This window comes from Bradyrhizobium sp. USDA 4461 (genome assembly GCF_054055655.1).
Genome location: NZ_JBSRXM010000001.1, coordinates 5,686,933 through 5,742,578, shown reverse-complemented (window position 1 = coordinate 5,742,578; position 55,646 = coordinate 5,686,933). Strand labels below are relative to the sequence as shown.

The window sequence follows — 55,646 nt, the reverse complement described above, 5'->3', positions numbered from 1 at the left end:
GACGGACGCGAGAACGGCGTCCGTCTCTGGCATCGCGACGGCGAAGATCGTCGAATGCTCAAGATTGCCGTCTACATTCACGACGTGGACGAAGGCAACGGCCCCTTCCAGGTCTTGCGGCGCCGGATTCCCGCGTACGACCATTTGCCCAGCGGGAGGTTTCCGGAGTTGACCCAGCACCAGTTGGAAGAAACCCTGCCCGATTTCGACATGGCTCGTGACGTTGTCACATGCACCGGAAAACGCGGCACTGTCATATTCTCCGACACCGCGTCATTCTACCACCGCGGGATGCCGGCGATCAGGCGCGACCGCTACGCGATCTTCTTGAACTATATCGGGCGCGTGCCGCTGCGACCATTTCGTTGCGAGCGAAGCATGGTCTCCCGCGCGCAAATCCATCAACTCGCGAAAGAGCTCCCCGCGCGCCAGCGGGACTGCGTGCTGTGGAGAAACGCCTTGCCGCTTGTCGCCCGCATCCTTCCGCCGGCGCCGACCTATAGCGACCTGTGACCGCGCTGCTGGACGCCGCCGCGCGTTCGATCGACCCGTTGGCAATCCGGGCTGCGGCCGGTCATCCGCAGGTTCGCGCCAATTGCGCCTCGATTGCCGCCTTGTCGATCACCGACCACACTTCCACGATCTTGCCATCGCGGAATTGGTAGAACACGTTCTCGGCAAAGGCGACGCGTCTGCCGTTGACGTTGAGACCGAGGAACGTCGCCGTCGGCGAACAGTCGAACGCCAGCCTGCTCGCGACATGGGACACATCTGCGATCAGCAGCGCGATGTTGAAGCGAAGGTCAGGGATGTCGCAATAATCCTGCTCCAGCATCGCGCGATAGCCGGACAAGCCGATCCGCCGGCCGTTGTGGCACACGTCGTCGCCGACGAACTGACCGAGCCGCGGCCAATCCTGCCGATTCAGACAGGCGATGTAGCTTCGGTAGATCTCGGCGAGGTCCTTCTTCATCATCGATCGTCCTTGTCGCGCGGCGTGTCCGGATAGCCGTTGAGGTCGGGTACATTCTAACACCGATGTTAGTTTCGAATCCGCTGTTCGATGCTCGGCCGGCATGCAAGCGCGAGGTCCGGAAGCGACAGGGCGATTGCCGCACCGGCAACAATTTTTCAGAACGCGCGGAATGTCTCTCGCGATCGGGAGTTAGTGCTTCAGACCAACGACTATTCACGTCGAATCGGGAGGTGCGTATGATCAAGTCGCCGATGAAGCTGGCAACGCTTGCGTCAATTCTGACGGCACCGATCGTCCTGTTCCCACCGCACACCACCCTCGCCGCCGGCGGCGGTGGTGGTGGCGGCGGAGGAGCAGGCGGCGGAGAACTCTACGGGTCGAGCTACAGCACTCCCGCGCCGGCCTATCCCCAGGAGAAGGGCAGAAAGACCACGCACCGGGTCAAGAAGCCCGCGAAGCAATCGAGCTTCGACGACCCGGCATTCCGCGAGGGCTATCGCGCGGCCTATGCGACGATCTACGAACGCAACGACTACGCCGCCGCGATCGATCAGTTGCACGCGCTCGGCAACGACGATCATCCGAACGTCGCCAATCTGATCGGTTACTCCTACCGCAAGCTCGGCGACTACAAGCAGTCGCAAGTCTGGTACGAGCGCGCGCTGAAGGCCGACCCGAACCACGTGCTGACCTGGAACTACTACGGCCTCTGGCAGATCGAACAGGGCAACCGCGACCAGGCGCAGTATCATCTGAGCCGGATCGCCGAGATCTGCGGCACAGACTGCGAGGAGTATCGGACGCTGGCGGCGGCGCTGGAGAAGCCGCCGGGCACGAACCTCGTGTACTGAGCGCGTCGTGTAGCGCGCATGAGCGGAGCGACGTGCGGGGGGAACGACCCCGGACGTCGCTGTCGCTCATCCGGGGGCTGCCCTTGAGCCGCGCTGGTCGCACGTCCGCTTTTGCGGCGGGTCTTTGCCGCTTCGACCGGCATGAGCGCGGCGGCCGCGCCCTGAGCGACGAGGCGCCGAAAAACCAATTCGATATCCTGCGCCTCCCGTTGTCATCTGTTTGTCATGAATTGTGCCGACACGTCAGCGCCGGACCAGTTCGGGGACACGCATGGACTATTTCAAACGCTTCAACTTCCTGTTCGCAGCGCCGGTTTTCGAGGCCGACGACCTCGAAGGCATCCGATTCAACCAGATCATCACCGAGATCGAGCGCTCCGGCTTCGAGGTGGTGCGCGCCCGCAAGCTGGAAGATGCCGAAATCGCGGTGCAGACCGATGCCGCGATCGGCTGCATGGTGGTCGACTGGGGCAAGAAGGGTCTTGAGGGCAAGACCGCGGCCCTGATCAACCTGATGCGCCGGCGCGGCCTCGACTTCCCGATCATCCTGCTGATCCGCCGCAAGCGGTTCGAGGACCTGCCGGTCGAGGTGCTGGATTTCATCGACGGCTACGTGTTCCTGTCCGAGGAAACCCCGCCCTTCATCGCCAAGAACCTGATCTCCAGGCTCAAGCAGTATGCCGAGAACCTGAAGACGCCGTTCTTCGGCGCGCTGGTCGACTATGCCGAGGAAGGCAACCAGCTTTGGACCTGTCCGGGCCACAATGGCGGCGTGTTCTACAGCCGCAGCCCGATCGGCCGGGTGTTCGTCGAGCATCTCGGCGAAGCCGTGTTCCGCGACGACCTCGACAATTCCGTGCTCGATCTCGGCGACCTGCTCACCCATGAGGGGCCGGCGCTGAAGGCGCAGAAGGAAGCGGCGCGGATCTTCGGCGCCGAGAAGACCTATTTCGTGCTCAACGGCACGTCGACCTCCAACAAGGTCGCGTTGGGATCGTTGGTCACCGACGGCGACCTCGTGCTGTTCGACCGCAACAACCACAAGGCCGCCCATCACGGCGCGCTTTTGATCGGCGGCGGCGTCCCGGTTTATGTGCCGACCGTGCGCAACGCCTGGGGCCTGATCGGCCCGATGCGCTGGGACCTGCTCGATGAGGGCACGCTGCGCGACCACATCCGCAAGCACCCGCTGGTCAAGGACGAGAATGCCTGGAAGAAGGAGCGCCCGTTCCGCGTCGCGGTGGTCGAGCAGTGCACCTATGACGGCACCATCCACTCGGCCGAGATGATCCTGAAGCGGATCGGCCATCTCTGCGACTACATCCTGTTCGACGAGGCCTGGGCCGGCTTCATGAAATTCCACCCGATCTATGCCGGCCGCTTCGCGATGGGGCTCGCCAATCTCGGCCCCGAGGCGCCCGGCATCATCGCCACCCAATCCACCCACAAGCAGCTCGCGAGCTTCTCGCAGGCCTCGCAGATCCACATCCGCGACCGCCACATCAAGGGCCAGAAGCGCCGGGTCGAGCACCGCCGCTTCAACGAAAGCTTCATGCAGCACGCCTCGACCTCGCCGTTCTATCCGATCTTCGCCTCGCTCGACGTCGGCGCACAGATGATGAAGGGGCGCTCCGGCGAGGTGCTGTGGGACGACACGATCCGGCTCGGCATCGAGCTGCGCAAGAAGATCCGCGCGGTGAAGCGCGAGTTCGAGGAGAAGGAGACGCGCGCGGAACGGCGCTGGTTCTTCGAGCCGTTCGTGCCGGACCGGGTGAAGATCCCCGATGTCGCCCGCGAAGGCGGCGTCCACAACGTCGCCTGGGAGACGATCTCGACCGATCAGCTCGCGACCAATCCGTCCTACTGGCAGCTCAGTCCGGGCGAAACCTGGCACGGCTTCCCCGAGCTGACGGACAGCTTTGCCATGACCGACCCGAACAAGCTCACTTTGTTGACGCCGGGCTTCGATCACGCCACCGGCGCCTATGCCGATCACGGCATCCCCGCGCCGATCGTGGCGCAATATCTGCGCGAGAACCAGATCGTTGCCGAGAAGAACGACCTCAACTCCCTGCTGTTCCTGCTGACGCCCGGCGTCGAGGCCAGCAAGGCCGGCACGCTGGTATCCGGGCTCGTCGCCTTCAAGAAGCTGCACGACGACAACGCGCTGGTCGAGGACGTCATCCCGGAATTCTTCCGCCGCCGTCCGCAACGCTACACCGGGGTGCGGCTGCGCGATCTCTGCGGCGACATGCATCGCTTCTTCCGCGACGGCAACGTCAGCATGCTACAGGCCAAGCAATTCCTGCCCGAGCATCTCCCCGAGATCGCGATGTCGCCGCGCCAGGCGGCGCAATATCTGATCCGCAACGACGTCGACTACCTGCCGATCGACCAGATCTTCGGCCGCATCGCCGCGACGCCGTTCGTGGTCTATCCGCCGGGGATCGCCACCATCGTGCCCGGCGAGCGGCTGTCGGAACGCAGCAAGCCGATGATCGATTACCTCAAGATGTTCGAGGCGAGCTTCAACGCCTTCCCCGGCTTCGAGGTCGAGGTGCAGGGCATCTACAAGGAGATCGATGAATCCGGCCGCGTCCGCTTCTACACCTATGTAGTGTCCGAATAGACGAACGGACGCAACGCAATGGAGAATGATCACAAGATCACCGTCCGCGCCTCGCGCGACAACGACGTCGATGCGATGCTGTCGATTTACCGCCACCATATCCGCCACGGCATCGAGGAGAGCGTGGACGACAGCGGCACGCCGGAGCCCGACGATCTGCGCGACCGCCGCAAGAACCTGCGCAGCACCCGCCTGCCCCACCTCGTCGCGGTTTGCGACGGCGAAGTGGTCGGCTACGCCTATGTGGTCCAGTTCCGCAAGCGCCCGGCCTATCGCTACACGGTGAAGCATTCGATCTATATTCACCACCGCTTCACCGGCCAGGGCGTCGGCGGCAAGCTGTTGCAGGAATTGGTCGACACCTGCGCCGCCGCCGGCTTCCGCCAGATGATCGGCTACATCGACAGCGACAATGCGGCCTCGCTCGCGTTGCACGACCGCTTCGGCTTCGCCCGCGTCGGTCATTTGCCGGGTGTCGCCTATCGCTACGGCCGCTGGTCCGACACCGTGATGGTGCAACGCTCGCTCGCCGCCGGCTCGACCACGCCGCCGCCGCCCGCACCGCTGTCGCGGCGGTGATGGGGGCGTAGGCGCTTTTTCAATCGTCTTCCCGGCGAAAAGCCAGGACCCATACGCCGCAGCGTTGTTGTGAACGGGACTCGTCGTTCCAGGATCGTTTTTTACAATGACCATGTGGGGTAATGGGTCCCCTTGCTTTCGCCAGGACGACGATGAGGATGGTTCTCGATTCAAGATATCAAACAACGCGCTGTCATCACCCGCGAAAGCGGGTGATCCAGTATTCCAGAGGCAGCAGTGCTTGAGCCGAGAAGTCGCGGCGTACTGGATCGCCCGGTCAAGCCGGGCGATGACGGTTGAGGATGGGATTAGCTGCGCTCTACCGTGAACGTGCCGCCCGCACTCTACTCCAGCGTGAAGCCGACCCGCAGCGTCACCTGGTAGTGCGCGACCTTGCCGCCCTCGATGTGGCCCCGGGTCTGCACCACCTCGAACCATTTCATCTCGCGGATCGTCTTCGAGGCGCGGCTCACCGCGTTCTCGATCGCCGCCTCGATACTCTTGTCCGATGATCCGACCAGTTCGAGGATCTTGTAGACGTGGTCCTTGTCGTGCGTCGTGGGCATGTCGACCTCCTCTGTGGATGCGCGATCCGGACGATCTGCAGGTCAATCCGGACAGTCTTCGCCTGATGCAGACCGGCAGTCGCCGAACGAATGCTGCGCGGCAACAGACCGATTGATTTGAATCAACGTGTCGCGGCGCGTTTGGTGCCAGCATGCATTTCGTGCCATCGAGGCAGCTGTCTTTTTCCGTGCCTTGACCTATGGTAGCATGGTTTGGCCAAGCATTCGGGAGCGATACGATGTCTACAGCGTCCAGCTCGCCCGCCACACCTCCTCATAGCCTCGGATCCGGGCTTGCCCACCTTCGCGCCAAGTGGGGCTGGATCGTTGCCCTCGGCGTGATCTACCTGATCGCGGGCGTTCTCGCCTTCGGCAGCGTCTTCTTCGCCACCGTCGTCAGCGTGCTGTTCGTTGGCGCCATGATGATCGTCGCGGGCGCCGCCGAGATCGTGAATGCGTTCCAGTTCAAGACGTGGGGCAAGTTTCTGTTCTGGCTGCTGCTCGGCGCGCTCTATGTCGTCGCGGGCTTCATCACGTTCGAGAACCCGCTGCTCGGCGCGGCGACGCTGACGCTGTTCCTCGGCATCGCCCTCGTCGTCTCCGGCATCGTCCGCATCTTCCTGGCCTTCGGCATGAACTCGGAAGCGCCGTGGGGCATGGTCGCAATATCAGGCCTGATCACGCTGGTGCTCGGCGCCATGATCCTGGCGCGCTGGCCGGTGTCGAGCCTCTACGTGCTCGGCATCTTCCTCAGCGTCGACCTGATCTGCGCCGGTGTGAGCTGGATCAGCATGGGCATGGCGCTGAAGCGCAGGGCGTGAAGGTGCCCTCGTCGGCCCAGGCACGATCATAGGGCGGATAAGTCACTGCGTCACAGGCACTTTTTCGCTGATCCTCCTGCCGTCATCGCGAGCGAAGCAAACCGATCCTTCTGCCCGCGAACGCGGTAGACAAAAACCGGAAGCGCATGCCGATACCGACGGCTACCGCCTGATCTCCTCGACCACACGCACCAGCGGGCGGTCGGAAATCTGGATCGGGCCGGAGAACGGCGTGCTCATTTCCAGGATCAGATAGATCGCGGCCGAGACCAGCGCCGCCGCGGCGACATAGGTCGAGATCACGACCGCGTTGCGCGGCGCGCGAAAGCCGAGGGTGGCGAACATCAGCGTCAGCCAGCCGACCAGGATGCAGATCAGCGGCGACGGGAACGAACCGTCGGACTGCTCGACGAAGGTCCAGCGCTGCTGCACCGCCTGGCGATAGACCGACCGCGCGTCGTTCTACAGCGCGACCTTCTGCTCGTCGTCGAACCGCAGCTCGCGGAGGCTGGTGCCGACCTCGTCGAGCAGATGTTCGGACACCTCGTTCGCCCGCGAGATCGGCACATCCTTGAGCACCTGCTCGACATAGGCGAGCAGCCGCCTGCGCGGCTCGTCGGCGCTCGGCCCGAGCGGCCGCAGGCTGCGATCGAGCAGGATGAGGTCGGTGGCGAACACATGCAGATTGCGGTCGACCGCCACATAGGTGTTGGCCGAGTTGTTCATCATCAGGCCGAGCAGCAGCGACGGCATGGTGAAGAACAGCGTCGCGACCAGCCGCACCGAGGTGTTGGTCTCGTCGCTGCGGTGATGGTCGGCGAACCGGACATGGATCGCCATGGTCCCAAGCGCGGCGCCGCTCAGCAGGATGAAGATCAGGACGGCGACGACGAATGCGACCACGGCTTGCGGAGACCTGCGAGAGAATCAGGTGCGTAGGATAGCAAGGGACGCGGTGCATGTCCGGTTGACTGGCCCTGCCAAGGCGCTATCCAGTCCGGACCGTTTCTGGCGCGCCGGGTGCGCCCGAGGCGGAGCGCAGCGGCGCCCGGGGGAGAGAGACAAGTGCATTTTGTCGACGACAGCGAGGTCAACCGCGTCCTGAGCTTTCCGATCCTGATCGCGGCGATCGAGGCCGCGCACCGCCGGCCCAAGATCGCGGTGCGCGACGGCTATCTCGGCGACGACAGGGGCCAGCAGCTGGTGACGCGCAGCGCCGTCGATGCCGGACGCTTCATGATGACCAAGCTCTACACCAGCTTCCCGGGCAACCTCGCCGACGGCAAGCTGCCGGCCGTGCAGGCGGTCTGCGTGCTGTTCGACGGCAACAATGGCCAGCCGCTCGCGGTGATGGATGCCGCCGAGATCACCCATTGGAAGACCGCCGCGGACTCCGCGCTCGGCGCCAAGCATTTGGCCCGGCCGGATGCCGAGACGCTGCTGGTGGTCGGCGCCGGCGAAATGGCGCGCTGGCTGGTGCGCGGCCACCGCACGGTGCGGCCGCAGTTGAAGCGGGTGCGGGTCTGGAACCGGACGGTGGAGCGCGCGCAAGAACTCGCCACGCTGCTTGAGGGCGACGGCATCGCCGCCGAAGCCGTCACCGATCTCGATGCCGCAACGCCCGAGGCCGACATCATCACCACCTGCACCCGCTCGCGCGAGCCGCTGGTCAAGGGCGCCAATTTGCGGCCCGGCACCCATCTCGACCTGGTCGGCGGCTTCACCCCCGAGACCCGCGAGTCCGACGACGAGGCGGCCCGGCGTTCGCGTATCTTCGTCGACCGCCGCGAATCCGCCTTCGACGGCGTCGGCGACATCCTGGCCCCGATCGCCAGCGGCGCGATCAAGGAAAGCGACGTGCTCGGCGATCACTACGATCTCGCCAGCGGCAAGGTCGCCGGCCGGCAGTCGGATAGCGACATCACCTTCTTCAAGAACGCCGGCGGCGGGCATCTGGATCTAATGACCTGCGAGACGGTGTTCGCGCAATTGGGGAAGGAGTTGAAATAACGACGGAGACGTAGGGCGGGTTAGGCGAAACCGTAACCCGCCGCGGCTCGATCCGCGGAAAGACGGCGGATTTCGCCTTCGGCTAATCCGCCCTACCTACTAGGTCTCCCGCAACCAGACCTCGCCGATCGAATGGTCGGCGCGCTTGCGCAGCACGACGTCGGCCCGCGTCCGCGTCGGGAGAATGTTCTCCCTGAGATTGGCGCGATGATGCTCGCGCCACAGCCGCTCGGCAACCTCGCGCGCGTCGCTGGGCGGCAGGTCCCTGTAGTGGTGGAAATAGGACGCCGGATTCCGGAACGCGGTCGGCTGCAGCTTGAGAAAGCGCTCGACATACCAGGACTGGATGTCGGCCTCATCGGCATCGAGATAGATCGAGAAGTCGAAGAAATCCGAGACCACCACCGGCGCCGTGCCGCGCGCCAAGAGCACGTTGAGGCCCTCGAACACCAGGATATCCGGCTGCCGGACGACCTGACGTTCCGATGGCAGGATATCGCCGATCAGATGCGAGTACACCGGCAGCTCGAGCTCCCCTTCGCCCGCCTTGGCGGCCGCGAGGAAGCGCAGCATCCGCGGCAGATCGTAGCTGTCCGGAAAACCCTTGCGCCGCATCAGGCCGCGCTCCTCGAGGACGCGGTTGGCGTGCAGGAATCCGTCGGTCGTCACCAGCTCGACCCGCGGGTGATCTGCCCAGCCAGCCAGCAGCGCGCACAGCACGCGCGCAAAGGTGCTCTTGCCGACACCGACGCTGCCGGCCAACGCGACGATGTAGGGAGAACGGCGGGCCGGCCGGCCGAGGAATTCCGCCTTGACCTGCATCAGATTGCGCGCCGCCGAGAAATGCAGGTTCAGCAGGCGCATCAGCGGCAGATACACGTCGCTGACTTCGGCTGATGTGATCGGCCCATTCAGACCGCGAAGCGCCGCGAGATCGGCGTCCGACAGCGTCAGCGATGTGCTGTCGCGTAACGCCGCCCAATCGTTGCGGCTGAAGATCATGTAGGCGGACAGCTCGTCGGGCTGGGTCATCCTCATCCGTCGCGGTGAGCCTGATGCTCAGAACCGTAGGGCGGGTTAGCGAAGCGTAACCCGCCGCAACACAATGCGCGGATAGACGGCGGATTACGGCTTTCGCCTAATCCGCCCTACTCTTATTCCGCGGCCTGCTGCGTCGGCGCGTCCAGCACCGCCGACACCTTCGGCGGCGACATCGGCAGGCTGTAGAAGCGCTTGCCGAGCGCGTTGTGGACGGCGTTGGCGACCGCGGCCATGACCGGCACCAGCGGCACCTCGCCGACGCCCTTGACGCCCTGCGGATGCTTCGGGTTCGGCACTTCGACCAAGGCGCAGTCGAGCATCGGCAGGTCGGAGCAGACAGGCATGCGATAGTCGAGGAAGCCGGGATTATCGACCTTGCCGTCCTTGTTGTAGATGTACTCCTCGTTCAGCGCCCAGCCGATGCCCTGCGCGACGCCGCCCTGCAGTTGCCCCTCGACATAGCTCGGATGCACGGCCCGGCCGACATCCTGCACGGCGGTGTAGCGGATCACGCGCACGATTCCGAGCTCGACATCGACCTCGACGTCGCAGATATGCGTACCGAAGCCGCCTTCCGCACCTTGGGTGTTGAGCTGCACGCTGGCGCCGATCGGGCCGCCCTGCGACGGCGCCTTCTCGGCGAGGTCGGCGAGCGTCAGCGGCTCGAACTGGCCGGCATTCGGGCTGACCGGATGCGCGGCGCCGTTCTCCCACTTCACGGCTTCCGGATCGATCTCCCAGATCTTGGCGGCGCGCTCGCGCAAGGTCGCGATCACCTTGTCGGCCGCCTGCGTCACCACCATCGAGGAGGCGAACAGCACGCGGCTGCCGCCGGTCAGGTTGGAGAAGCCGACCGTTTGCGTATCGCCGATGATCACGGAGACGCGCTTGTAGTCGATGCCGAGCAATTCGGCGCAGATGTTGGCGATGCCGGCGCGCGAGCCGCCGATGTCGGGGTGCCCCGTCGTGACGACGACATTGCCGTCCTCGGTGATGTTGACTTGGGCTGAGGATTCACCGCCGGCATTGAACCAGAAGCCGCTAGCGACGCCCCTGCCCTGATACTGGCCGAGCGGCGCCGCATAATGCGGATGGTTCTGTGCGGCTTGCAGCGTCTCGATATAGCCGATGCGCGGGAACACCGGGCCGTGCGCCGCCTTGGTGCCTTCCTTGGCCGCGTTCTTCAAACGCAGCGCCAGCGGATCCATCTTGAGCGCTTCCGCGAGTTCGTCGAGCACGCATTCCACCGCATAGGCGCCGATCGGCGCGCCGGGCGCGCGATAGGCCGCGACCTTGGAGCGGTTGGAGCAGACGTCAAAACCTTCCGACAGCACATGCGGAATGTCATAAGGAGCGAAGCTGCACCCGACCGCGCCGCGGATCGGCGAGCCCGGGAAGGCCCCGGCCTGTAGATAGAAGCTGCCGTGGGCGGCGACGATGATGCCGTCCTTTCTGGCGCCGATCTTCACCGTGCTTTTGGAGCCCGAGGTCGGTCCCGTCGCGCGCATCACCTCCTCGCGGGTCATCACCATCTTGACCGGGCGGCCGGATTTCTTGGCAAGCAAGGTCGCGAGCGGCTCGAGATAGACGATGGTCTTGCCGCCAAAGCCGCCGCCGATCTCGGCGGGAATGGCACGAATGTCGCTCTGCGGGATGCCGGTCAGCATCGAGGTCATCGCGCGCACCATGAACTGGCCCTGGCTCGACGACCAGATCGTGGTCTTGCCGTCGGCCGCAACCGAGATCAGGCAGGCATGCGGCTCGATATAGCCCTGGTGCACCGGGCGCGTCGTGAAGGAGCGCTCGATCACGACATCGGCTTCCTTGAAGCCTTGCGCGATGTCGCCCTTCTTGGACTCGATACGGCCCATGATGTTCGACGGCTTGCCGTCGAACTTGTTGAACTCGTGCAGGATCGGCGCATCAGCCTTCAGCGCGTTGTCTATCTCGATCGCCCAGGGCAGCACCTCGTAGTCGACCTCGATCAGCTTGCAGGCTTCGGCGGCGATCGCCTCGGTGGTCGCGGCGACGGCGGCAACGGGATGGCCGGGGAATAGCGCCTTGTCGCGCGCCATCACGTTGCGGCACATCCAGCGCATATCCTGAATGCCGAGCATCAGGGCGCCCTTCTCGATCGGGAAATCGACGATGTCACGCGCGGTGACCACCGCCTTGACGCCGGGCAGCGCCTCGGCCCTGGCGGTGTTGATCGACTTGATGCGGGCATGCGGATGCGGGCTGCGCAGCACCTTGCCCCAGATCATGCCGGGCATGGTGGTGTCGGCGGCAAACGCCGCGCGCCCGGTAACCTTGTCGACGCCATCGGGCCGGATGGTGCGCTGGCCGATCCATTTGTTGTTGACGACGTTCATGCGCGTGCCTCCCGCATTTCAGCCGCGGTCTCCATCACCGCGCGGACGATCTTGTCGTAACCAGTGCACCGGCACAGATTGCCGGCGAGCCAGAAGCGGACTTCCTCTTCGGTCGGATTGGAGTTCTTGGCGAGCAGCGCCTCGGAGGCGACCAGCATGCCCGAGGTGCAGATGCCGCACTGGAGTGCGGCGTGCTCGAGGAATTTCTGCTGCAAGGGATGCAGCCTGTCGCCCTTGGCCATGCCCTCGATCGTCCGGATCTCGTGGCCCTCGGCTTCGGCCGCCAGCATCAGGCAGGAGCAGACCAGCCGGCCGTCGAGGGTGATCGAGCAGGCGCCGCAATCGCCGGACGCGCAGCCCTCCTTGGAGCCGGTGAGCCCCAATTGCCCGCGCAGGGCGTCGAGCATGGTCTCATACGGCTCGCACAGGAATTCGACCGGCTCGCCGTTGACGGAGGTGGTGACGTGCAGTTTCGGCATGGTGCTAGTGTCCTCCCGCGCGCTGGGCGGCGATCGCAGCGGTGCGCTTGAGCAGCACGCCGGCGGTTTTGGTCCGGTAGGCGATGGTGCCGCGCTTGTCGTCGATCGGACGGCAGGCGGCGCGACATGCAGAGCTGGCTGCTTCGAGTGCGGCATCGTCGAGCTTCGAGCCGACGAGCGCTTGCGCGGCCGACGCGACCAAAAGCGCGGTCGGCGCCACCGCGCCGAGACCGACGCGGGCCGCGGTGCAGACACCATCCTTCAGGGTCAGGCTGACGCCGATACCGACCACGGCGATGTCCATCTCGGTGCGTGGGATCATCCGCAGATAAGCGTCGCCCGAGCCTTTGGGCCGCGGTGGCAAGGTGAAGCTGATGAGAATCTCGCCGTGCTTCAGATTGGTCCGTCCCGGTCCGGCCGGCACGTCCTCGACCTTCATCTCACGGCGGCCGTTCGGCCCCTGCACGGTGACGACCGCACCAGCTGCGATCATCGCCGGCACGCTGTCGCCGGCGGGCGAGCCGTTGCAGAGATTGCCGCCGGCGGAGGCCCGGCCCTGCACCTGCTTGGAGCCGATCAGGTTCACGGCCTCGAGCACGCCGGGCCACACCTTGCCGAAGCGCGCGTGCTCGGCGAGCGCCATGCCGGAAACGGCGGCGCCGACGCGAAAACCGCCATCGGCGGTCTCGGTGATCTCGGTCATCTCGCCGATCTTCTTGATGTCGACGATCAATCCCGGCCGCACCAGGCCGGAGCGCATTTGCACCAACAAATCGGTGCCCCCTGCCATAATGCGGGCGGCACTTCCGGCGGCAGCAAATGCGCCAATCGCTTCATCAAGCGTGCGCGGTGCTACGTATCGGATATCGGTCATGGCTGTTCTTCCGGTCTCCCTCGACTGCTTGTTCCCCTGAATTTCCGGGATGTGGCCTTATTGCTGGCCGGCAGGATAGTGAGCCTACACGGCGGATCGGGGTCCGAACAGCCTGCGAGGTGTGGCAGGAAGCGCAGGCTCCTATGCAGGATGCGCGCTTGCGCGGCGTCGAAGCGGCGCGCCGCGGCCGCGCACTGTGCGATCACGCGATAGTGTTGCGCGCGGCACAAATCCCTCATCTGCGCGCGCCATCATGCGACATGCAGTGTCGCTCATCCGTCCGCGGCCAGTGCCGGCCGTGGGTCATCGCCCTCGCCGCCATGCTGATGGTTTGGGCGGCAGCGGAACGTTCAGGCGCCGCAGCGGCGAGCAATGACGTCTGCGTCACCTGCATCCGCATCCGGGTCGGCACCCCCACCATCGTCCGCGGCCCCGCGGCCGATATCGCCGACAACCGGTTCAACGAGATCGCGCTGCCGAACGGCCGCTTTCGCGGCTTCGACGCCCATGGCGAGACCCGCGCGATCGATGGCGCCCGGCCGTCGGCCATGGCAGGCCCCGCCCGCGTGGTGTTGCGGCCGGGTCCACCCGGCAGTGTCGATTCCTGCGGGCAATGGCTGAACCATGCGGAGCGCCGCGGCACGAGCGTGCTCGGCTTCATCCATGACGAAACTGCGTGCAATTATCCGGCGGGCCAGACCCACAAGTCGATGGCGCTGGCGACCTCGGCCGACGACGGGCTGACCTGGAAGAGCCTCGGCCAGATCATCACCGGCACCGACCGTCCGACACCGGGCAAGAACACCGGCGAAGGCGACTGCACCGCGGTCGATGCGCATGACGGCTTCTTCTACGCCTACTGCTTCCGGCCGCGCGATGCCGGGCTGATCGTCGCGCGGGCGCCGGTGACGGATCCCGCGCCGGGCAAATGGAGCAAATTTTTCGATGGCCGCTGGGACCAGCCCGGGCTCGGCGGCGAGGCTACGCGGCTGATGGCAGGCTCAGGCGTCAGCGTCGCGCGTTGGACGACGAGCGACGAGCTCATATTGACCGGCTGGGTCCCGGGCGGCCTCGGCCTGTTCCTGACCCGTGATCACGTGACGCTCAAGGCGATGCCGGAGCCGCTGCTGGCCCTTGATCCCGGCGTCTGGCAGCGCCCGGCGCCGTCGGAACTCGTCACCTACCCCGTGCTGCTCGACGCCACCAATGGCGGCAACCAGCTCTCCAACACATGGATGCTGGTGCACGCCTGGTCGCCGCCGGGCGGCGGGCATGCGGACCACTATCTGGTGTTCAGGCCGATCGAAGTGACGCGCAGCGACACGCCGTCCGGCGCGCAGGTCGGCGTGCAGCTCGCGCGCTGGTACAATTCAGGGCTGCACGACCGCTGGTCCACCACGGGACCCGTTCCCGGCAACGGTAGCGCGTACCGGCTCGAAGCGCGATCCGGCTATCTGATGACGACAGCCCATGCCGACGCGCCGACGACGGAGTTGGAAGATTGCGTCAGTGAGCGCCCTGGCCATCCCGATCATCTGCTGGCGGAGAAAGGCTTTTGCGAATCCCGCGCCTATCACCGGCTGCGCACCGCCGGCTGGGTCTATGCGCAAGCGCGCCCCGAAACGCTTCCGCTGTACCAATGCTACAGCGCGCGGGAACAATCGCACTTCGCCTCGAACGCGGCGGATTGCGAGAAGCTCGGCGAGAACGAACGCCTGCTCGGCTACGCCCTCAAGCAGTAAACGCTTACGCAGCGCAATGTCGCAGCCGGATCGGTTTGTGATGGCCCGGCCCTTGCTTGCTTTAGCCAGCGGATTGGTGAAGCATGCCGGTCGCTGTGGCATGCGTGTGCCGGCGCAACGACAAATCGGGAGACGGCGAATGGTCGATGTTTCGCGCAGAACGCTCCTCAAGCTCGCGGCCAGCGTGCCGCCTGTGATCGCAGCCCCGGCGATGCTTTCGTCGCGCGCCCTCGCCGCGGCCAAGGGCAAGACAATCACGGCCGTGATGCATTCGGACCTGCGCATCATCGATCCCGGTTTCACCACCGCCTACATCACCCGCGACCATGGCTACATGGTCTACGACACGCTGCTCGGCATCGATTCAGCCTTCAAGGTCAGGCCGCAGATGGCGGACTGGACCGTCTCGGACGACAAGCTCAGCTACACCTTCACGCTGCGCGACGGCCTGAAATGGCACGACGGCGCGCCGGTCACCTCCGAGGACTGCGTTGCTTCGCTGAAGCGCTGGGGCACGGTCGACGGCGGGGCGCAGAAGCTGGCTGAATTCACCGCATCGCTCGAGACCAGCGGGGCGAAGACGATCGTGCTCAAGCTCAGGGAGCCCTACGGCCTGGTGCTGGAGACGCTGGCAAAGCCGTCCTCCTATGTCGCCTTCATGATGCCGAAACGGTTGGCGGAGACGCCGCCCGGCAAGCAGATCGCCGAGCAGGTCGGCTCCGGCCCGTTCAAATTCGTGACGGCCGAATTCCAGCCCGGCGTCAAGGCAGTGTATGAGCGCAACGCCGACTATCTGCCGCGCAAGGAGAAGCCGGATTGGCTGTCGGGCGGCAAGATCGCGAAGGTCGATCGCGTCGAATGGGTGACGATGCCCGACGCGCAGACCGCGATCAACGCGCTGCAATCCGGCGACGTCGATTTCCTGGAACAGCCGTCGGTCGACCTGCTGCCGATCCTCGAGGCCAACTCCGATCTGTCCGTCGGCGTACTGAACAAGTTCGGCTTCCAGATCGAAGGCCGGATGAATTTCCTACATCCGCCGTTCGACAACCCCAAGATCCGCCGTGCCGCGTTCCTGGCGCTGAACCAGAAGGACGTGCTCGACGCCACCATCGGCAACCCGAAATTCTACGAGATCTGCGGCGCCTATTTCGCCTGCAACACACCGCTAGCCAGCGACGCCGGTGCGGAGACGCTGATCAAGGGCAACGGCATGGCGGAAGCGAAGAAGGCGCTGGCGGCCTCGGGGTATGACGGCACGCCGGTCGTGATCATGATCCCCGGCGACAACCAGACGCTGAAGGGGCCGCCGACCGTGACGGCACAGAAGCTGCGCGAGGCCGGCTTCAACGTCGACGCGCAGGTGATGGACTGGCAGACCCTGGTGAGCCGTCGCGCCAGCCAGAAGCCGCCCAAGGACGGCGGCTGGAACATGTTCTTCACCTTCACCGGCGCCACCGAGGTGATGAATCCGGTCGGCAACAATTTGATCGCCGCCAACGGCAAGCGCGCCTGGTTCGGCTGGCCCGAGGACGCCAGGCTCGAGCAGTTGCGCGACGCCTACGCCCGCGCGACGTCGCCCGAGGAGCAGAAGAAGCTCGCAGTCGAGATTCAGAAGCAAGCCTATGAACAGGTGATCTATATCCCGCTCGGCCAGTTCCGCGCCGCGAGCGCCTGGCGCAAATCGCTCACCGGCGTGCTGGAAGGCCCTGTGCCGCCGGTGTTCTGGAACATCGACAAGACCGAATAGCCGCAGCCGCGCACAGCCAAAATCAAAAATGTCGAAAACAACCCCATGCAAAGGAGCCGGCGGCTGCCGAAGTTCGACAAAGCAGCACGACAGGGCAGCTTGACACGTCGGGCAACTCAGGGGTACATTTCCAATATTCCGAAATCGCGCTCCACAAGGAGCGCGACCTCCCAGGCGAAGAACCCCCGCCGGACAGGAACGTGGCTCGCTCATCAGTCAGGAATATGCCTACGCCACGTCGGGCAAAACGCCCGACGACATTGCGAGACCGTGTGCGGCGTGAATGCTATGGATTCTGCTCGCTGAACCGGCGGTCGCGAGAACCGGCATGGAAGCACGCAGATTCGATCACAAGGGAATGCCTGCGCGGCAGCAGGCAACCAACGGCCGGCGCGGCGCCTGGTCGACGGTCGGACCCCGCCTGCCACAACCCGGTGCCCTTGATGACTCGTCCCCATGACCGCCGACCGCGGAGCCGCGCGATGCGCAAGGGCTGGTGCAAACCGACAATCGGCGTAGCGATCATCAGCCTCGGTCTGTTCGCCGCGACCGAGCTGTTCGCCGAAGGCCGCAAATACGATCCCGGCGCCAGCGACACCGAGATCAGGATCGGTCAGACCATGCCCTATAGCGGGCCGGCGTCGTCAGTCTCGGTCATCGGCAAGCTCCAGGCCGCCTATTTCCGGATGATCAACGACCACGGTGGCATCAACGGGCGCAAGATCAAGCTGATCTCCTATGACGATGCCGGCACCCCACCGAAGGCCGTCGAACAGACCCGCAAGCTTGTCGAAGGCGACGAGGTGCTGTTCACCTTCCAGACGCCCGGCACCGCCTCCAACGTCGCCGTTCAGAAATATCTCAACGACCGTCGCATCCCGCAGCTGTTCGTGGGCGGTCGCTCGACGCGTTTCGAAGACGCCGCCGACTTTCCATGGACCATGGGATTCGCGCCAAACCTGCGGACCGAAATTCGCGTCTACGCGCGGTTCATCCTCGACAATTATCCGGACGCCAGAATCGGCCTGCTCTACCAGAATGACGAAAGCGGCAAGGACTATCTCGCCGGCTTGAAGGACGGACTCGGCGCAAAGGCCGCGCTGATGGTTGCGTCCGAAGCGCCTTACGAAATGACGGACCCGACCATCGACTCGCAGGTGGTGCGGCTCAAGGCAGCCGGCGTCAACGTGCTGATCGACATGGCGGCGCCGAAGTTCGCCGCCCAGGCGATCCGCAAGGCGGCGGAGCTCGGCTGGAAGCCGATACACATGCTGGGCGTCGGCTCGTCCTCGATCGACGCGGTGCTGGCGCCCGCGGGACTTGAGAACGCCAAGGGGTTGATCTCGGCGAGCTCGTTCAAGGAGGCCGCCGACCCGAGCTGGGCCGACGACGCAGGTATGAAGAAATGGACCGCCTTCATGGCGTCGTACTATCCGGAGGGCGACCGAAAGAGCATCTTCACAACCTACGGCTATAGCGCCGCCGAGTTGCTGGTGCGCGTGCTGCAACAATGCGGCGACGACGTCTCGCGCGACAACGTCATGCGCCAGGCCGCCAGCCTGCACAACGTCACGCTCGACCTGCTGCTGCCCGGACTTGCCATCAACACCAGCCGCGCCGACTATCGTGTGATCAAGGAGTTCCGCATGATGCGCTTCAGCGGCGAACGATGGGAGCCGTTCGGGCCAATCGTCGCCGATTAGAGCAGCATGGGCTTCGATTGAAGCAGAGCCAACGCACCGGCTCGCCGCCTTGACGCGTGTCCTTTCGCACGACTCCGCGCCTCGTTTCGCGCGACGGCGCTGTTGCAATTGCCCATCATTCGCACGCGAATGATTTACGCGATAATTGGGACTCGAGGTCTGCCTCTGAGGGAAGTGGCAGTTACCAGGATCGGTCGTCATCGATGGCTTTTGAGCCTACTAAGGCACCACGCATCAGGCCTTTTTCCGAGCAAGCCGGTCGAAAAGTGCTAGACTTTGGCTATGACCTGCGGCGGCTGCCATGATGGGCCCCGCACAGATGGCGTGATTCATTACCATTCTCGGCGGCGCGAGTGCACGCTGACAGTCGCTATCACGCCGCAGCAAGCCAAGGCGAACCTATCGCACTAATAGGCCATCCACACATTCGCCTGTGCGCCGCAGTCCGGAAGTCGATACAGAGGCAACGCTATTCTGGAACAGGAGAGAGCCATGTCGGCCAAGCTATTCGGCAGAGGCCTGCACGCTTTGGCACTATTCGGTTTGGCAGCTAATCTAGGAGGGATTTCGATATCCGTAGCCGCCGCCGAAGCTCAGACGAAACCGATACAAGAACCCATTACGGGTAACGAAGATCTTGGAGACCTGAGCCAGCCCGAACAGGCATTGGCTCAGTTCTACCGCGGCTTCAATACTCGTGATCTGAAGATGATTGACGATAACTTTGCTCATTCCGATGAGGTTGCGATCGATAATCCTCTCGGAGGCATTCGGCGGGGAGCAGATCAGCCGCACGTGATGTATGAAGGAGTCTTCAGGAGTCCGGCGGACGTTCACGTTGTATTTTGGGACTACACCATACACCGCGCGGGCGATGTATTCTGGGCTGTTGGGCGTGAGCGCGGTACCTATCGTGACGGTGATGTCGAAAAAAATCTAAATATTCGCACGAGTCGCATCTTTCAACTGATCGATGGGCGCTGGCGACAGATGCATCATCACGGATCAATCGAAGATCCCAAACTTCTCGGCGACTATCAAAACGCAGTTCGATCTGCAGCGGCGAAAGCCCGCTGACGCGTCTTGAAATCGTTCGCGCCAATCGGGCCAGAAATCGCTCAATGATCGCTTCTGGCCCGTGGAAGCGTTCATTCGGACCAATTTCGACCTCGCCTTTTGAGGGCAAAGCGGACCGCGCGCGCTATGAGCACGCGCCCTACCCCGGGTGCCACCAGCGGCCGTCGATCACGACGCCTTCGGATGCGACCTTACGGCCGCCGGTCAGGTGTTCGCCGACCACGTCCATAATCGAACTCGCCTTCCCTGATTGAGATCTGCATTGCTCAATGCTTCGGGTTACGCCCGCGGATATGGTCAAAGCCTTGCTTGATCGCGGCGAAGCGCATGTCGACCACCGGCTCGAATTCGAGGTCGGTGAAGATGTAGGGCCAGTCGTTTTCGATGCCTTCGCGGACGAGTTCACCGACATACATGGGATCGATGCCCTCTGAGATGCGTTGCCGGAGCAGATTGATCTGCTCGGCAATTGGGCCCGACGTCGGCAAGGGACGGACCGCCCCCTCGAAGCGCTTGGGGAGGTTGCGCCCTGAGTTCACGATTTGCGTGCGGATGAACCCGGGACACAGCACCGATACGCCGATCCCGCGGGGCGCGAGTTCGGGTCGCAGTCCCTCGGACAGCGCGACGACGCCATACTTCGAAACGTTGTAGGCCGTGCTTCCCCCTGAAATCAGGCCAGCGAGCGAGGCCGTATTGACGATCTGTCCACCCTCGCCGTGCCGTTCGATCAACGGCCCGAAAATCTCGATCCCCCAAATGGTCGCCATCAGGTTGACGCCCAGAGTCCAATTCCAGGACGCGTCGGTCCAGGTGCCATAAGGCCCACCGCCGCCGACGCCCGCGTTGTTGACGAGGATATGCACCTTGCCGTAGCGGGCCGTCGTGGCTTCGGCAGCCGCCACGAGTTCGGCCTTGAGTGAGACGTCCGCTTTCACGCCGTCGACATCGGCATTGGTGCGCCTCAGTTGCTCGAGCGCCGCGGACAACGCCGCGTCCTCAATATCGCAAAGCATGACTTTCGCCCCCGCCTGGGCGAGAGCGGTCGCGATCCCCAATCCAATGCCCGACGCTGCACCGGTCACGAACGCGGTCTTTCCAGCCAATTCCTTCACGCGCATTCTCCCCGTGCAAGCGGACACCGTCGGCGCAAGGCGCCTCGTCACCGAACTCCATATGACCGCACTTTCAAGCGATTGGGAAGCGTGCGGGACGTCCGCTCTTGGCCCTGAACCAACATTGATCAAGACTAGCTTCGACGTCACCTTTTGAGGGCAAGGCCGATGCTTTGAGCGCGCACCCTACCTCGGATGCCACCAGCGGCCGCCGATCACGACGCCTTCGGAAGCGATCTTGCGGTCGCCCGTGAGATGTTCGCCGACCACGTCGACATAGTCGAACTGGCCTTCCCTGATCGAGAGCAGCGTGGCGTCGCCGACGCTGCCCGGCTTGAGGCTGCCGAGCTCCGGCCGCCGCAGCGCCGTCGCGGCATTGACGGTGGATGCCGCGATCACGTCGGGTAGCGACATCCCCATGCAGAGGAATTTCGACATCGTCGTCACCTGGTCGAAGGCCGGGCCGTTGATGCAGAGCTGGTGGATGTCGGAGGAGATGGTGTCCGGATAGAAGCCGTTGGCGAGCATCGCGCGCGCGGTCTTGAACGCGAACGAGCCCTTGCCGTGGCCGATGTCGAACAGCACGCCGCGCTCGCGCGCCTCCAGCACGCTCCTTTTCACCGTGCCCTGCGCGGTCGCCGGCGTGTTGGGGAACGGGCGGAAGGCATGGGTCAGCACGTCGCCCTGGCGCAGCCGCGCCAGCACCTCCTCATAGCTCGGCGGCGGATGGTCGATATGCGCCATCAGGGGCATGCCGACCTGCTCCGCGACCTCGAGCGCGATCTCGAACGGCACCAGCCCGGACGTGCCGGACGCGTGCAGCCCGACCCGGACCTTGATGCCGACGATCAGGTCGCGGTTCTCGTCGGCGACGCGCGCGGCGTCGACCGGGTTCATCAGCCGCAGCTCTTCGCTCTCCCCGACCATCACGCGGTCCGAGAAGCCGAAGATGCCGGCATGCGAAACGTGCAGATAGGCCAGGATGCGGACCTGGCTCGGCTCGATCACATGCTTGCGGAAGCCGGCGAAATTGCCGGGACCGGCGCTGCCGGTGTCGACCGAGGTGGTGACGCCGGAATTGCGGCAGAATTCCTCGGCGTCGATGCCGAGCGAGGTGCCGCCCCAATAGACATGGGTGTGCAGGTCGATGATCCCCGGCGAGACGATCAGCCCCGACACGTCGCGGACCTCGGTCGCGGGATCGGCCTTCAGCTCGCGGCCGACCGCGGCGACCTTGCCGCCGGCGAAGGCGACGTCGGTCACCGCATCGAGCTTTTGCGACGGGTCGATCACCCGTCCGCCGCGCAGAATCAAATTGAAAGGCATCGTGTTCTCCGGATTTCCGTCCGGCACGATGGTCGACTTCGCCGCCGTCTGCAAGCCGTTCAGCCGACGCGGGCCTGTTGCGAAACCGCCGCCGCTGTCGCGTGACCCGCGCTCGCGTCTGCGGTCAACTCCGTCCCCGTGGCCGACGCGACGATGGCCGCAATGGCCGGGTGATGCGCGGCCTCCGAGGCAGCAATGCTCTGCTGCGCCCAGCGGTAGGAGGATTCGAAGATTTCCTGGTGGCGATCGAAATCGGTCACGTCGATGCCGTCGGGCGTCGGCGGGCGCATCACCATGTCGAGCGGCGTGGTCGGCAACGTATCGTAGCGCTGATGCGCGACGAGGCTGCGCCACAGCACGTTGACGGCACTTGGAGCTGCCGGAAGCGATTTCCGCCGGAATGGCGTTAGCAGCGAGGCGAGCAGCTCAAGCCGCCCCGGCAGCGCGGCATAGTCGACCTCGAACATCTCGGTCGCCGGCTCGCCGAAATGCACCACCAGGTTCGGGCCGCTCTTCAGCTGGTGCATCTGCGCCAGCGGAACGTTGTCGACGAGGCAGCCGTCCACCAGCATCGAACCGTCCCTGGTGTAGAACGGCGGCAGCAGGCCGGGGATCGCGCTCGATGCCCGCACCGCCTGCCAGAGCAGCCCGGTGCGGATCAATTCGAGACTGTGGGTCGACAGATTGGTCGCCACCGCCGCGAATGGCCGCCAGCAATCCTCGATCCGGCAATGCTGGCCATACTGCTCGGCCAGCGCCGCATCGAACGCCTTGTGGTCCAGCAGCGCGTAGCGCGGCCAGGTCGGACGACGGAAGCTGCGGCTGGAGACGAAGATCTCGTGTGTGCCGCGCTCGAGATGCTCGGCGTCGTAATTCTTGGCAAAACCCGCCGCCATCGCCGAGCCGACGCTGGTCCCGACAAAGATATCGAACATCGCGCCGCGCTCGCGAAACGCCTTGTAGATTCCGACATGCGCGGTGCCGAGGCTGCCGCCGCCGCCGGCGACGAACCCGACGGCGCGACCGCACAGGAAGCGCACCAGGCTGTCGATATCGATCTGGTCCTCGAGCGCGACATGGTGGTGCATGTAGCAAGGCAGCCTTGCCAGCCACGCCGCGGTGCCGCCGACCTCGTGATGCCTGACATCATGAACACGAACCAGGCGGCGCGCCGACGCCGGATGCACGGCGCAGGCGACGCTTTCGATCTCGGTCAGGTCGGGCGCAGGCGCATCGCCCCGGCAGGCCAATACCACGAGGTCGGCCTGGCGAATGGTCTTTCTTGCCCATTCCGATGCGTCGGCGCCGCCGAAATAAGCCACCAGCGGCGCGTCATACTCGATCCGGTTGAGCCAGTCGGCCACCTCGGAAGCGTCCAGCGCGCGGCCGGGAAACATCGCCTGGACGCGCGCGAGATCGACGATCTCGGCCCCCGCAGCGGCAAGGCTACGGCGCAGGCGCTGCTCGAAGCCGGCAGGCACCGGCTCGCGTCCGCCCGCAATCAGCGCGACGGTGCGCGCCTTCGGCGACGCCCGAAGCGGCAAAAGGCGCGCGGTCTGGACGGCAAACCGCTGGGCCAGCGCGGCAAGCAACGCCTCGACGATCCCGGGCGTTTCCTGGACAAGCCGCGCATAGGCTGCGCGCGTCAACACCAGCACGCTGCTGTCGCGGATCGCGATCACATTGGCGGTGCGCGGGATGTTGGCGAAGAAGCCGATCTCGCCGACCAGCTCGCCGGCGCGAAGCTCGGCAATCGGCTCAGAATGATCGGTTCGGTACACCGCGAGCGCGCCGTGCAGCACCAGGAACAATGCGTCGGACGCGCCGCCCTGCTCGACCAGCAGCTCGCCGCGCACGAGGTCGCGCCGGGTCATGGCGCCAAAGGCGACCCGCCGCTGCTCCGCGCTGAGCGTTCGGAACAGCGCGAAATCCTCGGACAGGTTTCCCCGCGCAAACGTTGCGCTCGGCGGCACGCGGTTCGATTGCATGATCAGATGTTAGCGCCGGGTAGTCTTCCCGGCGAGTGATATCAGAGCAGGATCGGCAGCACCCGGCCGCTATTCCCTTGGGAGCACTGCAACAGGAAATGCGGCACTCCCACGTGCTGGCCTCACTCGACCAGCTCCGGCCATGGCACGATGGTCGACTTCACCGTCTTCATCGCCATCGCGTCCGCGACCGCCTGCGCGACGCCGTCCTCGGTGAACGGATAGATCGTCTGCATGTCGAGCCAGGGATATTTGTTGCGCGTGCGGTAGAGCATCTCGACGCCGAGCGGCAGATCGTTGCCGGTAAAGCCCCAGGAGCCGAGCACGTTGAGGTCCTTGGTGCAGATGCGGTGCCACGACGTGTTGATCGAGCCGGCATCGGTGAACTGGCCCATCTCGACATAGGTGCCGCCGTCGCGCAGCATCTCGATGCCCTCGGGACCAGCCGTCGGATGGCCCGAGCAGTCCATCACGAGATCGGCGCCGAAGCCGCCGACGATGTCGCGCACCGCCTTGATGCGCTGCTCCGCTGTGTCGTGCCGCTCGATATCGACGGTCGCCTCGGCACCGAATTTTCGGGCGAGCACGAGGCGCGGCGTCTCCGGCGCGCCGACGCAGATCACGCGCCCTGCCCCCATCTCCTGGGCCGCGGCAACCGCGAGGATGCCGATCGGCCCGGAGCCCTGGATCACCACCGTGTCGCCCCAGGAGAAACCGCCGGCGCGGGTGGCGCGGTTGAAGGCGCGGATGCAGGAGGTCAGGGGCTCGGAGAGCGCGCCGAGCCGCAGCGACATGTCGTCGGGCAGTTTGTAGATCTTGGTGCCCGGCAGCATGTCGAGATCGACATAGACATATTCGGCCCAGCCGCCCCACATGTGCGGCGGTTTGTCGAAGCCGAGATAGCGGCCGTAATACACCGGCGTCAGGCACTTGTTGGCGCTCGCGGGATAGTGGATGCAGTAATAGCAGCGGCCGCACGGCATCAGCGGCGGGATCATCACTTTGGATCCGACCTTGAGCGGTTTGCTCATGAAGTCCTCGGTGAATTCCGGCCCGCATTCGACGATCACGCCGCCGAGCTCATGGCCGAGCGTGAACGGCCAGGGCAGCGGCTTCGGCCAATGTCCCTTCAAAATGTGCAGATCGGTTCCACAGACGCCGCAGGCACCGACCTTGATCAAGGCCGCCTTTTTGCCGATATGCGGCCATGGCACGGTCCGGATTACAGGCTTGGCTCCAGGTCCTTCATGCGTGCAGACGCGGATCTGCTCCATCGGTTCGTCCTCCCTGTCCTTGTCGTTGGGCCGGGCTCGGCCGCACCGACCTTAGGTCAGGACGATCAGGATGTCATATCGGGATGTCATGAAGGCCTGTCATGAAGGCGTGCGCGATGCGTCAGATCCTGACGGGAGTATTTTTCCGCGCGGAAGCATCGCAAGGAAGCATCGATTGTGAACGCAGCCCGAGGCGGATAGGCTTGTAGCATTGCGGGGACCGACATCATGAATCCTGGTATCGAAGGCATCGTTGGCATGTACGTCAAGCTGGGAGAGCTCGACACGCTGCAACGCATGAAAGAGCATCGGCAGAGCCTGCTCGACCAATGCGTCGATACGGCGCATTTCAGCTTCGACTTGACGCGATCGATCTACCGCAGCGACCTCGAGGTGATCGAAGCCGGCATCGAGAGCCTGTATGGCGAGATCAGCGGCCATGTCGACGTCTTCAATGAAACGAGGATCGCCGGCTGGGCGCTGTACAACCAGCATCCCGACAAGCGGGTCCCGATCGACATCTACGTCAACGGCGAGCTCGTCGCCGAAGTCGTCGCCGATCGGTTCCGCAATGATCTTCTCAAGCTCAACAAGGGCGATGGGCACCATGGCTTCATGTTCGAGCCGCCGAGCGGGTCCTACCAGCCGCCCCTGCAGCTCGAGATCCGCGCGGCGAAACGGAAGGTCCTGAAAGCGGTGACCGTCGAGCCAGCGGTGGACGCCGAAGCCAAATAACGCCGCCGCGCTCTTTCACGATGTCGCTTTTGGCTGCGACATGGCGGACGTGCGTGGCGGATTGACAGCAACGGCGGCTCCATTCCAACCTGCGGTGCAACGTCAGGCAATGGAATGAAACTGCAACCCGGGTCGGAACGAATCTTCGCGGACGACGGCACCGACCCGGTGGACGGGCGCGTCCAATGGGCGCCGGCGAAGTCGCTGTGGCTCGGCAGCATGACCACGGTCGCGATCATCTTCGGTCCACCGCTGTTCTCGTGGAGCGCATTCGCACTGTTCATCGTGACCAGCGCGATCACGCTGTGCTTCGGGCATTCGGTCGGCATGCACCGGCGCCTGATTCATGCGAGCTTCGACTGTCCGCTGTGGCTCGAGCGGCTCTGCGTCTATCTCGGCACGCTGGTCGGGATGGCCGGCCCCTACGGCATGGTGCGGCTGCACGATCACCGCGACTGGGCTCAGCGCCAGGCGGCATGCCACGCCTATTCCCGCCACGCTGCCGGCTTCTGGCGCGATGCCTGGTGGCAAATGCACTGCACGCTCGCGCTGAAACACCCGCCGGCCTTCCGGCTCGAACCGCGGCTCGCCGACGACCGCTTCTATGCGTTCGTCGAGCGAACCTGGATGTGGCAGCAATTGCCCTGGGCGATGTTGTTTTTTGCGATCGGCTCGTGGAGCTGGCTGGTGTGGGGAATCTGCGTGCGGGTCGCGGTCTGCGTCACCGGTCACTGGCTGATCGGTCACTATTCGCATCGCAGGGGCGGACAGACCTGGATCATCGACGGCGTCGCAGCCCAGGGCTACAATATCGGTATCGCCGGGCTGATCAGCATGGGCGAGAGCTGGCACAACAATCACCATGCCTATCCGGGCTCGGCGAAGCTCGGGCTGCTGCCGGGCCAGATCGATCTTGGCTGGTGGCTGATCAAGGCGTTCGAGGCCGCGGGCCTCGCGCGCAACATCAAGACCCCGGACAACCTTGCGCCGCGCCCGGGTTCACGCCGCATCGACGGCGATCCGGTTGCGGTCGCTGCGACATAGCAGCTGCGCATTGTTTCCGTCATCCGCACGCCAGATCGCCATTGCAGACCAGGCGCCTCGTCGCTATAGCAGCAGCGTCGGAAAAGGCAGACTTGGTTTGGTAAGCCCAAGTCCTTTCGCACCGAAATCGTGTCGGAAGCGAAAGCTCTGGTCTCCTGCGCAATGCGAGAGGTCCCCACGACGAACACCGGGCGCTGTCCAGGCGCCCATTGTTCGTCCGTGTGGTTCTCAACCCGACGAACCGCTCCGGCCGAACAACGACGCAGGAGCAGTTCATGCAGAATCACCACCCCCTCCCCGATCATGTCGTGATCGCCGGTGCCGGCCCCGTCGGCCTGCTGCTTGCCTGCGAGTTGCGGCTCGCGGGGCTGTCGGTGCTGGTGCTGGAGCAGGCCGCCGACCCGCGGTCGCCGCTGAAGCGGCTGCCGTTCGGCATGCGTGGCCTTTCGGCACCCACCATCGAAGCGCTCGATCGTCGCGGGATGCTGGAGGACATCGCGCCGCAGCGGCGTGCGAACGGCACACCCGGCGCCGCGCATTGGGAGCAACAGCCGCGCCGCCCGGCGGGCCATTTCGCCGGCATCCAGTTCTACCACGATGACATCGACAGCTCGAAATGGCCGTTTCGCCTGCCCGGTCCGGCCGGCACCAGCATGGCGGTCGACATCGAGTCGCTCGAATCCACACTGGCCGCGCGCGCGATCGCGATGGGAGTTGAGATCAGACGCGGCCTCGGCGTCGAGACGTTTGAACAATCTGATGATGGCGTGATCGTTCACGCCGGTGGCGAGACGTTCCACGGACGCTGGCTGGTCGGTTGCGACGGCGGCCGCAGCACGGTGCGCAAGACTGCCGGCCTCGAGTTCGCCGGCACCGATCCCGAGTTCACCGGCTATTCGGTCGAGGTCGAGATATCAGATCCGGACAAGCTTCGCGTCGGCCGCCATTACACGCCATCGGGCATGTACACGTATGCGCAGCCCGGCACGATCGCGATGGTCGATTTCGACGGTGGCGTCTTCCACCGCACCCAGCCGATCACGCGGGAGCATGTGCAGACGGTGCTGCGCCGCGTCTCCGGCACCGACGTGACCTTGACGGCGCTGCAGCTCGCCACCACCTGGACGGATCGCGCCTGCCAGGCGACGGCCTACCGCAGAGGGCGCGTGCTGCTCGCCGGCGACGCCGCGCACATTCATTCGCCCCTCGGCGGTCAGGGGCTCAACCTCGGGCTCGGCGACGCGATGAACCTCGGCTGGAAGCTCGCCGCCACGATCCGTGGCGACGCGCCGGCGGATTTGCTCGACAGCTATTGGCGTGAGCGGCATCCGGTCGGCGCGCAAATTCTCGACTGGTCGCGCGCCCAGGTCGCGCTGATGCGGCCGAGCCGCAGTTCGCGCGCGCTCGAAGCCATCATGCGCGATCTGATCGCGACATCGGACGGCGCCACATATTTTGCCGAGCGCGTGTGGGGCGTTTCGCTGCGCTACGATCTCGGCGGCCGTCATCCGTTGACAGGCCGCAGCGCACCCGACTTCGAGCTCGCCGGCGGGACGAGGCTCGGCGAGTTGCTTCGAGATGGACGCGGCCTGCTGCTGGACTTCGACCCGCGTGCTCCCCTGCAAGCGCTCGCCGATCGCTGGCGTGGGCGGATCAGCTATGTCGCGAGCGATGCCAGGGATCGGCTGGGCTTGCGCGCGGTGCTGGTGCGCCCCGACGGCTTTGTGGCTTGGGCCACAGACATCGAGCCGGATCTGGAGGAGATTGCGCAAGCCGCTGCGCGATGGTTCGGAGAACCCGAGGCTGCATGCGAATGTGCCTAACGCCCCTGGATGCGGTGCATGTGAACTTCGCTTGCTTCACTTGCACCGTGTACGGGTTCCCCGCCTCAACCGTAACGCCCTGTTAACCCTATCAGCCTTACGGTCGTCGGGGCTCCGAATGGACGGTGGCCAGGTTTGGTGTGATGTCGTTTGCACAGAAGAAAACTACCGTCGTCCCCGTAGCCGAGGAGCGGCGGCGCTTTCAACGCGTCAAGGTGCACCTGCTCGGCCGCTACATGCTGCCCGACCGGCGCGAGTTTCCCTGCCAGATTATCAACATGTCCCCGGGCGGCCTCGCGCTGCTGGCCCCCGGCATCGGCAATGTCGGCGACCGCGTGATCGCGTATCTCGATCATATCGGCCGCGTCGAGGGCCGCATCACCCGCATCATCGACAACGGCTTTGCGATGACGATCGGCGCCACTGCACGCAAGCGTGACAAGCTCGCCGCCCAGCTGACCTGGCTCGCCAACCGCGACATCCTCAATTTGCCCGAGGATCGCCGCCACGACCGTATCGTGCCGCGCAACCCGATCGCCCTGCTCACCCAGGAAGACGGCACGCGGATGACCTGCCGCATCATCGACCTTTCCTTGTCCGGTGCTGCGATCGCCGCCGAGAACCGCCCGCCGCTGAAATCGCTGGTCATGCTCGGCCGGGTGCAGGCGCGCGTGGTGCGAAATCTCGAGGAAGGCTTCGCGCTCGAGTTCGTCCACGAGCAGTCCGCGGAAACCCTCGAAGAGAGCGTTACCGCAAGGTAAAGCGAAAAACCGCTCAAGACCCCTGCTTTCAGCCCGCGAAGGCGGCCTCCGGTACACCGGTGGCCGCCTTCGATCCGTTTGGCCCGGTGAAATCGGCGGTTAACGGCCGGCATGTTTGACGCAACGGACCGCGCCGGCGCAGGGCTTGCCGGGTTAATACGTAAAACTTGAATAAATTGCAGTTGTTTCAAATTTTACGCGAATTCGATTCAAGTACAGTTCGAATTCGCCGCAGCTTTTACCAGTATTCGCGTCAAATCTACTTTGCACATTTAGCGGCGGCGAAAAAACTTTGTGCGAAACGTGGACCCAACAAGAAGAACGGGGGCCACGATGTTTGGGTTCAGGGGACAGGGGAAAGGTTTGGCGGTTGCCGCCATCCTGTTTGCGACGTGCGTGTCGGCCAAGGCCGGCGACGTGGTTTATGCCAGCCTGGGGGACGTCGCGCGTTCGCCGATCGGCTGGGTCGAATTCTGCGCCGACAATCCGACCGAGTGCCGCGGCGGCAAGACGCAACCACGCGACGTCGTGTTGTCGCAGACCGCCTGGCGCGACCTCGTGCGGGTCAACAAGTGGGTCAACGAATCCATCAAGCCGATGACCGACATGGATCATTGGGGCGTGATCGAGAAATGGTCGTTGCCGACTGACGGCTACGGCGACTGCGAGGACTACGTGCTCCTGAAGCGCAAGATGCTGATGGACGCCGGCTGGCCCCGCGAGGCGCTGTTGATCACGGTGGTCCGCGACAAGAAGGGCGAAGGCCACGCGGTGCTCACGGTGAAGACCGACAAGGGCGAGTTCGTGCTCGATAACCAGAACGAGAGCATCGTCGCCTGGACCGAGACCGGCTACCGCTTCGTCAAGCGGCAATCGCAGAGCGATCCGAATGTATGGGTCTCGCTCGGCGACAACCGCCCCGCAGTTTCAACCGCAAGCTCGCGCTGAGCAGAACAGGGAATTCCGAGTTCGCGACCCGGTCACATCCCCACCCCTCCCCGTCCCAGACCGGTTCGCGCGCGGCCAGGCTTCCCCCAAAGCCTGGCCGCAACTTTTTGCGGGGCACGACAACGCATTTGCGCAGCGCTAATCCGGCGCGCCACGCAGGCGAACGCCGTTCCCTATGCGAATTGCGAAACGAGCCAGGTGACATAGCCGAAGTTCAGCGGTGGAAAGAACATCGCAGCGCTCTTCAAGACCACTCCGGTGCATGCAACGACTCCACCGCAATCGGTCCAGCCCGTCGACAGGGAGTGTCCGACGGCGAACAGTCCCAGCGCAAACGAAATGCTCTTTCGCCCATCTGTCGCCGTCATTGTCTGATCGATGGCGTCGAGCATCGGACCGAAACCGGCCGCGACAGGCCACCAGATCGGCCAGATGATCGTGCATATGATTTGCTTGATGCCCATCGGGTGCTCGCGGTCGCGGTAGAACACGCCAATCGTGAAAAGGCAGCCCAGCACGTACGCGATGAAAAATGGCAACAGAATTTTGCCCGCCACTGTCGAATCCCCCAGTTTAATTATCGCGAACCTAGCAAGGTGCGCTTCAAAAGCTTTTTGAAAAAAATAGCAAAACGGCCTGCATCCTAACCGCAGGTCGGACGGGACTGCAAACCCAATTGCAGCACGCAGACGCCATTAGAACCTTCGAATGACGCTGGCGTGAAGGAAGCTATTCCAATACTAACAGCAGATCTGCCTTGTTCTCACGTTGATGATGCGAAATCGCGAGCTCAGCTTCAAAAGAAGCGATCGAGAAATGCCGCCGTCTCGTCGGTGATGCCAACGATCTTGTTGGTGGCCTGTCGATAGAGCTCGTTCCAATCCTTGAAGGGCTTCAACTCGTCGCGTCCCAATGGACGCGTCGCCAACGCGACGCGCCTCAGCGCGATGCTGACGCGCGGCGTTTGCCTTTCGATATCGGGCTTGCGCGCCACCGGTGCGGCCGACGTCATGACCCCGCGCGCGATCAGGTCCTTGCCGCTCTCATTCTCGCTCGCGAACCGGAACACGATGTCGCCGGCGGCGATGAGCTTGCCGTACATGGTCTTCTGCGCATTGAAGGCGAACGCTTTCGCCCGCGGATCAGAAATCTCGGCCTTGATCGCAAACGCCATTGCCCGCCTATCCGTCCAATCGCCCGGTTCGCGCCATCTCGCTTGACATCCTAGCATTCGAGCGTTTGAATTGAATTCAATTCAGACTTGGATGAACCATGACCGTTGCCACCGCTGGAACGCGGGACCGGCTGCTCGCCGCGGCCCAGGACGAACTGATCGAGGGGCTCGGGCATCTCGAGATGCAGGCCGTCGCCAGGCGAGCGCGGGCCTCGGTCGGGCTCGCCTATCACCACTTCGGATCGAAAGCCGGCCTGATCGCCGCGGTCGTCGAGACGTTCTACGAGCAGCTCGATCAGGCAGCGTTCGGCGGCGCCAGGCTGCCGACGGCGGACTGGGGGGCCAGAGAGAAGGCCCGGATCGGCGCCTATGTCGCGTTTCACTACGAGCATCCATTCGCTCCGCTCGTGATCGGACCGCTGAGCCGAGCACCCGAGGTGCTGGATGTCGAGACCGCATTCACCGCCCGACAACTCGCAGCCGGGGCGCGGATGCTCGAGGCGGCACAGCGCGACGGGATCGTCGCCACCGACATCGACCCGCATCTCACCATCGCGTTGATGATCGGTGGCATCCGACAGGCATTGATCGGCGCGCTGACCGACGAACGTCGCCCCGATCCGGCCGTCCTCACCGACGACATCTGGACCTTCATGGCCGCGGCGCTGCGCCTGCCTGCGGAGGCTCCGCCGGCGAACTCAAAGGCCATGCGGCGCAGCCGTCCCTAACGTTCAGCTACAACTCCAAGGTCGATGGCCATCTTGTTCAATCCGCACGATTTTCACACGCCGCAATCGTCCTACGGCAAGCCGGATCTGCTGCGCTCGAGCGAGGGCGGCTATTTCGGTCCCGGCAATGCGCAATTGCCGGCGCCACCGATGCTGATGATGGATCGCATCACCGAGATCAGCAGCGACGGCGGCGCCTTCGGCAAGGGCCATGTCGCCGGCGAGCTCGACATTGCGCCCGAGCACTGGTTCTTCGCCTGTCACTTTGCCGGCGATCCCGTGATGCCGGGCTGTCTCGGGCTCGATGCCATGTGGCAGATCATCGGCTTCTGGCTGGGCTGGTCGGGCTCGCCGGGCAAAGGCCGGGCGCTTGGGGTCGGCGAGGTCAAGTTCAGAGGGCACATCACGCCTGATGTCAGGCTGGTGCGCTATCAGGTCGACGTGCGCCAGGTCCGGCGCGGACGTCTGGTGCTGGGCATCGCCGATGGCCGTGTGCTTGCCGACGGCGCCTGCGCCTATCTGGCGAAGGACATGAGGGTCGGCCTGATCGCGCCGACGCGCTGACCGCGCGCATATCGGACAGTCCCGTTTTGGGGCAGCAGCCGCGGAATTTGCGGCTATTTTTGCACTTCCCGCGCCACCTGCTTGAATCCCCGGGGGTTTTGCCGACGTCGCGGTTGTGCTATTCGGAACCTTTCAATTGAACATCCGGTTCTGGTCGCATGGTCGAACTTGCCCCCCGGAATGCGCAAGCCAGCAGCCTGACCGGCGTGCAGCCGATCGCGATCGGCGCCGTGGCGCTGGTGCTCGTGCTGTTCGGCATCGGCTCGATCGCGCTGTGGCGCAGCTTCAGCGGCAACGTTCCCGAGACCGACCGGATGGTCGCCGCCCGTCAATTGCAGGCGCGCACCGCGCAAGTCTCCGAGGCCCTGGTGGAAAAGACCAAGGGAATGGAGGTGACCCAGCAGGAATCCATCGATCAGTTGCAGGAAGTGCAGGACCAGCTGCTGACCATGCGCAAGCAGTTCGCCCTGCAACAGGCCGACGCCAAGAGGCTCGCCGACCAGGTCGCCGCATTGACCGAACAGGTCGAGGGTCTGCGCCAGTCGCTGGCAAGCGCACAGGCCAACGAGCCGGCCGCCGAACCCGAGCCGCGCAAGCGCTCGAAGGCCACAAGGAGCGCCAACCGGAAACGCCACCGGTCGCGCGGCTGACAATCTTGCGTGCCGCCGGCGCAGCGATCGGTCGGCCATCAAATTGCGCCAATTCCCGAACAAGATCAGCAGCTAAGGTGGAACTTTCGGAACTCCAGGCCAGCCGCGACAGCCTCGCATGAGTGCCCGTTAGCGTGAATTAATCCGGACTCTGTGAACTGGTTCACATATCGGCCTTCGAATCCGAGTCATCCTTCAATGACCGGATGGCGTGAGCCGATTTCAATATCCGGGGCTGGCAAGGTCGTTGACGGTATACTACGTCGACGGCCTTGTTTTTTGGGCTTCTTTTTTGGGCCTCGGCTCACGGGATCGGATTGCGCGGATGCCGTCAGCGGCGCGGCACGTCTCACGGTCCCCACCAAATCCGAATCTCAGCCGGCGTGGCCGGCCTATTTGCTGCGATCGCGCAACACGCGATTGCCCCGCAGCCGCAGCCGCGCAAGCTTCGGCTCGAGCTCGTGGAGCATATAGATCAACGCAATGGCAAGACTCGAAACAACCACCATGAACAGCAATGTCAGATCAGGAATGGTCAGCATCTCTGAGGCCCTCTAAGGGCCCGGCTCCAAACGCAGCCGGGCCATTTGTTGTCGCGACGGGTTCACGCACCAACTGCTGCAAAGCATACTGCTGCAAGGCATAAGCAAGCTGCATACCAGTGCGCGACCTCCGACGCGGTCGCGGGGCATCGAAACACCGGCCGCGCCGATCATTGCAAGACCATCAGCATGGCGATCGAATGGAACGGCCATGCGTCAGCGGATGGCTCAGTTGCAAACCTGCACGTGCCGGACGCGCCAGCCATACGGCGTCATCACGCTGCGGCGCACGATGTAGCAGCCTCCGTCACCATAGCCATAGCCGTCGTCATAGCCATAGCCGGCATAGTACGGATTGCCGTAGTAGCCGTCATAGTAGTCGTAAGCGCCATAGCCGAGCCCGAAGCCGATCGCAGCCGCGGCGAGCGGATAGCCGTAGCCCCAGCCGCGCCGATAGTAGCCACCGTGCCAGCCGCCGCCACCATGCCAGCCGCGGCCAGCCCAGCCGCCGCCGATCGCAGCCGAACGGAAGCCACCGCCTGCCCCCATGGCGCGGAATGCACCACCATGGAAGCCGCCGAAACCGCCGCCGCCGCGGAAGCCACCGCCTCCGTGGAATCCGCCACCGCCGAAGCCGCCGCGTGCCGACGCGGCGTCGACCGTGAACAGGGCAGCCGATGCCGTCGCCAGCAAGGCAATCATCGTCTTACGCAACATCACCCGTTACTCCTCTTTCCAAGGCTTGTCGTTGTAAGCCTCATCCGCCGCGTCCCGCGCATGCTAACCCAATGTAGGACCGAGGCTTCGGCCGCGCGGCAATGTCGCGCTCACTTCTGCGCGACCCGTGTTCATCAAGGTCCCGGCCTCAAAGGTTAACAGCCGCGGCAGATGCCTTTGGTCCGACGATCGACTTCCTTGTTCTCGTCAGCGATCGCTTTGTCGACGCTCTCTGTCGTCGTTGCTGAGCCGGTGGTCATGCCTTTGCCAGTGTTGGGGCCGCCGGAGGATTGCGCGGTGCCGGCAGTGTTGGTCCCGGCTGGCGGTGACGTGGTCTGCGGTGATGTCGGGCCGGCCGATGACGGGCCGCCGGTCCCGGCGCCGCTCTCGGTCCCCTGGGCGACGGCAACCGCGGGCGCCAACACAATCGCAATTGTCGCGAGTGCAGTGGTGATGGATAATTTGTGCATGGCAATGCTCCCTTTCCGATACCAACGAGACCGCAAAACGCCGGTTCCCCGGGGCGCTGGAGCAATACAGTTTGGGAGCAATGCAAATTGCGCAAGCTGATCGAGTTCGACGACGACACGTTCGACAAGCTGAAGCAGCTCGGCCGCGACCGCATGGCGACCTTGCAGGAGCTCGCCGACGAGGCTTTCGCCGACCTCCTCAAGAAGCACGGTATCCCGATCGACCTGAGAGATGCGCTGCGCAAGAGCGCAAAACTTCAGGAAGCAGCGAGACCGCAGGAAGCAGCGAAGCCACGCGCAGCACCGAAAGGCGCACGCAAGCAGGGCCGCAAGCGCTGAAAGATCAGCCGATCTTCTTCAGTCCGGCTTTGTACTGCGGACCCCTGATCGCGTAGGATTTCGCCGGCCGCGACAGCGCCTCGGCCTGCGCGGCGTCGAGTGTCCGCACCGCGCGCGCCGGCGCGCCGATGATCAGGGAGTTTTCCGGAAACTCCTTGCCCTCGGTGATGACCGAGCCGGCGCCGACCACGCTGCCGCGCCGGATGCGCGCGCCGTTCATCACGATCGATCCCATGCCGATCAACACGCCGTCTTCCAGCGTGCAGCCGTGCACGATCGCATTGTGGCCGATCGTGACGTTGTTGCCGATGGTCAGCGGAAAGCCAGGATCGACGTGCAGGGTCGAATTGTCCTGAACGTTCGAGCCCTCGCCGATCTCGATCCACTCATTGTCGCCGCGCACGACCGCGCCGAACCAGACGCTCGCTCTCGGCCGGAGGCGGACCTTGCCGATCACAACGGCATTGTCGGCGATGAAGGTGCTGCCGTCAGCGGGAAGATCGGGCCCCTGCCCGTCGAGTTCGTAGATCGCCATGGATGTCTCCCTGGAGCGTTTTCGAGCGAAGTGGACGCCGGTTCGCGTGAAGAAAACGCGTCAAAACGAAAATCCGGAGCTGCGTGTTCTGATTCGACCAGAACCGAAGCTCTCGTCCGGACGACCTTGGCACAGCGACGGATGTTGATTCAAGCAAGTGCAGCCATGATCCGGGCGCGGATCGTGACCGGTCAACCGAACACGCCCGCAGCGCGCAACGTCATCATGAAGAAGGTGCCGGACATCAGGCTCCAGAAGCCGGAGATGACGGTTGCCATCATCACGAACTCGAAGCGGCGGCGTTCGATGCGCGCGCCGCGCAGCGTGTTGCGCATGATGATGAACGGTGCGGCGAAGACCAGGAACGGGACCGCGGCAAAGGTCTTCGGCGCCACGCCCTCCTGCAGCAGGCCGAAGCCTGCCGGGCGCTCCGCCATCGCCTGATAGCCGCTGGCCAGTGCGCCGGCGAGCGCGAAGCCGATGAACAGAGAGAACAGCGAATTCAGGGTATCGGGCGACATCGGAACTTCCGCAACGCTACAGGCCACTCCCGCCTGCTTCGCAGAATTGGCCGCCGGCCGCCACATCATCCTTAAGGAAAGGTTAATCGAGCGCGTCCGAGGCGGCGTTTGCGCATGGCGATTCAATGAGGGATTCCATTGGAATCGTACGGAAATTCCTCACCACGTGGCATATTCGGCAGATGATTCGGCCACCCTCGACCTGGTCTTTGCCTCGTTCATGACGCTTCTCTCGACGGCCCAGCACCTCGCCCGCGATACCCGCCGCAACCCGCGCGCGCATCTCGTTCCGATCATCGCCTCGGCCGTCATCGCGGCCAGCGCGATTGCGCTCGTCGCCTATCTGTTGTGGCCGACCTACACCACCGTGCCGGCAAGCGATCCGTCGCGGCTGCCGGTGAGCGTCGGCGGCACGCTGTTCAACGTGCCGACCATGGCGGTGCGCATGAAGATCCAGCGCCATTCCGGGCCGCAGGAACGCGTCGATCTGAGCTTCCTCTACCCGTCGCTGGAGGCGCCCAGCGCGCCGAAGCACTACAGTGCCGATACCGTCGAGGACAAGGTGCAGCCGATCGACCGGATCTTCGTGTCGATCTCGGCGCATCACGATTCACTCGCGCCCGACATGCGCGTGCGCACGATCTATCCGCGCTATCTCGACGAGCGCGCGACGACCGACGACGGCCTGACCGCGCATGCGTTCCGCGACGGCACGCCCTATGGCGGCGAGGACCTGTTCAGCGCGGCCGAGCCGCAGCTGATCGCACGCTGCACGCGCGATACGTCGACGCCCGGCATGTGCCTGAGTGAACGGCGCATCGAGGGCGCCGATCTGATCTTCCGCTTTCCGCGCAGCTGGCTCGCACAATGGCGCGACATCGCCACCGCGATGGATCGCCTTTCCGCGCAAATGCACAGCGCGAAGGGGTAACTCCGTCATTGCGGGGGAGCGACCTGTCCATCGAAGGATCGTCGGTCCCTGCAATGACGATCTGAGGCTGCCCAGCCCTTACTCGGCCAGATCTTCTTCCAGGATGGCCATCTGGAACTGGAACGAGCGATCATCGTCCTCGTCGTCGACGAACAGCACCCCGATGAACTCCTCGCCGATATAGACTTCGGCCGAGTCGTCCTTCTTGGGCCGCGGCACCACGCGGATCTTGGGATTGCTGAACACGCGCTTCAGATACGCGTCGAGCTTCCTGACTTCCTGAACGTCCACGGCCGTCTCCAATCGGGTCGATGATTTTCGGGGGAGTTTTAGGACGAGACGCCGAAGATCGCCAGAGCCTTTTCAGGCTTGGCGACGTGATGTTGCGCACACGCAAAAATGCGCGGCCGATCAGAAAGCGAACGAAATCAAAGCCCGATCGCGTTGAGCATCTGATCCATGGTGCGCGACGGCTCGGCACAGCCGGCTTCGCCGACGATTTTCGCCGGCACGCCCGCGACCGTGACGTTGTGCGGAACAGGCTTGACCACGACGGAGCCCGCCGCGATGCGCGCGCAATGACCGATCTCGATATTGCCGAGGATCTTGGCGCCGGCGCCGATCAGCACGCCGTGGCGGATCTTCGGATGGCGATCCTCGTTCTCCTTGCCGGTGCCGCCGAGCGTGACGCCATGCAGGATCGAGACGTCGTCGTCGATGACGGCGGTCTCGCCGCAGACGAAACCGGTGGCGTGATCGAGGAAGATGCCGCGGCCGATCCGGGCCGCCGGATTGATGTCGGTCTGGAACACCGCCGACGAGCGGCTCTGCAGGTAGAACGCAAAATCCTTGCGGCCGTTCTGATAGAGCCAGTGTGCGAGACGATGTGTCTGCAACGCGTGGAAGCCCTTGAAGTAAAGCAATGGATCGATGAAGCGCGAGGTCGCCGGATCGCGGTCATAGACCGCGACGAGGTCGGCGCGGAAGGCGTTGCCGATGTCGGGCTCGTCGCGCAAAGCCTCGCCATAGGTCTGGCGGATCAGGTCGCCCGACAGCGCGGCGTGATCGAGCCGTTCTGCGATGCGATGGACCACCGAATCTTCCAGGCGCTCATGATGCAGCACGGTCGCATAGATGAAGGATGCGAGCTCCGGCTCGCGCCGCAGGATGTCTTCCGCCTCGCCGCGGATCCGATCCCAGATCGGATCGAGCGCCGCCAGCTTGCCCCCCTGCGGATTGACCTGATGAACTGCCATGGCTGCTCTCGCAATTCGGTTGTTCTGATGTGCGTTATAGCACGATGGACCCAGCGCGTCCCGGGAAGGCTCGGTACGGTAAACCCCAGCCGAACGTCCCCGGACCGGCGTCTAGGGGAGTTGGTCGGGATTTTGCCGAAATCAAGCCGTGCTTCTGCAACTATTGGCGGATTTCGTCGCCAGTGTGGTTTTGGGCATGGTCAGCCCCAATAAAGGGGGAAACATCATCAATACCCGAAGTTTGGGCGCCCGCCTGACCGATGCACGGTCGGTCTGGATCGCCACCATTGCCATCCCCCTCCTCCTGCTCGCCCCTGCCTTCTGGAACGGCTATCCGCTGCTCCAATGGGATACCGGCGGCTATCTGGCCCGCTGGTATGAGGGCTATCTGGTGCCAAGCCGGTCCACCGTGTTCGGCATCTACCTCCATCTCGGCGAGACATCGGGCTTCTGGCTCAACCTCGGTGTCCAGACGCTGGCGACGCTGTGGATCCTGCAGCTGACGCTGCGCGTGCTCGACCTCGCCCGGCCGGTCCGGCTGATCGCGATCAGCCTTGCGCTGATCGCCACCACCGCGCTGCCCTGGCTTGCCAGCATGCTGCTGACCGACATCTTCGCCGGCCTGTCGGTGCTCGCGCTCTTCATCCTCGTGCTCTGCGGCGACAGGATCGCGACGCCGGAGAAAGCGGTGCTGTTCGGCTTCACCGCATTCTCGGCCGCAACCCACAGCGCGACGCTCGCCGTGCTGCTCGGCCTGTGCTGCGTCGGCTGGATGCTGCGTCCGTGGCTCGGCCGGCGCATCCCGGTCGCAAGCCTCGTGCAAGGCAGCCTGACCATCGTTGCGGGCGCGGCGATGCTGCTGGCGGCTAATTTTGCGCTGTCCGGACAGCTCGCCTGGACGCCCGGCGGCATCGGCGTCGCCTTCGGCCGCATGCTGCAGGATGGCATCGTCACGCAATATCTGCGCGACCATTGCGCGAAGGAGAAGTTGAAGCTCTGTCCCTATCGCAACGAGTTGCCGCCGACCGCCGACGACTTCCTGTGGGGCCACAGCATGTTCAACACGCTCGGCCGCTTCCAGGGACTGAACGACGAGATGGGATACATCGTGCAGCGTTCCCTGGCCGAATATCCGGCATGGCAGGCCACGGCGGCGCTGAAGGCAACCGCCGACCAGCTGATGCATGTCGCGACCGGCGAAGGCACCAACGGCTGGATCCCGCATACCTATGGGATCATCGAGCGCTACATTCCCGCGCAGGTCGCGCCGATGCGCGCGGCGCGACAACAAAAATGGCATCTCGACTTCACCGCGATCAACCGCATCCACGTGCCGGTCGCGCTGGCCTCGATGCTGCTGGTCGTGCTGCTGTTCGGCCGCGGACTGTGGCAGCGGCGGTGCGACGACATCACGGCACTGGCGGGCACCGTCACGCTCGCTTTGCTCGGCAATGCCGTCGTCTGCGGCGTGATCTCGGGTCCGCACGATCGCTACGGCGCGCGCCTGGTCTGGGTTGCGACCTTCGTGGTGCTGATCGCAGCCGCGCGTGCCTTGGCCAGGGATGACGAGAACGACGACGAACTACTTCCGCCGCGACAGGAAGTCGATGACCCCGGTCTTGTAGACCTTGTCGCCGACCGCGCGCATATGATCGCGGTTCGGAATGTCGAGCACCTCCGACCCCAGAATGACCCGGCCGAGCGCTGACGCCGAACCCGCGATCTCATCCTTGCTGCCGACCGCGATCAGCACCGGCACGCCGATCCCAGCGGCCTCCTCGCGCGTCATCAGCCGGCGCGAGCCGCGCAGGCAGGCCGCGAGCGCGCGGCGATCGGAACGGGTCTGATCGGCAAAGGCGCGAAAGGTGCGGCCGACCGGATCGGTGACATCATCGAGCGACGGCGCCTCCAGCGCCAGCGCGACGTTCTCGCCCGGACCGCCGCCCTCGATCAGCCCGATGCCGATGCCACCGAGGATCGCCGAGCGCACCCGATCGGAATGTTCGCGCGCCAGGATCGCTGTCATCCGCGAGCCCAGCGAATAGCCCATGATGTCGGCGCGCGCGATTCCGAGATGATCCATCAGCGCGATCACGTCGCTTGCCATGATCGCGATCTCGTACTGCGCGGCGTCGTAGAGCTTGGCGGACTCGCCGTGGCCGCGATTGTCGAGCGCGATGACGCGACGGCCGGCCTTGACGAGATCCGACACCCAGGTCGGATAGATCCAGTTGACGTTCTTGCTCGAGGCAAAGCCGTGCACGAGCACGATCGGTTCGCCTGCGCCTTCGTCGATATAGGCAATTTCAACATCGCCGTGGTGGAAACTCGGCATCATGCATTCCGTCGTTGCTTGGGATTGTTTCTTGGGATTGTTTCTTGAGATTTTCGATTGGCGATCGACAGGCGACCGCAACCCTACCCTTGGGCGGGCATACTCGCCAGCGTTGCCTGCGCAGCCATCTGCCGCTTCAGGCGCAACGCCTTGCTTCGTCTGAGCCACCACGCGGTGGTCCGCTCGGTGGTGGCCTTGATCGACGACAGCAAGCCGAACAGCGCAAGCAGCGCGCCGAACAGCCACATGGAGAGGTCGAATGCACCGGCCGCGAGCAGCAGCGCGCCGCGGCCGAGCAGCTTGATGATGGCGCGGGTCTGCCCACCCTTCACCTCGGCGATGCGGGCCGCGCGCGCGATCTCCTGTGGGTTCTCCGCGACCTTGAGCGTGTCCCGCGCCGCGCGAACCCCGGCCGCCTCACCAATGCGTCCAACATCCTTGGCGGTGCGCACCAGCGCGCCGGCCTTCTCGGCGCGGAATGCCGCGCGGATCGCGGTTGCAGTTTCCATCGGCCGCAGCACCGAGCCGGAGGCGACCGCCTCGCGCAGCGCCGGCTGGTCGACGACGTCGCGGGTCGAGCGACCGGCCCATGCGATCATGCCCTCGCTCAGCCGTCCGGCCTTACGCGTGTCCTTGACCAGCGTCAGCCCGGCGCGCAGCGGCGCAGCGCCGCCGACCGAGACATACGTCGCCGCGGTCACGGCGAGCCCGGCGGCCGCAAGGCCGAGCACCAGCTGGTCGGTGTCCTCGCCCATCACGAGGTGCTTGCCCTCGCGCACCACATCCCTGACGTCGCCGAACACGAACAGGTCGCCCGCGACGGTGCCGGACAGGCTTGCGACGTCGTCGGCATTGCCGGTCACGAGGCCGGTGGCGAATCCCTTGGCGAAATGCGTGGTGGATGATTGCTCGGCGCGCGCATCATCGACACGCTTGGTGAGTTCGTCACTGAGCGCGATGTTCTTGTCGCCCGCGAGCGCGACGAAGCTCACCGCAAGGTCAGCGTCGCCTGCGGCGAGTGCCGCCTCGATATTGTCCGAGATCAACGCCGGGTTGTTGCGCAGAACGGAATTGAGCCTGATGTCGGCAAGCGCCGCGGGATCGTCCCGCACAGCGAGCACGGTGCCGGCGTCACGGGCATGCGGCCAAATGGCTGCGCCGACGGCGGCGCTTGCCGCCAGGCCGACCACCGCGAAACTGAGGCGGACCCCGTTCATCCCGCTGAAAACCTCTAGTTTTATTCGCCTTGTTCAAGCCGCTTTGGACATAGTGTGCCGTTTTTGAGACACAACGGCTCCGACCAAAGAAGGGCTTCTCTGGGACGACAAGATTGTGTCGAATTTGCATGAGCAAATGAGCCATCGGGGCTCTAGGAATCAACCGTTCCCGCCAGTATGGTGCGCGGCATTTCGCGATGCCGCATGCTGTTTGCGTCTGCCCGTCGTTGCCATCAAGGTGAGAATATGTCCGACCACGTCGTCCCGCACTTCCATAACGATGCCGGTGTCTCGGTGATCGAGATCGGATCGCAGGAGTTCATGTGCGTGGGCGCCAATCCTCCGTTCGACCATCCGCACGTGTTCCTCGACCTCGGCAACGACAACGAGATCATCTGCCCGTACTGCTCGACGCTCTATCGCTTCGCGCCCGACCTCGCTGCCGGCGAAGCACGCCCGCCGGAATGCGTGCTGAAAGACAAAGTCGCCTGACCGGTCCGTGGCGCTGACGCGAACCGTCATCGTTGCCGGTGCCGGGATCGGAGGACTGACGGCGTCGCTGACCTTGGCGGCACAAGGCTTTCGCGTCGTGGTGCTGGAGAAGGCCGAGCGGCTCGAGGAAGCCGGCGCCGGCCTCCAGCTCTCTCCCAATGCCAGCCGCATCCTGGTCGAGCTCGGGCTCAAGGAACCGTTGGCGCGGCGCGCGGTCACGCCTGAATCCGTCACCATCCTGAGCGCGCGGGCCGGCGGCGAGATCGCCCGGATGCCGCTCGGCCAGGCGGCCGAGTTCCGCGCCGGCGCGCCCTATTGGGTGATCCACCGCGCCGATTTGCAGGCCGCGTTGCAGGCCGCCGTCAACGACCATCCCGATATCGAGCTGCGGCTCGGCTGCCAGTTCGAGGACGTGACCAAGCACGCCAAGGGCCTGACGGTCATGCAGCGCCGCGGCAATTCACGGCAGGAGGAATTGGCCGTCGCGCTGATCGGCGCCGACGGCATCTGGTCGTCGGTGCGCGGACATTTGTTTCCGGATGTACAACCGCAATTCTCCGGCCTGATCGCCTGGCGCGGCACGCTGGACGCAACCGCCCTGCCGCGTGAATACACCGCGCCGCGCGTGCAGCTGTGGATGGGGCCGGACGCCCATCTCGTCGCCTATCCGATCTCGGCCGGACGCCAGATCAATGTGGTCGCGATCGTGTCCGGCACCTGGAACCGGCCGGGCTGGAGTGCGCCCGGCGACATCAACGAGATCAAGCGCGCGTTCGCCACTGCGCGCTGGCCCGCCACGGCGCGGATGCTGATCGGCGCAGTCGACGGCTGGCGCAAATGGGCGCTGTTCACCCTGCCCCATATCGGCCGCTGGAGCGAAGGCGCGGTGACGCTGCTCGGCGACGCCGCGCATGCCATGTTGCCGTTTGCCGCCCAAGGCGCCGGCATGGCGATCGAGGATGCCGCCGTGCTCGCCAAGGCGCTGAGCGACAGCACCGGTGAGAACACCGGAAATATTTCCGCCGCGCTGAAGCGCTACGCGCAGATGCGGCGCGCGCGCGTGGCGAGGGTGCAGCGCATGGCTCGGCAGCAGGGCCGCATCTATCATTTGAGCGGAGCCGCGGCGATCGCGCGCGATCTCGCGATCCGCGCCATCGGACCGGAGCGCATGCTGGCGCGGCAGGACTGGATCTACGACTGGCGCGCCTGAGCGATCGTGCCCTGCGCGCCAACGCGCCCGAAGCGCCGATCTCAGTGGACGAGGCCGCGCGGTGCGCGAGGGCCCTTCGGCGCCGGCGTGGGGGCTACGGGCGCGGCCGGCGGGGTGTCCGGCGGGGCTTCGTGGCACTTGCCCTTGCGCCAGGCCTCTTCCGCAAGCTTCTGCTGGGAGTGGATCGAGATCAGCTCGTTGCGATAGACCATCTCCGAGACCACGGTACCGCCGACGCCGGTCTCCGCCTTGGCCATCAGCCTTTCCTGCTCCGTCGCACGGGACTTGAGGCCCGTGCGCTCGGCCTCGAGCTGCTTGCAGTCATACAGTTCGTATTTGGCGGGATCGGCAAATGCCGACGGCACATTGTCGCCGATCTGCGCGCAGCCGGAAACCGCCGCGGCCGAGACGAGCAGCGTAACGATGGCTGCCGCGCGCAACGGATTTGGGCGGCTTGGGAAACGAACGGACATTCGGCTTTCTTAGTCGGACAGTGTTGAGATTGCCTAAAGCAGCCACCGGTGTCCGGATTGAGGCTCAATCGCGGCGGCGCGCTGCTTATCCCAATGCGGCGCGGCCGACGCAAATGGAATCGCAGGCCGCAAGCTTAAGCCTTTGAAAGCTCACCTGTTAGCACCGGATAATGACAATTCCACTCCGCGCCCAAACGCGCTAGAAATCCGCGCGCCTGGCGCAACGCGGACGTGGCGGAACTGGTAGACGCAAGGGACTTAAAATCCCTCGATGGCAACGTCGTGTGGGTTCGAGTCCCACCGCCCGCACCAGCCTTCGCTCGCTTCGCGAGCTGCGGCTTGGCAAGCCCGGCAACTTCTTCGTCAGCGATGGCTGCCCGCCAGCATCAATCAAACCCCAGTCCGATCCGCCGCTCCTTCTTCCACATCACCCGGCAGCTGTGGCGCTCGCCGTCGATGGCGAGGACGAAGCGATCGGGAAACCACAGCGGCGAGTTGACCTCGATGCAAGCACCTTGAGGCGAGAGATTGCGGACCGTGCAGGGGATCGCCTCGCTGCCGAATTCGATCGCCCCCGACTTGAGGACGCGGCGACGCGAGCCGGCACGCCGCTCGTCGGTTGGCATTGGCTGGTGCGCGTTGGCTGGTGCGGGCCTGGTGGGGTCGTCGGCCATGAACCGGTCGGGGGTACGTACACAGACTGTCACGTTACGGCGCAATACTGACGAGAACCTTAAGGCGCGTCCAGCAGAGCTGGCATGCCAATGCTGTGGCCAAACCGCCTGCGCAGGCACATGCGGTATTGCGATGCTCGCATCACCTCATCGTGTTGTCCGATTGTGGCGGGGTTCACACGCCGCGATCGCCACGGGGTGTAGCCTTCGCGCATTGGAAATTCCGGCCGCGCATGTCGTGGCCGCGGCATTTCGACATCAATTTTGCCCGGAGATCGGCGATGGCGATTGCAAAGGCGCGCGATCATGGCGCCTCCAATCTCGAACACGGTGACGACGCGGCCCATTGCAGCAACGGGCTCAATGTACAGCAATTCCGTGACGCAACGCCCGACGAGCGCGCGATCTACCGGCGATGGATTCGCGGCGTGATCATGGTGTACGGATTGCTGGCACTTGCCGCGGGGGCCGCAGTCTGGATCAACGGCGCCGGCACCGGGCAGACGCAGCTCACCAGCTTGTCCAGTCCGAGCGGCGTGAGATCAGGCCACGCCAATTAGCTGTCGCAAAGAAAAATGGCCGGGACGAGCCCCGGCCATTTGTTTTGCGTCGAGCCGAGGCTTACTCGGACTTGTCGATGTTCCAGAAGATCGGCGTTGCCGGGCCGTCGAGCACGCCGGTCAGCGACTTCCGCCAGGCGCTCGGTCCCTGATACTGGCCGAGCGGAATGTAGATGACCTGCTCGTAGGCTTCCTTCTGAATATCGGCCGCGATCTTCTTCTGCTCGTCGAGCGAAGACGCGCGAACGAAGGCATCCTTCAGCTTCTCGATCTTGGCGTCCTCGGCCCAGCCGAACCAGCCGCCATTCTTGCCCTGCCCGCCAATCGAGAGATTGGCGATCGGGTTGGAGACGTCGGCGCTGACCCAGTTGGTGAAGAACATGTTCCAGCCGCCCTCCTTCGGCGGCTTCTGGCTGGCGCGGCGGGTCACGACAGTCTGCCAGTCGGTCGCTTGCAGGTCGACTTTGAAGCCGGCGTCGCGCAGCTGCTGGGCGACGACAATCGGCTGCGCCTTGAGCGTGGTGACGTCGCCGGGCGCCATGATGACGACGGGCGTGCCGTCATAGCCCGACTCGGCGAGCGCCTTCTTGGCCGCCGCCATGTCGCCGCCCTTCAACAACGTCTCGCCGCCGACATCGGTCGCGAACGGAGTATCACAGATGAAGAACGCGACGCAGGTCTTGTAATATTTGGGATTGCCGATCAGCGCGTCGAGCACCTGCTTCTGGTTGATCGCCAACAGTGCCGCCTGGCGAACCTTGATGTTGTCGAAGGGCGGGTAGAGGAAGTTCATGCGGCCCAGCGTCTGGAAACCGGCCTTGTTCAGCGTATCGATCTTGATGTCCTTGTCGGCTTCCAGGACCGATAGCGTGTCAAGCGACGGGTTCTCCAGGAAATCAATATCGCCGGACTGCAGCGCATTCATCGCGGTCTGGGCGTCGGCCATCGTGACCCACTCGACGCGGTCGACCTTCACCACCTTGCCGCCCGCGGTCCAGCTTGCCGGCTCCTTACGCGGCACGTAATCCTTGTTCTTGACGTAGACCGCCTTCACGCCCGGCTGGAATTCAGCCTGCACGAACTTGAAAGGGCCCGAACCGATCTGCTCCGGAATCGGCTTGTCCGGCGGCGTTTCGGCCAGCCGCTTCGGCATCATGAACGCGACGCGCGACGACGGCTTGCCGATCGACTCCAGCACGAGGCCGTAGGGTTCCTTCAGCTTCAGCGTGATCGTCTTTGCGTCGGTGGCTTCGATGCTCGCCGTGAAGTCCATCAGCTTCTGGCCCATGCCGTCGACCTTGGCCCAGCGCTTCAGCGAAGCGACGCAGTCTTCGGCCGTCACCGGCGCTCCATCGTGCCACTTCAGGCCGTCGCGCAGCGTGAACGTGTAGGTGAGCTTGTCGGAGACCTTCCAGTCCGCCATCTGCGGCTGGATCTTGAAGTTGGCATCCGTCGCCAGCAGCGTGTCGTAGATCATGTAGCCGTGGTCGCGCGTGATATAGGCTGTGGTTAGAATCGGATCGATGACGCGCAGGTCCGAATGCATCACCGCGGTGATGGTCTTGTCCGCGGCCATCGCCTGCGGCGCAAACGACAATTCCTGCGGTGCGAATGACAGCGCAAGCGCCGACAACGCAGCCGCGAGCGTGCGGCGTTTCCAACGCGAGATAGGGAACATGCAAATCTCTCCTGACGTGTAACTGGTCAAAGCCGGCTTATTCGTTATGCATGCGGTCCGTTATTTAGGCGAACTAACATGCTGTATGGCTTGTGAAATCGAGACTTGCACCAAGCGCCAAGCGCGTCAATCGGTTTCGATCCGGATCGGACGTACACAAACGAATGAGGCCGCGGGCCGGATTTTGGCTTTACAAAATCGTCGGCGGAGATTTTCGTGAGCGCCGCGCGATGCCGGCGCCGTCAGAACAACAAGAGAGAACAACGATGAACCCCGCCAATCTCCCCTTTGACTCCGAAGCGATGCTGCAGGGCCTGCGCAGCTGGGTGGAATGCGAGAGCCCGACCTGGGACGCGGCTGCGGTCGAGCGCATGCTCGATCTCGCCGCGCGCGAGATGGCGGTCATGGGTGCGACGATCGAACGCATCGCCGGACGCCAGGGCTTTGCCGGCTGCGTCCGCGCCCGCTTTCCGCATCCGAAGCAGGGTCAGCCCGGCATCCTGATATCAGGCCATCTCGACACCGTGCACCCGGTCGGCACCATTGAGAAGCTCAAATGGCGCCGCGAAGGCAACAAATGCTTCGGGCCCGGCATCTTCGACATGAAGGGCGGCAACTATCTGTCGATCGAGGCCATCAGGCAATTGGCCCGCGCGTCCTTCACGACGCCGTTGCCGATCACCGTGCTGTTCACACCCGATGAAGAGGTCGGCACACCGTCGACGCGCGACATCATCGAGGCGGAAGCCGCGCGCAACAAATATGTGCTGGTGCCGGAGCCCGGCCGGCCGAACAACGGTGTCGTCACCGGCCGCTACGCGATCGCGCGCTTCAATCTGGAAGCCACCGGCAAGCCGAGCCATGCCGGCGCGACGCTGTCCTCCGGCCGCTCCGCGATCCGCGAAATGGCCCGTCAAATCATCGCCATCGACGGCATGACCACCGAGGACTGCACCTTCTCGGTCGGCATCGTGCATGGCGGCCAGTGGGTCAATTGCGTCGCCACGACCTGCACCGGCGAAGCGCTCAGCATGGCCAAGCGGCAGGCCGATCTCGATCGCGGCGTCGAACGCATGCTGGCGCTGTCCGGCACCGCCAACGACGTAACCTTCAAGGTGACGCGCGGCGTCACGCGCCCGGTGTGGGAGCCGGATGCCGGCACCATGGCTCTATACGAAAAGGCAAAGGGCCTTGCGGCCGGGATGGGCCTCGATCTTCCGCACGGCAGCGCCGGCGGTGGATCGGACGGCAACTTCACCGGTGCGATGGGCATCCCCACGCTCGATGGTCTCGGCGTTCGCGGCGCCGATGCACATACGCTCAACGAGCATATCGAGGTCGACAGCCTGGCCGAGCGCGGCCGCCTGATGGCGGCGCTGCTGGCGACGCTGGACTGATTGCACTGCACAACACGTTGGCACTGCCGGATCGAAATTTAGCCTTGTCCAATTTTAAGGCTTCGCCTACGGTCCGGCCGTCCAACGCGACGATGCGGGAGAGATCGAGGCGACAACATTCGTGTTGTCAGCTTCGGCGCCGATGGAGCAACCGCCCCGGAAACTCTCAGGCAAAAGGACTGTATCGTCAGGACGATCTGGAGAGAGACGGACATGGCCGCAGATCAAGGGCCGTGACGTCCACCGAAGGGGATAGTTCGCGTCCGGGCCCCGGCCCGGTGCGGATCAAGCTCTCAGGTACCGTGACAGATGGGGCGTCGAAACACCCGGTTTCACCGGTGGTTCGGCGACTCTAACAACACGGGAGCCTGAAGACCATCATGCCTCACATTGCGATCATTGGCGCCGGCATCACCGGCGTGACGACGGCCTATGCCCTGCTCGAACGCGGCTACAAGGTGACTGTGCTCGACAGGCATCGCTACGCCGCGATGGAAACCTCATTCGCCAATGGCGGACAGTTGTCCGCCAGCAACGCCGAAGTCTGGAACAGCGCGGCGACCATTCTCAAGGGGCTGCGCTGGATGCTGAGAAGCGACGCGCCGCTCTTGATGAACCCGAAGCCGAGCTGGCACAAATATTCCTGGATCGGCGAGTTCGTCGGTGGCATCGCGCGCTATCGCAGCAACACCATCGAGACCACGCGGCTCGCCATCGAAGCGCGCAAGCATCTGTTCTCGATCGCCGAGCGCGAGAACATCGCCTTCGATCTCGAACGCCGCGGCATCCTGCACGTCTATCACGACAAGGCCGGCTTCGAGGCAGGCCTGCGGGTCAACACCTTGCTGCAGCAAGGCGGGCTCGACCGCCGGCCGGTGACACCGGACGAGATCCGCAGCATCGAACCCGCGCTGCAAACCGCCTGCTATGGTGGCTTCTTCACGCCGTCCGACGCCACCGGCGATATCCACAAGTTCACGCGCGGCCTCGCCGAGGCTTGTGCGCGGCGCGGCGCGAGCTTCATCCATGAGGCCGACGTCGACACGGTCGCGCGCGGCGACGACGGCTTCCGCATCGGCTGGAACGAAACCGCGTCGCACGATGCCGAGCCCGCGACGCGGCACGAATTGCAGGCCGACGGCCTCGTGATTTGCGCGGGCGTGGCGAGCCGCCGCTTCGCGGGCTTACTCAACGACCGCGTCAACGTCTATCCGGTGAAGGGCTATTCGATCACGGTGCAGCTCGATGCGCCGCAAAGCCGGGACGCCGCGCCGACCGTCAGTCTGCTCGACGAAGCCGCCAAGATCGTCACCAGCAGGCTCGGCGCCGACCGCTTCCGCATTGCCGGCACCGCCGAGTTCAACGGCTTCAACCGCGATATCAGGGCCGACCGCATCCAGCCGCTGGTGGATTGGGTGCGCCATCATTTCCCCGGGGTCGATACATCCAAAGTCGTGCCGTGGGCGGGGCTGCGTCCGATGATGCCGAACATGATGCCGGTGGTGCGCGCCGGCCGGATTCCAGGCGTGTTCTACAACACCGGCCACGGTCATCTCGGCTGGACGCTATCCGCCGCGACCGCGCAGATGGTCGCAGGCGCGATCGACGACTGGCGCGATCTCGATACGCCGCCGATGGCGCCGGCGTTCGGTCGCGGGCTCGACGATGTACCTGCCAATGCTCGCAAGGCTGAAATCAATCCACCTTCCAGTGGACTGCTTCGCACGTCATCGGAGGACTAATCACACCAGCAGGACCGACTAGCTGCACCGCAAAAACCGCAGCACCGATGGCACGGGACTTGCTCAACTTCTACCCTGTGTTTGCTACCATCTGTGCTACGGTCCGGTGTGCAACGGTCCCGCTGGGGACTTCATCGACCACAACCCAACGGATCCAATTTGCTCGGATATCTGCTTCGCCGCATCCTCGCCGCCATTCCCGTGATGGGCGTGGTGGCCCTGTTCGTGTTCCTGCTGCTGCGGCTGACGCCGGGCGACCCCGCCGCCATCCTCGCCGGCGACAATGCGACGCCGGAACAGCTTGAACGCATCCGGACCTCGCTCGGTCTCAACGAGCCGATCTACATCCAGTTCTACACCTGGGTCGCGAAGCTGCTGCATGGCGACCTCGGCGTCTCGCTGATCTCGAACAAGCCGATCCTCGAGATGATCGGCCCGCGCCTCGAACCGTCGATCTCGGTCGCGCTCGCCACCATCATCCTCTCGATCCTGGTCGCAGTGCCGCTCGGCGTCATTGCGGCATGGAAGCACGGCACCTGGATCGACCGCTGCGTGATGGGGCTGTCGGTGCTCGGCTTCTCGGTGCCGGTGTTCGTGATCGGCTATGTGCTGATCCAGGTGTTTGCGATCTACCCGTTCCGCTGGGTCCCGGTGCAGGGCTTCAAGAGCATCTCGGCCGGCTTCGGTCCGTTCTTCGAACGCATCATCCTGCCGACCTGCACCCTCTCCTTCATCTATGTCGCGCTGATCGCGCGCATGACGCGGGCCTCGATGCTTGACGTGTTGGGTGAGGACTACGTCCGCACCGCGCGCGCCAAGGGCATCGGCGAGACCGGCGTGCTGCTGCGCCATGCGCTGCGCAACGCCGCGGTCCCGGTCATCACCGTGATCGGCTCCGGCTTCGCGCTCTTGATCTCCGGCGTCGTCGTCACCGAAAGCGTGTTCAACCTGCCCGGCATCGGCCGCCTCACCGTCGACGCGGTGCTGGCGCGCGACTATCCGGTGATCCAGGCGATGATCTTGTTGACGTCGGGCATCTATGTCGCAGTCAATCTCTTGATCGACGTCGCCTACACCCTGCTCGATCCTCGTATCCGGTACTGAGCAATGGCGATCGAAACCCTTCCCGAAGCCTCGATTCCCGTCACCCGGCCGTTCCGCGTCAAGTTCGGCTTCCTGACCTCGACGCCGATCATCGCGGTTGCGACGATCTGTCTTGCCCTCATCATCCTGATGGCGATCTTCGCGCCGCTCCTTGCGCCGCATGATCCACTCTTGCTGACGCCGTCGCAGCGACTGAAGCCGTCGAGCGCGCAATATCTGCTCGGCACCGACGCCTATGGACGCGACCTGTTGTCGCGCGTCATCTACGGCGCGCGGATCTCGCTGGTGATCGGGCTCGGCGCCGCCGTCTGCTCGATCGCCATCGGGCTCGTGATCGGCCTGGTCGCCGGCTTCTTCCGCTGGGTCGATGCGGTGATGATGCGCGTGATGGACGGCCTGATGGCGATTCCCGCCATCCTGCTTGCGATCGCCGTGGTGTCGCTGTCCGGCGCCAGCATCTGGACCGTGATGGTCGCGATCACCATCCCCGAGATCCCGCGGGTGGCGCGGCTGGTGCGCTCGGTGGTGCTGACCGCACGCGAGGAGCCCTATGTCGAGGCCGCGATCTCGCTCGGCTCCAGCCTGCCCAAGATCATGTGGCGGCATCTGATGCCGAACACGATCGCGCCGCTGATCGTGCAAGGCACCTATGTCTGCGCATCCGCGATCCTGACCGAGGCGATCCTGTCGTTCCTCGGCGCCGGCATCTCGCCGGAAACGCCGACCTGGGGCAACATCATGGCCGAGGGCCGCGCCTTCTTCCAGGTCAAGCCGTCGCTGATCTTCTGGCCGGGACTGCTGCTCTCGATCGCCATTCTCAGCATCAATCTGATCGGCGACGCCGCCCGCGACGCGCTCGATCCCCGCATGAAGCAGCGTGAGGGCAAGTGACGGCTTCAGCGCTTCTGAAGCCGTCATTGCGGGGCGATGCGAAGCATCGAACCTCAGATGCGCAGTGCGCATCGGGGAATCTCGAGATTCCGGGTCTGGTGCTGGCGCACCATCCCGGAATGACATTGGATAGTTCCCGTTGCTTCGCTCCTCACAGCCGCGCCAAGAGAGCCTGACATGACCAACGTCGTCCTCGACATCAACAACCTCGTCGTCGGCCTCGGCCGCAAGGCCGATGCGCACCGTATCATCGACGACCTCTCGCTAAGGGTGCACGAGGGCGAGACGCTGTGCCTGGTCGGCGAAAGCGGCTCGGGCAAGTCGGTGACCTCCCTGACCACGATGGGCCTGTTGCAGAAGGGCACGCTGGTGCCGTCGGGCGGCAGCGTCAAACTGGTCGGCGAGGAGCTGCTGACCGCCACCGACCGGCGGCTGCGCCAGTTGCGCGCCACGCGGATGGCGATGATCTTCCAGGAGCCGATGACCGCGCTCAATCCTGTCGTGCCGGTCGGACGCCAGATCGACGAGGTGCTGCGCGCTCATACCGATCTCGACGCCCGCGCGCGGCGCCAGAAGATTTTGGCAATGATGGAGCATGTGCGGCTGCCAGACGTGCAGCGCATCTTCTCCTCCTACCCTCACCGCCTCTCCGGCGGCCAGCGCCAGCGCATCATGATCGCGATGGCGCTGGTTCTGGAACCGAAGCTCCTGATCGCCGACGAGCCGACCACGGCACTTGACGTTACTACCCAGAAGCAGATCCTCACGCTGATCCGCGACCTGCAACGCGATCACGGCACCGCTGTTCTGTTCATCACCCACGACATGGGCGTGGTGGCGGAGATCGCCGACCGCGTCGCGGTGATGCGCCACGGAAGGCTGGTCGAGGCCGGCCCGCTGCAGGAGGTGCTGCGCACGCCGAAGATGGAGTACACCCGCAACCTCCTGTCCTCGGTGCCGAGCCTCGTGCCGCGCGCGCCACGCCCCGACACGAAAGAGCCGGTGGTGCTGGAAGCCAACGAGCTCAGCAAGGTCTACCGGGAGCGCTCGCTGTACGGCAAGGCCCGCGAGGTCTCCGCCGCCAGCAACGTCACGCTGACGCTGCGCAAGGGCCGCACGCTCGGCATCGTCGGCGAAAGCGGCTCCGGAAAATCCACGGTGGCGCGCTGCATCGTCCGCCTGATCGATCCGACCTCCGGCGGCGTGCGGCTTGCCGGCCGCGAGATCTCCGAGCTGTCGCGGCGGCTGTTGCAGCCGCATCGCCAGAAGATCCAGATCATCTTCCAGGACCCCTACCGCTCGCTCAATCCGCGCGTCACCGTCGGCGAGAGCATCGCGGAGGGCCCGATCAATTACGGCATGCCGCGCAAGGATGCGCTGGCACGGGCCCGCGAGCTGCTCGAGCTGGTCCATTTGCCGCCCGACGCGATCTCGCGCTACCCGCACCAGTTCTCCGGCGGCCAGCGCCAGCGCATCGCGATCGCACGTGCGCTGGCGCTCGATCCCGACGTGCTGGTGGCGGACGAAGCGGTGTCCGCGCTCGACGTCTCGGTGCAGGCGCAGGTTCTGGAGCTGCTCGACGAAATCCAGCGGCGGCTGGGCATCGCGCTGCTGTTCATCACGCATGATTTGCGCGTCGCCGCCCAGATCTGCGACGACGTCGCCGTGATGCAGCGCGGCCGTGTCGTGGAACAGGGACCGGCGGCGGAGGTGCTGACCAACCCGCAGCAGGCCTACACCCGCGCGCTGCTCGATGCGGCGCCGGGCCGCGGCTGGGATTTTGCGAACTTCCGTCCCGTTTCGGAAGCCATTGTGGCAACGGCCTAGGTCTTTAATTGTCCCGTAGCCCGGATGGAGCCAACGGGTCGCGCGAACGCGCGCCCGATGACAGGCTCCGCGAAATCCGGGGCGATCGATCCGGCGCGCAGGTCCCCGGATTGCGCTTCGCTTCATCCGGGCCACCACGGCGCTCCGCTCGCAATGACGGACTGCGCTGAGGGCATGCAAATCCGGCAGTGCTCCGCGGCTTGCGCTTGGCGCGACGACACGCTTAACGTCGCGCGCGAGAGCATGACCTGGAAGGTGGGCACTGGTTTTCCCGAAAGATCGCGCTCCAACCAACGAGGCCGGATCGTGGTGCGAACCATTCCAGTCGCACCTTGATCGAAGAAACGTATCGAGACCAACTTGATGACCCGCATTGCCGTTGGCGGCTTCCTGCACGAGACCAACACCTTCGCACCGACGAAGGCAACCTATGACGACTTCGTGCATGGCGGCGGCTGGCCGTCGATGACGCGCGGCGCCGAGGTGCTCAAGGTGATGCGCAACATCAATGCCGGCCTCGCCGGCTTTGTCGAGGCGGCGGAAGCCAATGGCTGGGAGCTGGTGCCGACGATTGCGACCGGCGCGACCCCGTCGGCACATGTGACGAAGGATGCCTTCGAGCGGATCGTCAAGGACATGGTCGACGGCATCGTCGCCGCCGGGCCGATCGATGGCGTCTATCTCGACCTGCACGGCGCCATGGTGACCGAGCACTATGACGACGGCGAAGGCGAAGTCCTCGCCCGCGTGCGCAAGGCGATCGGCAAGGACGTTCCGCTGGTTGCGAGCCTCGATCTGCATGCGAACGTCTCGCCCGAGATGATCGAACATGCCGATGCACTGATCGCCTACCGCACCTATCCGCATGTCGACATGGCCGACACCGGCCGCGCCTGCGCCAGGCATTTGGCCCTGTTGCTCAAATCCGGGCAACGTCTCGCCAAGGCGTTCCGGCAGCTGCCGTTCCTGATCGCGATCAGCTGGCAATGCACCAACGACCAGCCGGCCAAGGGCATCTATCAGAAGCTTGCGGCGCTCGAGAGCGACGCGGTTCCGACGCTGTCGTTTGCGTTCGGCTTTCCCGCCGCCGATATCAGGGACTGCGGCCCGAGCGTATTCGCCTATGGCCGGACCC

53 protein-coding genes, 1 tRNA gene, 2 pseudogenes and 2 riboswitches (2 of these 58 only partly in view) are annotated in these 55,646 nt (G+C 64.6%); of the genes and pseudogenes, 31 read left to right on the top strand and 25 right to left on the bottom strand.

The genetic code is table 11. The features are described from left to right. Positions 1-513 carry the 3' portion of a hypothetical protein gene (locus ACVINW_RS26720; RefSeq protein WP_456754059.1) on the top strand. The gene continues 450 nt to the left of window position 1, outside the view, so only the last 513 of its 963 coding nucleotides appear in the window; its start codon lies beyond the left edge, outside the window; the stop codon is at positions 511-513. A gap of 61 nt (positions 514-574) precedes the next feature. Here the strand turns inward: ACVINW_RS26720 and ACVINW_RS26715 are convergent, their stop codons facing one another. After that, on the bottom strand, positions 575-976 hold the full coding sequence (locus ACVINW_RS26715) for an ester cyclase (RefSeq protein WP_456754058.1): 402 nt from the start codon (positions 974-976) through the stop codon (positions 575-577). Positions 977-1,212: 236 nt separating this feature from the next. Here ACVINW_RS26715 and ACVINW_RS26710 point away from each other — a divergent pair, with 236 nt between their 5' ends. The 3 genes from ACVINW_RS26710 (at position 1,213) to ACVINW_RS26700 (ending at position 5,035) form a co-directional block, all read left to right on the top strand. Then, positions 1,213-1,827 (top strand): tetratricopeptide repeat protein, encoded by a 615-nt coding sequence (locus tag ACVINW_RS26710; RefSeq protein ID WP_456754057.1) that lies wholly within the window; start codon positions 1,213-1,215, stop codon positions 1,825-1,827. A gap of 271 nt (positions 1,828-2,098) precedes the next feature. Beyond that, a complete protein-coding gene (locus tag ACVINW_RS26705) occupies positions 2,099-4,456 on the top strand; it encodes an Orn/Lys/Arg family decarboxylase (protein WP_456754056.1) in 2,358 nt (785 codons plus the stop codon). An 18-nt stretch (positions 4,457-4,474) separates the two neighbouring features. After that, on the top strand, positions 4,475-5,035 hold the full coding sequence (locus ACVINW_RS26700) for an N-acetyltransferase family protein (protein ID WP_456754055.1): 561 nt from the start codon (positions 4,475-4,477) through the stop codon (positions 5,033-5,035). Positions 5,036-5,379: 344 nt separating this feature from the next. Here the strand turns inward: ACVINW_RS26700 and ACVINW_RS26695 are convergent, their stop codons facing one another. Continuing rightward, the gene (locus ACVINW_RS26695) at positions 5,380-5,601 is read right to left on the bottom strand and encodes a dodecin (RefSeq protein WP_021077690.1); all 222 of its coding nucleotides are present in this window, start codon (positions 5,599-5,601) and stop codon (positions 5,380-5,382) included. Between the two features lie 239 nt (positions 5,602-5,840). On the opposite strand from ACVINW_RS26695, the gene ACVINW_RS26690 reads away from it, so the two are divergent. Then, positions 5,841-6,422, top strand: coding sequence for an HdeD family acid-resistance protein (locus tag ACVINW_RS26690; RefSeq protein ID WP_456754054.1), 582 nt, complete (start codon positions 5,841-5,843; stop codon positions 6,420-6,422). 162 nt (positions 6,423-6,584) lie between these two features. Here the strand turns inward: ACVINW_RS26690 and ACVINW_RS26685 are convergent. Then, positions 6,585-7,325, bottom strand: a pseudogene (locus ACVINW_RS26685) (bestrophin-like domain). Positions 7,326-7,487: 162 nt separating this feature from the next. Between ACVINW_RS26685 and ACVINW_RS26680 the strand changes: the two are divergent. After that, a complete protein-coding gene (locus tag ACVINW_RS26680) occupies positions 7,488-8,432 on the top strand; it encodes an ornithine cyclodeaminase family protein (protein ID WP_456754053.1) in 945 nt (314 codons plus the stop codon). A 99-nt stretch (positions 8,433-8,531) separates the two neighbouring features. Here the strand turns inward: ACVINW_RS26680 and coaA are convergent, their stop codons facing one another. The 4 genes from coaA to ACVINW_RS26660 form a co-directional block, all read right to left on the bottom strand. Continuing rightward, the gene (coaA, locus tag ACVINW_RS26675) at positions 8,532-9,464 is read right to left on the bottom strand and encodes a type I pantothenate kinase (RefSeq protein WP_456754052.1); all 933 of its coding nucleotides are present in this window, start codon (positions 9,462-9,464) and stop codon (positions 8,532-8,534) included. A 122-nt stretch (positions 9,465-9,586) separates the two neighbouring features. Then, positions 9,587-11,845 carry a xanthine dehydrogenase family protein molybdopterin-binding subunit gene (locus tag ACVINW_RS26670; protein WP_456754051.1) on the bottom strand — a complete coding sequence of 753 codons (2,259 nt, stop codon included), beginning with the start codon at positions 11,843-11,845 and terminating at the stop codon, positions 9,587-9,589. Beyond that, complete coding sequence (locus ACVINW_RS26665; RefSeq protein WP_456754050.1) at positions 11,842-12,324, bottom strand: (2Fe-2S)-binding protein; 483 nt, start codon at positions 12,322-12,324, stop codon at positions 11,842-11,844. Before ACVINW_RS26665 ends, ACVINW_RS26670 begins: the two co-directional genes overlap by 4 nt. Positions 12,325-12,328: 4 nt before the next feature. Continuing rightward, complete coding sequence (locus tag ACVINW_RS26660; protein WP_456756508.1) at positions 12,329-13,189, bottom strand: FAD binding domain-containing protein; 861 nt, start codon at positions 13,187-13,189, stop codon at positions 12,329-12,331. Positions 13,190-13,524: 335 nt separating this feature from the next. Here ACVINW_RS26660 and ACVINW_RS26655 point away from each other — a divergent pair, with 335 nt between their 5' ends. The 4 genes from ACVINW_RS26655 (at position 13,525) to ACVINW_RS26640 (ending at position 19,470) form a co-directional block, all read left to right on the top strand. Then, on the top strand, positions 13,525-14,940 hold the full coding sequence (locus ACVINW_RS26655) for a hypothetical protein (RefSeq protein ID WP_456754049.1): 1,416 nt from the start codon (positions 13,525-13,527) through the stop codon (positions 14,938-14,940). Positions 14,941-15,079: 139 nt separating this feature from the next. Continuing rightward, the gene (locus ACVINW_RS26650; protein ID WP_456754048.1) at positions 15,080-16,690 is read left to right on the top strand and encodes an ABC transporter substrate-binding protein; all 1,611 of its coding nucleotides are present in this window, start codon (positions 15,080-15,082) and stop codon (positions 16,688-16,690) included. A gap of 482 nt (positions 16,691-17,172) precedes the next feature. Continuing rightward, a complete protein-coding gene (locus ACVINW_RS26645) occupies positions 17,173-18,393 on the top strand; it encodes an ABC transporter substrate-binding protein (protein WP_456754047.1) in 1,221 nt (406 codons plus the stop codon). A gap of 492 nt (positions 18,394-18,885) precedes the next feature. Then, positions 18,886-19,470 carry a YybH family protein gene (locus tag ACVINW_RS26640; RefSeq protein WP_456754046.1) on the top strand — a complete coding sequence of 195 codons (585 nt, stop codon included), beginning with the start codon at positions 18,886-18,888 and terminating at the stop codon, positions 19,468-19,470. A gap of 266 nt (positions 19,471-19,736) precedes the next feature. Here the strand turns inward: ACVINW_RS26640 and ACVINW_RS26635 are convergent, their stop codons facing one another. From ACVINW_RS26635 to ACVINW_RS26620, 4 genes are all read right to left on the bottom strand, one after another. Next, positions 19,737-20,591 carry an SDR family NAD(P)-dependent oxidoreductase gene (locus ACVINW_RS26635; protein ID WP_456754045.1) on the bottom strand — a complete coding sequence of 285 codons (855 nt, stop codon included), beginning with the start codon at positions 20,589-20,591 and terminating at the stop codon, positions 19,737-19,739. A gap of 180 nt (positions 20,592-20,771) precedes the next feature. Continuing rightward, positions 20,772-21,911: an amidohydrolase/deacetylase family metallohydrolase gene (locus ACVINW_RS26630; protein ID WP_456754044.1), complete on the bottom strand. Its 1,140-nt coding sequence runs from the start codon at positions 21,909-21,911 to the stop codon at positions 20,772-20,774. Between the two features lie 59 nt (positions 21,912-21,970). After that, positions 21,971-23,899, bottom strand: a complete 1,929-nt coding sequence (locus ACVINW_RS26625) for a patatin-like phospholipase family protein (protein ID WP_456754043.1) — start codon at positions 23,897-23,899, stop codon at positions 21,971-21,973. A gap of 122 nt (positions 23,900-24,021) precedes the next feature. Beyond that, a complete protein-coding gene (locus ACVINW_RS26620; RefSeq protein WP_456754042.1) occupies positions 24,022-25,173 on the bottom strand; it encodes a zinc-binding dehydrogenase in 1,152 nt (383 codons plus the stop codon). A gap of 228 nt (positions 25,174-25,401) precedes the next feature. On the opposite strand from ACVINW_RS26620, the gene ACVINW_RS26615 reads away from it, so the two are divergent. From ACVINW_RS26615 to ACVINW_RS26595, 5 genes are all read left to right on the top strand, one after another. Next, positions 25,402-25,908, top strand: a complete 507-nt coding sequence (locus ACVINW_RS26615) for a hypothetical protein (protein WP_456754041.1) — start codon at positions 25,402-25,404, stop codon at positions 25,906-25,908. Positions 25,909-26,022: 114 nt separating this feature from the next. After that, positions 26,023-26,952, top strand: a complete 930-nt coding sequence (locus tag ACVINW_RS26610; protein ID WP_456754040.1) for an acyl-CoA desaturase — start codon at positions 26,023-26,025, stop codon at positions 26,950-26,952. Positions 26,953-27,227: 275 nt separating this feature from the next. After that, a complete protein-coding gene (locus ACVINW_RS26605) occupies positions 27,228-28,775 on the top strand; it encodes an FAD-dependent monooxygenase (RefSeq protein WP_456754039.1) in 1,548 nt (515 codons plus the stop codon). Positions 28,776-28,918: 143 nt separating this feature from the next. Continuing rightward, on the top strand, positions 28,919-29,536 hold the full coding sequence (locus tag ACVINW_RS26600) for a PilZ domain-containing protein (RefSeq protein ID WP_028336124.1): 618 nt from the start codon (positions 28,919-28,921) through the stop codon (positions 29,534-29,536). Positions 29,537-29,869: 333 nt separating this feature from the next. After that, the gene (locus tag ACVINW_RS26595; RefSeq protein ID WP_456754038.1) at positions 29,870-30,484 is read left to right on the top strand and encodes a transglutaminase-like cysteine peptidase; all 615 of its coding nucleotides are present in this window, start codon (positions 29,870-29,872) and stop codon (positions 30,482-30,484) included. A gap of 173 nt (positions 30,485-30,657) precedes the next feature. Here ACVINW_RS26595 and ACVINW_RS26590 read toward each other — a convergent pair whose 3' ends face one another. Both ACVINW_RS26590 and ACVINW_RS26585 read right to left on the bottom strand, forming a co-directional pair. Beyond that, positions 30,658-31,041: a hypothetical protein gene (locus ACVINW_RS26590; protein ID WP_456754037.1), complete on the bottom strand. Its 384-nt coding sequence runs from the start codon at positions 31,039-31,041 to the stop codon at positions 30,658-30,660. Positions 31,042-31,280: 239 nt separating this feature from the next. Then, positions 31,281-31,658: a hypothetical protein gene (locus tag ACVINW_RS26585; protein ID WP_456754036.1), complete on the bottom strand. Its 378-nt coding sequence runs from the start codon at positions 31,656-31,658 to the stop codon at positions 31,281-31,283. Between the two features lie 98 nt (positions 31,659-31,756). Between ACVINW_RS26585 and ACVINW_RS26580 the strand changes: the two genes are divergently transcribed. From ACVINW_RS26580 to ACVINW_RS26570, 3 genes are all read left to right on the top strand, one after another. Then, a complete protein-coding gene (locus ACVINW_RS26580; protein ID WP_456754035.1) occupies positions 31,757-32,386 on the top strand; it encodes a TetR/AcrR family transcriptional regulator in 630 nt (209 codons plus the stop codon). Between the two features lie 24 nt (positions 32,387-32,410). Next, positions 32,411-32,950 carry a bifunctional 3-hydroxydecanoyl-ACP dehydratase/trans-2-decenoyl-ACP isomerase gene (gene fabA / locus ACVINW_RS26575; protein WP_456754034.1) on the top strand — a complete coding sequence of 180 codons (540 nt, stop codon included), beginning with the start codon at positions 32,411-32,413 and terminating at the stop codon, positions 32,948-32,950. A gap of 158 nt (positions 32,951-33,108) precedes the next feature. Further along, positions 33,109-33,600, top strand: a complete 492-nt coding sequence (locus ACVINW_RS26570) for a hypothetical protein (protein WP_456754033.1) — start codon at positions 33,109-33,111, stop codon at positions 33,598-33,600. Between the two features lie 392 nt (positions 33,601-33,992). Here ACVINW_RS26570 and ACVINW_RS26565 read toward each other — a convergent pair whose 3' ends face one another. The 3 genes from ACVINW_RS26565 to ACVINW_RS26555 form a co-directional block, all read right to left on the bottom strand. Next, on the bottom strand, positions 33,993-34,142 hold the full coding sequence (locus ACVINW_RS26565) for a hypothetical protein (RefSeq protein WP_456754032.1): 150 nt from the start codon (positions 34,140-34,142) through the stop codon (positions 33,993-33,995). Between the two features lie 228 nt (positions 34,143-34,370). Next, a complete protein-coding gene (locus tag ACVINW_RS26560; protein ID WP_456754031.1) occupies positions 34,371-34,859 on the bottom strand; it encodes a hypothetical protein in 489 nt (162 codons plus the stop codon). 155 nt (positions 34,860-35,014) lie between these two features. Further along, complete coding sequence (locus ACVINW_RS26555; RefSeq protein ID WP_456754030.1) at positions 35,015-35,329, bottom strand: hypothetical protein; 315 nt, start codon at positions 35,327-35,329, stop codon at positions 35,015-35,017. A gap of 87 nt (positions 35,330-35,416) precedes the next feature. On the opposite strand from ACVINW_RS26555, the gene ACVINW_RS26550 reads away from it, so the two are divergent. Continuing rightward, entirely contained in the window at positions 35,417-35,668 is a 252-nt protein-coding gene (locus ACVINW_RS26550; RefSeq protein ID WP_456754029.1) for a hypothetical protein, read from the top strand. A gap of 4 nt (positions 35,669-35,672) precedes the next feature. Here ACVINW_RS26550 and ACVINW_RS26545 read toward each other — a convergent pair whose 3' ends face one another. Continuing rightward, positions 35,673-36,203, bottom strand: coding sequence for a gamma carbonic anhydrase family protein (locus ACVINW_RS26545; RefSeq protein WP_456754028.1), 531 nt, complete (start codon positions 36,201-36,203; stop codon positions 35,673-35,675). 191 nt (positions 36,204-36,394) lie between these two features. Beyond that, positions 36,395-36,724 (bottom strand): DUF6949 family protein, encoded by a 330-nt coding sequence (locus tag ACVINW_RS26540; RefSeq protein ID WP_456754027.1) that lies wholly within the window; start codon positions 36,722-36,724, stop codon positions 36,395-36,397. A 220-nt stretch (positions 36,725-36,944) separates the two neighbouring features. Between ACVINW_RS26540 and ACVINW_RS26535 the strand changes: the two genes are divergently transcribed. Beyond that, positions 36,945-37,655 (top strand): hypothetical protein, encoded by a 711-nt coding sequence (locus ACVINW_RS26535; protein WP_456756507.1) that lies wholly within the window; start codon positions 36,945-36,947, stop codon positions 37,653-37,655. A 78-nt stretch (positions 37,656-37,733) separates the two neighbouring features. Here the strand turns inward: ACVINW_RS26535 and ACVINW_RS26530 are convergent, their stop codons facing one another. Both ACVINW_RS26530 and cysE read right to left on the bottom strand, forming a co-directional pair. Further along, complete coding sequence (locus tag ACVINW_RS26530) at positions 37,734-37,946, bottom strand: DUF3126 family protein (protein ID WP_021077729.1); 213 nt, start codon at positions 37,944-37,946, stop codon at positions 37,734-37,736. A gap of 137 nt (positions 37,947-38,083) precedes the next feature. Beyond that, a complete protein-coding gene (cysE, locus tag ACVINW_RS26525) occupies positions 38,084-38,911 on the bottom strand; it encodes a serine O-acetyltransferase (protein ID WP_456754026.1) in 828 nt (275 codons plus the stop codon). Between the two features lie 196 nt (positions 38,912-39,107). Here cysE and ACVINW_RS26520 point away from each other — a divergent pair. Beyond that, positions 39,108-40,478 (top strand): annotated as a pseudogene (locus ACVINW_RS26520) (hypothetical protein); the annotation flags it as partial. Between the two features lie 15 nt (positions 40,479-40,493). Here ACVINW_RS26520 and ACVINW_RS26515 read toward each other — a convergent pair. Together ACVINW_RS26515 and ACVINW_RS26510 are read right to left on the bottom strand one after the other, a co-directional pair. Further along, on the bottom strand, positions 40,494-41,246 hold the full coding sequence (locus ACVINW_RS26515) for an alpha/beta fold hydrolase (protein WP_456756506.1): 753 nt from the start codon (positions 41,244-41,246) through the stop codon (positions 40,494-40,496). Positions 41,247-41,329: 83 nt separating this feature from the next. After that, positions 41,330-42,463, bottom strand: a complete 1,134-nt coding sequence (locus ACVINW_RS26510; RefSeq protein WP_456754025.1) for a hypothetical protein — start codon at positions 42,461-42,463, stop codon at positions 41,330-41,332. A gap of 246 nt (positions 42,464-42,709) precedes the next feature. On the opposite strand from ACVINW_RS26510, the gene ACVINW_RS26505 reads away from it, so the two are divergent. Together ACVINW_RS26505 and ACVINW_RS26500 are read left to right on the top strand one after the other, a co-directional pair. Further along, positions 42,710-42,955, top strand: coding sequence for a zinc-finger domain-containing protein (locus ACVINW_RS26505; RefSeq protein WP_021077734.1), 246 nt, complete (start codon positions 42,710-42,712; stop codon positions 42,953-42,955). A gap of 7 nt (positions 42,956-42,962) precedes the next feature. Then, positions 42,963-44,165 (top strand): FAD-dependent monooxygenase, encoded by a 1,203-nt coding sequence (locus tag ACVINW_RS26500; RefSeq protein WP_456754024.1) that lies wholly within the window; start codon positions 42,963-42,965, stop codon positions 44,163-44,165. A 41-nt stretch (positions 44,166-44,206) separates the two neighbouring features. On the opposite strand, the gene ACVINW_RS26495 is transcribed toward ACVINW_RS26500, so the two are convergent. Then, a complete protein-coding gene (locus tag ACVINW_RS26495) occupies positions 44,207-44,638 on the bottom strand; it encodes a twin-arginine translocation pathway signal (RefSeq protein ID WP_456754023.1) in 432 nt (143 codons plus the stop codon). 225 nt (positions 44,639-44,863) lie between these two features. Here ACVINW_RS26495 and ACVINW_RS26490 point away from each other — a divergent pair. Beyond that, positions 44,864-44,950, top strand: a tRNA-Leu gene (locus ACVINW_RS26490). Positions 44,951-45,024: 74 nt separating this feature from the next. Here the strand turns inward: ACVINW_RS26490 and ACVINW_RS26485 are convergent. Continuing rightward, positions 45,025-45,312 carry a PilZ domain-containing protein gene (locus tag ACVINW_RS26485; protein ID WP_456754022.1) on the bottom strand — a complete coding sequence of 96 codons (288 nt, stop codon included), beginning with the start codon at positions 45,310-45,312 and terminating at the stop codon, positions 45,025-45,027. A gap of 281 nt (positions 45,313-45,593) precedes the next feature. On the opposite strand from ACVINW_RS26485, the gene ACVINW_RS26480 reads away from it, so the two are divergent. Then, entirely contained in the window at positions 45,594-45,872 is a 279-nt protein-coding gene (locus tag ACVINW_RS26480; RefSeq protein WP_456754021.1) for a hypothetical protein, read from the top strand. Positions 45,873-45,933: 61 nt separating this feature from the next. On the opposite strand, the gene ACVINW_RS26475 is transcribed toward ACVINW_RS26480, so the two are convergent. Then, a complete protein-coding gene (locus ACVINW_RS26475) occupies positions 45,934-47,550 on the bottom strand; it encodes an ABC transporter substrate-binding protein (protein WP_456754020.1) in 1,617 nt (538 codons plus the stop codon). Between the two features lie 266 nt (positions 47,551-47,816). Here ACVINW_RS26475 and ACVINW_RS26470 point away from each other — a divergent pair, with 266 nt between their 5' ends. From ACVINW_RS26470 to ACVINW_RS26445, 6 genes are all read left to right on the top strand, one after another. After that, positions 47,817-48,947, top strand: a complete 1,131-nt coding sequence (locus ACVINW_RS26470) for a M20/M25/M40 family metallo-hydrolase (RefSeq protein WP_456754019.1) — start codon at positions 47,817-47,819, stop codon at positions 48,945-48,947. 85 nt (positions 48,948-49,032) lie between these two features. After that, positions 49,033-49,139: riboswitch (glycine riboswitch) on the top strand. A 3-nt stretch (positions 49,140-49,142) separates the two neighbouring features. Further along, positions 49,143-49,258: riboswitch (glycine riboswitch) on the top strand. A 69-nt stretch (positions 49,259-49,327) separates the two neighbouring features. Continuing rightward, positions 49,328-50,689: a D-amino acid dehydrogenase gene (locus ACVINW_RS26465; RefSeq protein ID WP_456754018.1), complete on the top strand. Its 1,362-nt coding sequence runs from the start codon at positions 49,328-49,330 to the stop codon at positions 50,687-50,689. Positions 50,690-50,848: 159 nt separating this feature from the next. Next, on the top strand, positions 50,849-51,793 hold the full coding sequence (locus ACVINW_RS26460) for an ABC transporter permease (RefSeq protein ID WP_456754017.1): 945 nt from the start codon (positions 50,849-50,851) through the stop codon (positions 51,791-51,793). A 3-nt stretch (positions 51,794-51,796) separates the two neighbouring features. Beyond that, entirely contained in the window at positions 51,797-52,684 is an 888-nt protein-coding gene (locus ACVINW_RS26455; RefSeq protein WP_456754016.1) for an ABC transporter permease, read from the top strand. A gap of 177 nt (positions 52,685-52,861) precedes the next feature. After that, entirely contained in the window at positions 52,862-54,511 is a 1,650-nt protein-coding gene (locus ACVINW_RS26450; protein ID WP_456754015.1) for an ABC transporter ATP-binding protein, read from the top strand. A gap of 363 nt (positions 54,512-54,874) precedes the next feature. Continuing rightward, on the top strand, positions 54,875-55,646 hold the 5' portion of the coding sequence (locus ACVINW_RS26445; RefSeq protein WP_456754014.1) for a M81 family metallopeptidase. It continues 749 nt past the right edge of the window; the window shows 772 of its 1,521 coding nt (coding positions 1-772); it begins with the start codon at positions 54,875-54,877; the stop codon falls past the right edge of the window.

Excerpts from the sequence above, each read along its gene's own strand:
- ACVINW_RS26715 (WP_456754058.1), bottom strand. The coding sequence starts at position 976 with ATGATGAAGAAGGACCTCGCCGAGATCTACCGAAGCTACATCGCCTGT.
- ACVINW_RS26710 (WP_456754057.1), top strand. The coding sequence starts at position 1,213 with ATGATCAAGTCGCCGATGAAGCTGGCAACGCTTGCGTCAATTCTGACG.
- ACVINW_RS26705 (WP_456754056.1), top strand. The coding sequence starts at position 2,099 with ATGGACTATTTCAAACGCTTCAACTTCCTGTTCGCAGCGCCGGTTTTC.
- ACVINW_RS26700 (WP_456754055.1), top strand. The coding sequence starts at position 4,475 with ATGGAGAATGATCACAAGATCACCGTCCGCGCCTCGCGCGACAACGAC.
- ACVINW_RS26695 (WP_021077690.1), bottom strand. The coding sequence starts at position 5,601 with ATGCCCACGACGCACGACAAGGACCACGTCTACAAGATCCTCGAACTG.
- ACVINW_RS26690 (WP_456754054.1), top strand. The coding sequence starts at position 5,841 with ATGTCTACAGCGTCCAGCTCGCCCGCCACACCTCCTCATAGCCTCGGA.
- coaA (WP_456754052.1), bottom strand. The coding sequence starts at position 9,464 with ATGACCCAGCCCGACGAGCTGTCCGCCTACATGATCTTCAGCCGCAAC.
- ACVINW_RS26670 (WP_456754051.1), bottom strand. The coding sequence starts at position 11,845 with ATGAACGTCGTCAACAACAAATGGATCGGCCAGCGCACCATCCGGCCC.
- ACVINW_RS26665 (WP_456754050.1), bottom strand. The coding sequence starts at position 12,324 with ATGCCGAAACTGCACGTCACCACCTCCGTCAACGGCGAGCCGGTCGAA.
- ACVINW_RS26655 (WP_456754049.1), top strand. The coding sequence starts at position 13,525 with ATGGTTTGGGCGGCAGCGGAACGTTCAGGCGCCGCAGCGGCGAGCAAT.
- ACVINW_RS26650 (WP_456754048.1), top strand. The coding sequence starts at position 15,080 with ATGGTCGATGTTTCGCGCAGAACGCTCCTCAAGCTCGCGGCCAGCGTG.
- ACVINW_RS26645 (WP_456754047.1), top strand. The coding sequence starts at position 17,173 with ATGCGCAAGGGCTGGTGCAAACCGACAATCGGCGTAGCGATCATCAGC.
- ACVINW_RS26640 (WP_456754046.1), top strand. The coding sequence starts at position 18,886 with ATGTCGGCCAAGCTATTCGGCAGAGGCCTGCACGCTTTGGCACTATTC.
- ACVINW_RS26635 (WP_456754045.1), bottom strand. The coding sequence starts at position 20,591 with ATGCGCGTGAAGGAATTGGCTGGAAAGACCGCGTTCGTGACCGGTGCA.
- ACVINW_RS26630 (WP_456754044.1), bottom strand. The coding sequence starts at position 21,911 with ATGCCTTTCAATTTGATTCTGCGCGGCGGACGGGTGATCGACCCGTCG.
- ACVINW_RS26625 (WP_456754043.1), bottom strand. The coding sequence starts at position 23,899 with ATGCAATCGAACCGCGTGCCGCCGAGCGCAACGTTTGCGCGGGGAAAC.
- ACVINW_RS26620 (WP_456754042.1), bottom strand. The coding sequence starts at position 25,173 with ATGGAGCAGATCCGCGTCTGCACGCATGAAGGACCTGGAGCCAAGCCT.
- ACVINW_RS26615 (WP_456754041.1), top strand. The coding sequence starts at position 25,402 with ATGAATCCTGGTATCGAAGGCATCGTTGGCATGTACGTCAAGCTGGGA.
- ACVINW_RS26610 (WP_456754040.1), top strand. The coding sequence starts at position 26,023 with ATGAAACTGCAACCCGGGTCGGAACGAATCTTCGCGGACGACGGCACC.
- ACVINW_RS26605 (WP_456754039.1), top strand. The coding sequence starts at position 27,228 with ATGCAGAATCACCACCCCCTCCCCGATCATGTCGTGATCGCCGGTGCC.
- ACVINW_RS26600 (WP_028336124.1), top strand. The coding sequence starts at position 28,919 with ATGTCGTTTGCACAGAAGAAAACTACCGTCGTCCCCGTAGCCGAGGAG.
- ACVINW_RS26595 (WP_456754038.1), top strand. The coding sequence starts at position 29,870 with ATGTTTGGGTTCAGGGGACAGGGGAAAGGTTTGGCGGTTGCCGCCATC.
- ACVINW_RS26585 (WP_456754036.1), bottom strand. The coding sequence starts at position 31,658 with ATGGCGTTTGCGATCAAGGCCGAGATTTCTGATCCGCGGGCGAAAGCG.
- ACVINW_RS26580 (WP_456754035.1), top strand. The coding sequence starts at position 31,757 with ATGACCGTTGCCACCGCTGGAACGCGGGACCGGCTGCTCGCCGCGGCC.
- fabA (WP_456754034.1), top strand. The coding sequence starts at position 32,411 with ATGGCCATCTTGTTCAATCCGCACGATTTTCACACGCCGCAATCGTCC.
- ACVINW_RS26570 (WP_456754033.1), top strand. The coding sequence starts at position 33,109 with ATGGTCGAACTTGCCCCCCGGAATGCGCAAGCCAGCAGCCTGACCGGC.
- ACVINW_RS26565 (WP_456754032.1), bottom strand. The coding sequence starts at position 34,142 with ATGCTGACCATTCCTGATCTGACATTGCTGTTCATGGTGGTTGTTTCG.
- ACVINW_RS26560 (WP_456754031.1), bottom strand. The coding sequence starts at position 34,859 with ATGTTGCGTAAGACGATGATTGCCTTGCTGGCGACGGCATCGGCTGCC.
- ACVINW_RS26555 (WP_456754030.1), bottom strand. The coding sequence starts at position 35,329 with ATGCACAAATTATCCATCACCACTGCACTCGCGACAATTGCGATTGTG.
- ACVINW_RS26545 (WP_456754028.1), bottom strand. The coding sequence starts at position 36,203 with ATGGCGATCTACGAACTCGACGGGCAGGGGCCCGATCTTCCCGCTGAC.
- ACVINW_RS26540 (WP_456754027.1), bottom strand. The coding sequence starts at position 36,724 with ATGTCGCCCGATACCCTGAATTCGCTGTTCTCTCTGTTCATCGGCTTC.
- ACVINW_RS26535 (WP_456756507.1), top strand. The coding sequence starts at position 36,945 with ATGACGCTTCTCTCGACGGCCCAGCACCTCGCCCGCGATACCCGCCGC.
- cysE (WP_456754026.1), bottom strand. The coding sequence starts at position 38,911 with ATGGCAGTTCATCAGGTCAATCCGCAGGGGGGCAAGCTGGCGGCGCTC.
- ACVINW_RS26515 (WP_456756506.1), bottom strand. The coding sequence starts at position 41,246 with ATGCCGAGTTTCCACCACGGCGATGTTGAAATTGCCTATATCGACGAA.
- ACVINW_RS26510 (WP_456754025.1), bottom strand. The coding sequence starts at position 42,463 with ATGAACGGGGTCCGCCTCAGTTTCGCGGTGGTCGGCCTGGCGGCAAGC.
- ACVINW_RS26505 (WP_021077734.1), top strand. The coding sequence starts at position 42,710 with ATGTCCGACCACGTCGTCCCGCACTTCCATAACGATGCCGGTGTCTCG.
- ACVINW_RS26495 (WP_456754023.1), bottom strand. The coding sequence starts at position 44,638 with ATGTCCGTTCGTTTCCCAAGCCGCCCAAATCCGTTGCGCGCGGCAGCC.
- ACVINW_RS26485 (WP_456754022.1), bottom strand. The coding sequence starts at position 45,312 with ATGGCCGACGACCCCACCAGGCCCGCACCAGCCAACGCGCACCAGCCA.
- ACVINW_RS26480 (WP_456754021.1), top strand. The coding sequence starts at position 45,594 with ATGGCGATTGCAAAGGCGCGCGATCATGGCGCCTCCAATCTCGAACAC.
- ACVINW_RS26475 (WP_456754020.1), bottom strand. The coding sequence starts at position 47,550 with ATGTTCCCTATCTCGCGTTGGAAACGCCGCACGCTCGCGGCTGCGTTG.
- ACVINW_RS26470 (WP_456754019.1), top strand. The coding sequence starts at position 47,817 with ATGAACCCCGCCAATCTCCCCTTTGACTCCGAAGCGATGCTGCAGGGC.
- ACVINW_RS26465 (WP_456754018.1), top strand. The coding sequence starts at position 49,328 with ATGCCTCACATTGCGATCATTGGCGCCGGCATCACCGGCGTGACGACG.
- ACVINW_RS26455 (WP_456754016.1), top strand. The coding sequence starts at position 51,797 with ATGGCGATCGAAACCCTTCCCGAAGCCTCGATTCCCGTCACCCGGCCG.
- ACVINW_RS26450 (WP_456754015.1), top strand. The coding sequence starts at position 52,862 with ATGACCAACGTCGTCCTCGACATCAACAACCTCGTCGTCGGCCTCGGC.